Below are 56,631 nucleotides of genomic sequence, written 5' to 3'. Positions count from 1 at the left end.
TTTTTCAGGTGAGGGGGATGAAAACTGTGGTACAGAGTGGACATGGTATACAGCAACACCATGCTGAGGCCGAATACCGAGAAGCCGATGATGGTCCAGGGATCGCCGGTCTGAATACTGATGGTCAGTAGCGCCCCCAGGGCCACCAACGCCAATACGGCACCGATCAGGTGGCTGATGCTGTTGAGTCGTTCTCCATAGTACATTGTGCGGGCCCATCCGTTGCGTTGTTCTCATCAGGGAAAAGAGCATGGTACGTGGCCAGGGCAACCTAACCAAGCAGCGCCATACTCTGCTTGGTTACGGTTTGTTTCAGGGGTGGATTTTGTCTCAGGCGTGGATGTTATCTCAGGCGTGGATAATGTGCGGTGGTTTACTGTGCGCAGCCGGCCGCTCCAATCGGTTCCAGACCTTTTCGTGGAAATAGAACACCACGGTATTGCACAGGGGTTCCAGCAGCGCCAGGGCGCCCCCCACCAGAACGTCGCCGGTCATAAGGTAGCCGATAGAAAAGGCTACCGCCATGTGCAACACTGCGAAACTGATGGTCTTCTTCATGAGTAGCCTCCGTCAGGATGTGGGTCAACAGGATCAGGTTCAGTGGGATTAATGATTGCAAATGATTCTCATTAAGTGAAATGAATCATATTAAGGGTTTTGATAGGATTTAGCTATTGATGGGCCGGTTGATGGTAGGTAGTGGGGCTGGGCTTAGGGCAGTGGGTCCAGGTCACCTTCCGGGGTTTGGCCGGGTGCCATCTCCAACGGGCAGACCGGCGTAATTTGATCGAAGGTTTTCAAGTAGTGCTTTTGCACCCGTTTCATGTCCACCAGCGACAGGCCATTGGAAAACCCGAACCACACGTACAGGCCGTTCAGGTCGCGGAACATGTCCGGCAGATAGCGCGGGGGTTCCACGATGCCTTCCAGATAGGCTTCGTAGAGCACGGGGATGTCTTCCAGGGTGATCTTGCCGGCAAACAGCATGGGGATCAATTCCGGCAAACCGGCACCGATGGCGCTGCGAATGAAGTTTACGTTTTCCACAAAGCCCTTAACGTAAGATAAATCCTTGGTGAATACGGAACGCCCGGTCACCATGCCGCCGCGGAACACCCGCTGTGTGGTGGTGTAGGCGTCGGCGTCCGGCAGGCCGCGATCCCGCAGATGGTGAAAGGTTTCCACAAAGTCCGCGCCTTCTTGCGCCACATGGATGGCGCTGACCCGGTCACTGACCCGGCGGGCGCGAAACGGAAAGCTGCTGAAGGTAAGGGTTTCCATCAACAGGGCCAGCCCTTCCTGGATGGCGGCAATGCGCGGCGACCCCACACTTAACCAACTGGCGTAGGGTTGGCGGCGCCCGTTCAAAGTGGTGCCCACGTGTACCCAGCCCTCATGCACTTCCAGCACCCGCAGATCACGCTCGGAGAAGCGTGCCCGTGAGTTCATCTTGATACTGTCGCCACCGGCGGCGGCATCGGAGACAATGCCGTCGGACAAGATCACCTTGAGCTCACCTTTGGTGAAATAGCAGTTCAACCGTTTCTGCAACAACGCCACCGACTCGCTGGCGTCATAGAGCTTGGGCTGGGCAAAGGCGATGTGCTGGGCCGCCGGTTGTGAGAAGATGGCGCAGAGTTGTTCCCCTACTTCCAGCAGGGTGCGCTTGTCGCCGAACAGGTGATCACGGGCCGAGCCGTAAAGTTCCACGCTGCAGCGGCCGAACTCCGGTTTGCCCCGGGCCTGCAGCATGTCCACCACCTGGATGTACTGATCGGTGGTGGTGGTGAGTAACTTGCCAAGGGGATCATGCTTGCCCAGTTTGCGTTTGATCGACTGTTTCAGCGCTTTGAATTCCTCCTGCTTGGCGGCCGGCTGAAAATTCAGGGGTTGGGATTGATAGTAGTCGGTGTCAGCATTGGGTAACCAACGCATGTCAGAATCGAAGAACCGTTGCCGCCATTGGGGGGGCCATTTGATGCTGTCCAGTATGCGGATTGGCGCCTGGGCGGCAATCAATTGATCAGACAGTGATTTCAAATTGTCGAGGTAAATACGGCGTTGGCTCATGGTGTCCACATAGGGTGATACTAGCGCTGAATGTAGGTCGGCCGGCAGCGTCTGGCAATGATTTTTTACGTAACGATTTGTTGGAGTAAGCATGCCTCATAGCGGTGAAGCAGTGAGCCTGAAACAGGCCTTCTGGTATTGGTTGAAACTGGGTTTTATCAGTTTTGGCGGGCCTGCGGGCCAAATCAGCATGATGCATCAGGAGCTGGTGGACAAGCGCCGCTGGATTTCAGAGCGGCGTTTTCTACATGCCCTCAATTATTGCATGGTACTGCCCGGGCCGGAAGCCCAGCAACTGGCCACCTACATCGGCTGGCTCATGCATGGTGTGAGAGGCGGCATTGTGGCCGGTGGCTTGTTTGTGCTGCCGTCTTTGTTGCTGCTGATGCTGTTGAGCTGGATTTATTTGAGCTTTGGGCATCTGCCGTTGGTGGCGGGTATTCTCTACGGTATCAAACCGGCGGTCACTGCCATCGTGCTATTAGCGGCCTGGCGGATTGGTTCACGGGTGTTAAAACACTGGTTTCTGTGGGGGATTGCGGCGTTGTCTTTCCTTGCCATCGCGGTGTTCGATGTACCGTTCCCGGCGATTCTGTTGGGCGCCGCATTGCTGGGCTGGATCGGCATGCGCTGGTTGCCCCATATCTTTCAGGCTGCGCCAGCTCACACAGCGAAAAGTGATGGCGTGGTAGATGCCTTGATTGGTGATCACAGTCCGGTGCCTGAGCATGCGCGCTTTTCCCGCCGTCGCCTGATGCTGACCGTTATGGTGGGGGTGGGGTTATGGTGGTTGGTGATGGGGGCACTCTGGACGACAGTGGGGCCCAAGCATGACCTGAGCCTGATGGGCTGGTTCTTTACCAAGGCGGCTCTGCTGACCTTCGGTGGCGCCTATGCGGTATTGCCCTATGTGGTGCAGGGGGGTGTGGAAAACTACGGTTGGCTCTCTGCCACCCAAATGATGGATGGCCTGGCGTTGGGGGAAACCACGCCTGGGCCGCTGATCATGGTGGTGGCCTATGTGGGGTTCGTGGGTGGCTGGACCAAGGCGGTGTTGGGGCCGGATGCTCTGGTGTTGGGGGCCATGTTGGCAGCTTCTATCGTCACCTTTTTTACCTTTCTGCCGTCTTTTCTCTTCATTTTGTTGGGTGGCCCCCTGGTGGAAGCCAGCCGCAATCAACTGAAACTCACGGCGCCATTAACCGGTATTACCGCAGCGGTAGTGGGGGTGATTCTGAATCTGGCATTGTTCTTCGGGGAGCATGTGTTGTTTCCCAATGGCGTGGGCGCCGGGCCGTTGTTTGGGCTGGATATACCCTCGCTGGCCTGGGGAATCATTTGTGTTGCCATGCTGCACCAACTGCAATGGAGCATCCTGCGGGTGATCGGGTTGAGTGCGGCAGCGGGGTTTTTGTATACGCTCTTGGTTGTTTCGTAACTGGCATTTCCTGACATTGGGTGGGGTGGATGAGCCAAATGGTCATGGTGGGTAAACCAGTGGGTCATTATTATGGTCGGTCAGGAAGCTGTACCAAACGCTTTCAAGACCAATAATAAAATCAAGACTGGCAATACTATAACCGCGTATTAATCCGTTGATGGACAGGGACTGGGCCAGGACCATGATCAGGAAAAAAGGGAAAAAGCCGCGTTGGCTGAGCTGCGCAGGAAACCGCTGCTGGCGTTGCCCACCTTCGGCCTGTTGATCATTACCCAGATCATGATTGTGGCGGTGTGGTTCGCCTGTCTGAACGGCCACCTTTCACTGTGGGCTGGATGCCTGATCAATATCATCGCCTATTACGTGCAATTTACGCCGGCCCATGATGCGTCCCATAATGCAGTATCCCGTATTCCCTGGGTGAACAAGTGGTGTTCTTCCAGATGATGCAAACCTATCTGCCGGGGAACAGCGGCAAGATGCTGATGGTTATGCACATGCAGCATCATCGCTTTGCCAACCAAGAACTGGATCCGGATCATGGTGTCGCCTACGCATTTAAAAATGCCGCGTTCCTGTGGTTTATCCCCTCGCGGGGTATGGTGTGGCTGGTGTGTTTCGTGTTTATGTATTTGCCCCATGTGCCCCACGTTTATACTCACCGGGAGAACCCCTGTCAGGCGACGTTAATGCTCGAGGGCTGGAATAAAGTCATGAGTGTGCTGATGATGTATCAGAACTATCATCTTGCTCATCACCTGTATCCAACAGTACCGTTTTATTGCTACAAAAAAGCCTGGGATGCCCGTAAGGCGTTTCATGAAGCACATCATCCCGCTAAGGTGAACCCTTTGCTCTGCATCCTTATAATTTGTAAATAAAAAAACACAACATCCTCACCGGTAACGGGCGCTGTTTTTGTAGCGGCGATGATGTGGAAGCTATCAAGCGGGATGGCGGTGGCCTGGAACATTTGTTCAAGGCCGCCCCCGGAGAGCAGCAACAACCCTCAACGCCACCCATGTACCATGCCATGATGAACAGCGGGTGCCGATCATCGGTGCTATTAATGGTGTCGCCGTGGGGGCGGGTATCGAAATAGCGTTATTGTGCGATATGCGTATTGCCTCCACCGCGGCCCACTTCAGCGAAATGTTCGTGAAAAGAGGGGGGGATGGGAATCCAAATCAGTTTTGATCGTTTGCCGGAGCTGGTGGGGCTGGCCTGGGCGGCTGAAATGCTGTTGACCGGTGATCTGAGTGTGAATGCTTTTCTTGAGAAACGCACACTGCTCTATAAATGTCGGTGAGTGTGGAAGTAGTTCTCTACTTTGCTGAGACACAAGCTTGAAGTGAATTTACATTCTCACTCCACCAGCAAGTCCAAATTCTTCTCAGTCAAAATCCAGTCTCCAGGGGTGCAAGTGGCGCACACTGTTTCCGAAGTCAGATCCAGATAGGATGCTTCGTTGCCATCAAGGGTCAGATTCATCCAATTGAGGGCGATATCAGCCACTTCTTCCAGGATGGCGACGTTGGTGGAAACGGTGAGGTGTCCACCGGTGATTCGTTGTACCAGCATGGCCGGGGCGTCGGCGGGCAGGGTATCAAAATCCGAACGGGCAGGGCCGCCGGCGATATCTGTGGGGCCACCGGTGATATAACCAACAGGTACCTGAATGGCCTGCATGATGGATTCGCTGGTGGCGCCGATGGCGCTGGAGCCGGACAGCACGAATACCGCTGCCACCCTCGTGTCTATCGCCGCCAGGCCTAATGCCGTCACCCCGCCACAGGAATTACCGGCAGCCACCACCCGGTTGGCATCTATAATGTCGGCGTACGGAGACTGGGACAGTGCCCAGTCAATGAGTGCCCCGTGGTCTTCTACGTTACTGGTACCCACTGCGCCGTTGCCGGGTTCCTCCGCCATGGCCAGTACCACATAGCCTTGCGCGGCCCAGCGTTTAAACAGGGGTTGCCAGGTGAAGTTGCTGCGCAAGCAGCCCCCGTTGGCCCAGACAATCACCGGGAGCAGTTGGCCCGATTCACTCACCACAGCGGTCATGTCGAGAGGGCGGAAGACATCGAACCAGGGCTGGGCGTTGGGGTTCTCCTCAATGATGGTATAGCCGTCGCCGGTGTACTGGTATTCGCAGCCACTGAGCATAAGCGTTCCAAGCAGGGCTGTGATCAGGTGAGAACCACTTACATTCCTTTTGTTTGATTGAGCTGATGGGTGCATGGGTTTCTCCTTATTCCGGGATGGTCCGTGACATCCTGCGCGATGCCTGGCGAATTTTTTCCGCATCGGCAGGTCGCAGGAATCCCTGCTCCAACGAACCTGCAATGGATTGTTCCACTTGGTCGAGGTAATCATCCCGGGATGAATAGATTTCAGCGAGCTGTTCCGAACTGAACTTCTTCATGGAACCGAAAATCATGCACATTGTTGATCCGCTACCGATGCCGGAGAAGGTGGCCAATGGAGCATCCACGTAAGGTGAGCGGATGCCGCCAAGGGTGTTGCCAAACTCGTCCGTCAGGTACTGCGGCGGGGTTCCTGCAACCGCCAGGCGATCCGCTATGGCCGGTGCAACACCGGTACGCAACCAGGTATCCAGTGCATGGAATGCGGCGTTTACGGTGAAGTGATGAATCGGGTTGCCGTTCACCGGGGCATCGCACGGCGCAATCAGGGGAATAGCGTAGGAAACGGAAATCAGTTGGGCGTAATAGGAGGAGATACCGCGATCGAACAAGCCCAGGGTATTGTAAGTATCCGCGTGGGCGGTGCCCGCTACTTCCCACAGACGAAAGAACTCCGTATCATCCTGGCGGTTTTCATAGGCATTTCCCGGCAAAAAGGATCTCACAAACAGATCTGTCTCTGTTTGCAACAACATCACAGGTTTATAAAGGTCTTCCCGAATGTTCACAATGGCTGGGGGTAGGGATTCCTGCAGAGGGCTTTCGGATACTGGCGCACTGGAACCAAAGCGGCTGTGTACGAAGAAACCGTCGAACACACCTTCTGTTTTGCCCAACAAGTTGATGTAGGTGATCATGCGCGCGGCGGACTGGGATTCGCCGGCTGCAATCATTCTTTCTACCTGCAGTCCCTGCAGGTAGTCTTCCTCCTCAGGAAAGCGAATTTTTGTCGCGATCTGGTGAAACATGCTGTAGGAAAAACTGTCACCAGGGTGTACCAGTTTGTCGTAGCGTGCGGGATTCAGGGCTTTTAACGAAGCATCGAAGTTAACCAGGCTGATGTCACCCACGTTGTCGATGCCCTTGCGTTGGGCACTGATTCCTACCCAGGCGTAACCTTCTCGTATAAATTCGGTGTGGGCGGCGCTCCACTCTGCGGGCGCGTCAGTGTTGCCGGACACATTGTTCCACTCCACCACGACCGTGCCATTGAAATCATCAGCATTGATGGGACGCTTGACCACTATACGGGTGAGATAGGCGGCCTGTTCATTTTCCACTGCTTGCCACTGGCCGTCGCTGGTGAGTTCACCCACCGGCAGGTAGCTGTTGGCGATCCCTTCAATGAAGAACTCCTTACTTTGATAACCCAGCGGACGCAGGTCGAACAGGGTGCCGAACAAAACGGTAGTGTTTTCCGCTACTTTGCTGCAGCCAGCGATGGAAATAAGCAGGGATAGCAAGATCAAGGCGTTTAGTCGAGACAAGCAGGGTTTGACGCCAGCAGTGTGCGTCTTTATAGAACTCTTCACAGAATTTCTCTCTTTTCTTTTTGGAATGTTTTTTCTTTCAAGAGTACACAGGGGGAGGCGGGGGGGCAACGATGAAAGCTATCGAATATCGGAGTTGGAGTGATGAATTTCGGAGATATGGGCTCAGGCTTTTTTCCTCAAAGCATTAGGCGATTGCCCGGTGGCAGCACGAAACGCGGAAGAAAAACTGTTGTAGGAACGGAAACCAAGCCGGTAAGCGATTTCCTTTAATGGCAGGTCGGTGTCCAGCAAATAGGTTTTCGCTCTTTCCACCTGAAAGGCTTTTATATATTGGGCCGCCGTGCATTTCTTTTCCTCGCGGAAGAGTTTCAGAAAGTGACGCTCGCTGAATCTGCAGGCCTTGGCCATATCGGCTACGCTGGGCAATTTTCCGTGGGTACTGTTGAGGTATTCCTCGATGATGGCGAGATGTTTGGCGGTCAGTTTGCCGCGAACGTCCGACGCTGGCTGAGTTGAGCTCAGCCAATGAGCGCACTCCACCAGCATCGCATTACCACAGGCGTCCACCACAGCGTTACTCATGGCCCCCGGGTGCATGGCCTCTTTCATCAATCTGAACAGCAGCGAGGTGATCAGTGAATTCTGCACGCAAAGCGAACGGTTCAACTGATCGCTGCTGAGTCGGTTCAGTTCACCGAAAATGGTTTCTGCGTAGGCCGTATCAAACGACACCATAATTGAACGAAACGAACCTGCACTACCGTGGCCGGTGATTTTTTTGCCGGGAACCAGAAACAGGGTATTGCCGATAGCAGCGGTGGTGTCCTGTTCCTCTTCGTATCCATACTGCACGGAGAACAGGGGGGAAGAAGATGCCATCATGGAGAATGCCGGCCGGTCTGGAACCAGGGAAATGGAGGTGGGTTCATTCCAACACATTTCGGTAACGGCAACGCAGGTTGTCGTGGTTTCCAAAAGAATGAGCGGCTCATGCAATTGCTCACGCAACAAAGCATCTGTATTCAGGTCGGGATTGTCGATAAAGATTTGTGATACAAACTCGTTGGATGAGTCATGCCACTGCACTGAAAAGTCAGGATGTTGTTTCGATTTGTTGTTCATTTTGCGCATCTGATTGATTATGTTGCTGTGCTATCTGTGCACTGGAACAACAGTATATAGCAAGACTTAGAAGATAAAATTGTATAAATATACTCGTTTTCAATATGTTGAAATTTTTTTGTATAAACGTTTATTAAAAACCTATTGAATAGGCACCCGGGATCTTTCACCGGATGCCTATTCAGCAGTGGTTAGTGCAGCCTGATCTTAGAATGCCGCCAATCCGTTCAAACCGATTGCCAGACCAGTGGCACCTGGCAGTGGTACCAAATAACGATTACCCAACACCAGGAACGCGGCAATGCTGCCATCTGCTGCACTCAGGGTGTAGAGGAATTTTCCATTATCGGAAAGTGCCATATCGATAGGTGCACTGCCTTCGCCGGTGAAGCCGGCAACACCGTCTTCAGTGGTCAGCTTCAATGTGCCATTGCGCTTTACTTTGAATGCGGAGATGGAAGAAGAGCCGGCGTTGGTGGTAAAGGCAGTTCGGCCGTTGGCGGACATCACTACCCAGCAAGCGGCTGTTTCAGTAGTAGGTACGGCAGACGCCAATACGCTCAGGGAACCATTGTCGTTCACCCGGTAGGATGACAGGCTGCTGGCATCGGCAGCACCACCATTGGCCTCGCTGACAATGGCATGACCGTAGCGATCGAACGCAAAACCAAAGGGTGTGGCACCGGCAGACTCATTCACAATGGGCTCACCCGGGACGCCATCATCGCTCACCGAAAAGCTGGTAATCAGGTTGGTGGCTTTTTCCGTTACCAACAGGCCATCACCCCACGGAGTGAAGCTGATCTGTGCGGCACCGGTTCCCGTTCCACTCAAGCCACGCACGGAGTTCTCGATCAGCTCCAATGAACCATTATGCATCAGCTTGAAACCTGCAATGGAATCGCTACCGGCGTTTAGCACGAATACCTTGTTTCTGTGCTGGGTTACACTGATCGGGCGTTCCCCGGCAGTGTCTACGGTGGTCAACAACGTAATGTTGTCGGCCCCCACCTTGAACAGCGACAGACTGTTGCTGCCGGCGTTGACAACGAATAGCCAATGACCGTTTTTGCTGATCATCACGGCACCCTGATTGCCTAGACCTGACCCAGTGCCGTCACCACCGGTGGCGAAACTGCCGCTGGGGATCAGGCCCTGATAGGGGTGGTGGGTAAACATGAGCACTTCGTTCCCCTCAGGGGAATTGGTCATGGTGAAGACTTTGCCGGGTGAAGCGTAATCCGCCCAGGCGGTAACGGATACACTGCCAAGCAGTAGGAATGCCCACAGGCAGCGGAGTAATAGTTTATTGATCATAGTGTTGGCCCTGAGTTGAGATGAATTAATAACTTCCTGGTTTGGAATGGCAGCGGATTGCAGCACCATTCACCAGCAGTGTGATCTCAACAGGGCACGTAATCCTCACGAAAGTATGGAGAAAGTATCACGGGGATTATTGGGGTGGCCAAAACAAAAAAAGCCCGCATAAAGCGGGCTTTTTTCCTGCTGCCTGCATTGTTTAATACAGCACGCGGCAGCGGATGGTGCTGTCCACCTCTTTCAGTTTTTCCAACGCCAGTTCACTGTGTGCTTTATCAATGTCAATCACCACGTAACCGATCTTGTCATTGGTTTGCAGATACTGGCCACAGATGTTGATGTTGTTGGTGGAAAACAGGTTGTTGATGTTGGACAGCACGCCGGGCACGTTTTCGTGTATGTGCAGAATACGGTGCACATTGTCGTGTACCGGCAGTGCCACTTCCGGAAAATTCACGGCCGAAATGGTGGAGCCGTTGTCGCTGTACTTGATGAACTTTTCCGACACTTCGGCACCGATGTTGACCTGTGCTTCCAGGGTGCTGCCGCCGATGTGCGGGGTCAGGATCACGTTATCGAATTCCCGCAGCGGTGATACGAATTCTTCATCGTTGCCGCGGGGTTCCACCGGGAACACGTCGATGGCAGCGCCCAGGATTTTCTTTTCACCCAAGGTTTGGGCCAGCGCATCGATGTCCACCACGGTACCGCGGGAGGCGTTGATCAGAATGCTGGTGGGTTTCATTTTGGCCAGTTGATCCTGGCCGAACATGTACTTGGTGGCAGCGGTTTCGGGAACGTGCAGACTGACGATGTCGGATTGCTCCAGCAACTCGTCCAGCGTGCCCACCTGCACCGCGTTACCCAGCGGCAGTTTGGTGACCACGTCATAAAACTTCACCTTCATGCCCAGGTTCTCGGCGATAACGCTCAACTGCGAACCGATGTTGCCGTAACCGATGATGCCCAGGGTTTTGCCGCGGATCTCAAAACTGTTGGCCGCGGATTTTTGCCAGCCGCCCCGGTGGCAGACTGCGTTCTTTTCCGGAATGCCGCGCAGCAGCAGGATGGCTTCCGCCAAGACCAACTCGGCCACGGAACGGGTGTTGGAAAAGGGGGCGTTGAATACGGGAATACCGCGAATGAGGGCCGCCGTCAGATCCACCTGATTGGTGCCGATACAGAAACAACCCACCGCGATCAGCTTCTGGGCCGCCGCAAACACGTCTTCGGTCAATTGGGTGCGGGAGCGGATACCAACAAAGTGGGCGTCGGCAATCTTTGCTTTCAGTTGGTCTTCCGGCAGGGAGGTTTTCAGGTACTCGATATTGGTGTACCCGGCCCGCTCGAAGTTTTCAACGGCAGATTGGTGGACGCCTTCCAACAACAGAATGCGGATTTTGCTTTTATCCAGAGAAGTCGTGCTCATGCTGTTTTACTCGTATCAAATGGGGGTAGCTTTGAGGGCGGCTATGGTATCATATCGCATCAAAAACGCAGTCCCGAGCCATGAAAAGATGCGTGAAATTCTCACATGGTGGCGTGAATTTCCCTAATGAATCCACCTTGGGCTGCCTGACTGGCGGGTGTCCGATGTTGCCCTGCTTATCGAGTATTCCTGATTAACCTGCTGTATTTAAAGAGAAAATCATGACCGACACCAATCAGATTATTGCCGGATTGAGCCAACTTGTGGATGCGGGCCGGGTGTTGACCGATGCCGACAGCCTGCAGCACTACGGCTGCGACTGGACCAAAAAGTACGATCCGGCTCCGTTGGCCATTGTGCTGCCCAAAACCGTGGAGCAGGTGCAGGCCATTGTGCGGTTTGCCAACGAACACCAGGTGGCGCTGGTGCCCTCCGGTGGTCGTACCGGGCTGAGCGCGGCGGCGGTGGCGGCCAATGGCGAGGTGGTGGTGGCCTTTGATTTGATGAATAAAATCAATGATTTCAATCCCATCGACCGCACTGTTCAGTGCCAAGCCGGGGTGGTGACGGAGCAGCTGCAGCAGTTTGCTGAAGAAAACAATCTTTACTATCCGGTGGATTTTGCCTCCGCCGGCTCCAGTCAGCTGGGTGGCAATATCTCCACCAACGCCGGCGGCATCAAGGTGATCCGCTATGGCATGACCCGGGAATGGGTGAAGGGCCTGAAAGTGGTGACCGGCAAGGGGGATTTGCTGGATCTGAACGGCGGCCTGGACAAGAACGCCACCGGCTATGATTTCCGGCACCTGTTTATCGGCGCTGAAGGCACCCTGGGCCTGATTGTGGAAGCCACCATGAAGCTGGCGCGCGCGCCGCAGAACCTGACCGTGCTGGTGCTGGGCGTGCCGGAGTTCCGCGCCATTATGAAGGTACTGGAAACCTTTCAAAGCCGGATCGACCTCACCGCTTTTGAGTTCTTTTCCGATATTGCGGTGAAGCTGGTCACCGAGCATCAGGACGTACCGCGGCCGTTTGCGGCAGCGGCGCCTTATTATGCTTTGCTGGAGTTCGAATCCCCCACCGAGGATGTGCTGGAGCAGGCCATGGCGCTGTTCGAGCAATGTGTTGAGGAAGGCTGGGTGCTGGACGGGGTCATCAGCCAGAGCGAAAGCCAGGCGGCCAATCTGTGGCGCCTGCGGGAGGGCATCAGCGAGACCATCGCGCCGTTCACGCCCTACAAGAACGATGTGTCCGTGGTCGTGTCCAAAGTGCCGGATTTCCTGGAAGAGATCGACAACATCGTCAGCAGTCGTTACCCCGATTTCGAGATCGTGTGGTTTGGCCATATCGGCGACGGTAACCTGCATCTGAATATCCTGAAGCCTGCGGCCCTGAGCAAAGAGGAATTCTTCCGGCGCTGTGAAGAGGTGAATACCCAGGTGTTTGCAACGGTACAGAAATACGCCGGCAGTGTGTCGGCCGAACACGGTGTGGGTATGACCAAAAAGCCCTATCTGGAATATACGCGCAGTGCCGCTGACATCGATTATATGCGGGCAGTGAAGGCTGCGTTTGATCCCATGAACATTATGAACCCCGGCAAAATATTCGATCTTTAGTGGGGGGGATTATGAAGTTTAGGAGTTGTGGATGAACTATCAGCACAGTCTCAATGGCGAGGCCCTTGATCTGCCCCTGGGCAAAGTGGTCTGCGTCGGCCGCAATTACGCTGAGCATGCCCGGGAGCTGAATAATCCGGTTCCCACTTCACCCATTCTGTTTATCAAGCCTGCCACTGCGGTGGTGCCGTTTGCCGGTGAGATCTGCATTCCAAAAGGAGAGGGGGAATGTCACCACGAACTGGAAATGTCGGTATTGATCGGCAAGCCTCTGCAGGCGGCAGGCGCCGCGCAGGCCCGGGATGCTATTTTGGGGTTTGGCCTGGGTTTGGATCTGACCCTGCGCGATCTGCAATCGCGGCTGAAAGAAAAAAGCCATCCCTGGGAAATCGCCAAGAGTTTTGATGGTGCCTGCCCGTTGTCGGGCTTCATCACCCCGGCACAGTTGACCGATCCGCAGCACACAGACCTGTCTTTAACCGTCAATGGCAGCCTGCGGCAGCAGGGTAACACCGCCGATATGATTACCCCGTTGTATGCGTTGATCGCCTACATGAGCCAACACTTTACGCTGTTGCCGGGGGATGTGGTGCTGACCGGAACCCCGGCCGGGGTAGCCGCCCTGCAGACTGGGGATCAACTGATGGCGGTGCTGGGCGAGGGTTTGCGCTGCGAGGCCAGGATTATTTAGAGGCCAGGGTTATTTAAACGGCGTGATCTGGCGTCAGGCGCAGTTTTACCATAAATTAATCGTTGCTGGTGCAGAATCCAGCTGTAAGTACCATAAAAACAAAAAAGGAAAATCTGATGAGCAATGCCTACGAAACGCCGGCGGCGGAGGTCACTCAAGCGGCCGTTGAACATCAATACATGGGCTTCTGGATGCGGGTGTTGGCATCCATCATCGACAACATCTGGATGGGGATCGTTATCGCCATCGTCATGCTGGTGGTGTTGGTGGCGACCCCTCTGGATGACGAAAGCACCCAATACATGATCACCAGCGGCATGGTGCAGCTGGTATTGCCGTTTATTCTGGTGGTGGCGCTGTGGGTGCGCTTTGCGTCAACCCCGGGCAAGATGGCGTTTAAGGGCAAGATTGTGGATGCCAATACCTTCGAGGAAGTGTCCGGCGGCCGCTTGGTGGTGCGTTATCTGGGGTATTTCGTTTCGATCCTGCCGCTGGGTTTGGGCCTGTTCTGGATTGCCTGGGATAAGCGCAAGCAAGGCTTTCACGATAAGCTCGCTGGCACCGTGGTGATCATCGACCGCTAGTTTACCGGCTCCCGCGACCGGCTATACTGAATTCTTGACTGCAATCCGTCGGGTTGGTTTGCAGGGGGAATTTCCGTAATGACCAGAGGGCCACATGCTGACATTGAAACTGCAAGAGACCATGAAAGGTTGGCTGGAGTTGAACGAAAGCCACCGCAAGGAAGCGTTTGCATTCACCATCGAGGTGACCTTCATGCGGCGGCTGCGGCCCTGGAAGCCACAGCCGTTTGTTGGCAGCGTCACTCTGCCGGCGCGCAACCTGACCACGGAAACCCATGGCTACTTCACCCTGAAACCCATGGGGCCCCGTTATGAATTGCGCTTTGATCTACCGGGTATCGGCGCGGTGCAGGCCAGCGGTGAAAAATCCTATGATCTGATGAACCTGAAGGACTCCCTGACCATGTGTCCGTTGACCCTGTTTCACAATGGCAGCGCCATCGGCTACATCGAGGTGGCCTATGAGGATTCCCTTCTGGCGTTTCCACTCAGGGCTTTACGCGTCACCAAATACGCCACAATCTAAAAACAGGCCATAAGCCCGGGTGGCCGCCCCTCTACAAATAGCGGTTCAGCCGCTCACCGGCAGCGCTGTTGTTCTGGCGAATCTGAAACACCGCCGAACCAAACCACTGATCCGTCATCACCGGCCCCAGCACCTCGCAACAGGCCACGTAAATGACCGTGAAAAAATCCTGTAATGCGCGGTCATCAAAGCGTGCCAGATACTGTGGGTTGTCGGAAATAAGATACTGCGCCAGCAGATCGTAGCTGCCGTTCACAAAACGTTTGGCCAATTGTTTGGCCAACTGTTCATGCAGTTGCTTCCGTTGACCGGCGGAGGCTTTTCTCATCAGCTCCGAAATCAGGGTATGCAGCGCCATCTGGTCTGCGGAGGGCTGCAGGTCGAATACCTCACTGGCGGACCTGGCCTGGGCCCGTTGCAGCATCGGCATGGGGTCGGGAGCCAGGTCACTGGAACGGCGCACCAGCACTTCCATCAACCGTCGCCGGATCTGCCGCGTGTCCATGGTCTGCTCGAACAGGTGATTGATGCGGGTTAGGTATTCGTGAATGGCAATGGAGGGTTTGCCTTTGTGGTGTTCCTCGAACACCAGCAGCGCCTCCACCATCTTTTCCTCATCCAGCCATTCCTGCAGAACCGTATAAATGGCGCGCCGTTGCAGTACGTGTTGTTGATCCATGGTCCTTCTCCTATCCCGCCAGCGGTTTGTGTAACGGCAGGCGATCAAATTCGGGATAACCGCGCTCAGCGTGCTCGCTGTAATCCAGGCCCCGTTGTTGATCCAGGTGAGAAGCCCGCAACCCGATCAATTTATCCAATAACCAATAGGTGAGAAACGCAGCGGGAAAGGCCCAGAGAAAGGCCACCACACACCCCACCGCCTGTATGCCCAGTTGCTGCAGGTTGAACAGGTCACCCTCCATAAAGAATCCGGCGGCCAGTGTACCCCACACCCCGGCAAAGCCGTGGACCGGGATGGCGCCCACCGCATCATCCAGTTGCAGTAACTCCAGCAGGTAACTTCCCAGAATCACCAACACGCCGCCCAGCAGGCCGGTGATCACGGCATAGGTGGGGGACATGGTGGCGCAGCCGGCGGTAATGGCCACCAGTCCGCCCAGGCTGCCATTGATGGTATGGGTAAGCAGCACTGGCTTGCGCATCAGGGTTTGCGCCAGGAAGGTGCCCACCGCCCCGGCGCAGGCGGCCAGGTGAGTGTTGAGGGCGATTTTGCCCAGGCTGCTGTCGGCCTGCAGGGTGCTGCCGGCGTTAAAGCCGAACCAGCCCAGCCACAGAATAAAGCCGCCCAGTGCCACGTTATTCAGGTTGTGGCCGGGTATCAACCGGGCTACGCCGGTTACCGGATCAAAGCGGCCCAGCCGTGGCCCAACCACCATAATACCGGCCAACGCGCACCAGGCCCCCACCGAGTGCACAACAGTGGAGCCGGCAAAATCCACAAAGCCCAGCTCCGAGAGCCAGCCTTTACCGCCGAAAAATCCGCCCCATACCCAGCTGCCGAAGATCGGATAGATCAGGCCGGTGATAACAAGCGCTCCCACCAGATAACCGGAATAGCGGGTACGTTCCGCCATGGCACCACTGGCAATAGTGGTGGCGGTGGCGGCGAACATGATCTGGAACAGCAGAAAGGTGTAGGACCATTCGTCGGTGAACTGGGGCAGCCAGTGGCTGGCGCCAAAGAAACCGGTTTCGTTGATGCCGAACATGATGCCGAAGCCCAGAGCCCAGAACACCATGCTGCCCAGACACACGTCCATGTAGTTTTTCATGACCACATTGACCGCGTTTTTACTGCGGGACATGCCGCTTTCCAATAATGCGAAGCCGGTTTGCATGAAGAAGACCAGCGCGGCTGCCACCACCAGCCAGACGGTGTTGACCGGTTCATCGCCGACCGCAGCCTGGGTGTTGGCGGGCAAAAGTACGAGCAAAAACAGAGCGAGCTGTTTCATGGTTGAAACCTCAATCAGGCGTGGAATAAAAATCCAATAGCTTATTACCGAACGCCCTACGCACAGCAATCTTTATGCCAGTGGGCTTTCCCGCCGGATCTTGGTAACCAGCTCGCAAAATTCGGTATATTGATACCAGAAGGTGTATGCAAAGGTGCATATATGGATGTGATGCACCAAATATTACCCATTTGCCATTGGCCTCCAGGCTCATGCCGGTTGAGCGTTTTGGCCACCGCCGATGAGTGTCCAGGCCATCCCCATGCCCGGGCGGGTGTGATAGTTTCACTGCCGACTCGTCCGCAGTAAAAGAGGGAAACATGAAGAAGCGCATCAATGTACAGAAAGAAATCGAGCGGCTGGACCCGCAGGCCGATTGCCAACGCATTGTGTTTCTGACCGCTTACCTGGAGTTTCCCTGGGATATGACCCGGGCGTTGGAGCTGGCGTTGTTCCGCACTTTTGCCGTTCCCAGTATTGCCAAGCTGCTGGATCAGACCCGTGAATTCACGGATCACACCCTGCGGCGTTACGATGATACCGCCATCATCATCAACGAAATTCTGATTAACGGTTACGACTCTGAGCGCGGTATGGCGTTTCTGAAACGCATGAACCGCATGCACGGGCAATACGACATCAGTAATGATGATTTTCTCTACACTCTGTCCACGTTTGTGTTTGAACCGGTGCGTTGGATAGAGCGCTTTGGCTGGCGTGATTTATACCCCAACGAGCGGCATGCGTTGTTTTATTTCTGGCGCGAGGTGGGGGTGCGTATGCGTATTCAGGACATACCCGAAACCTACGCCGGGTTTGAGCAATTCAGTCTGGACTATGAACAAAAAACCTTTGCCAGTACCGAGGCCGGTAAACGGGTGGCCAGTGCCACCCGGGATCTGCTGCTGAGTTTTTATCTGCCGCAGCCGTTGTGGAAAAAGGCCGAGCCCATGGTGTACGCGCTGATGGACGAACCTCTGCTGAAGGCAATGGATTACCCCTTGCCCAGTGCCGGCACCCGGCGCCGGGTCGAGGCCCTGTTGCGGGTACGGGCCAAGTTGCTGCGCCTGTTGCCCAAAAACAAATACCCGCATTTGAATACCCTGTTGCAGTATCCCACTCACCCTGATGGTTATTCGGTGGACGATATCGGGCCAAGATCGCTGCGGGAAAAATGGGCCAAATCCCGAGGCTGAAATCAGTCAAGTCCGGCCTTGCGCAGTGCCTGCAGATAGCCGTCAATCTGCTCCGGCCGTTTCAGATAAAACAGTTTTTCTTCCACAAAGGTCAGCGAGAAATCCGGCAACTGGCGTTGAATGTGGGCCAGTAACCGGCGGGCCTCCCCGCTACGGCCCAACTGGACCAGTGCCACCACTTTATGGGACAGCGTCCAGTACTGGCAGTTGGGAATGTGGCTGGCACGTTCGGTCCACTGCAGGGCGAGTTCATAATCCCCCTTGAACAGCAGTGCCAGTGCTCCGTAGGTGAGGAAAGCCCACAATTGAGGATCATTGGGGCTCAGTGCAATGGCCCGGGTAAAGCACTCCACCGCTTCGTCGTAGCGGCCTTCGTAGGCGAGGGAATCCCCCAAACCACAGTGGGCTGCGGCAAAGGTGGGGTTCAGTTCAATGGCCATGCGGTTACCGGTAATGGCGCCGTCGTATTCACGCCGGGCCAACATTACGCGGGCTTTTAAGGCGTAGAAGGTGGCGTTCTGCGGATCCAGCATCAGCGCCTGTTCGCAGGCGCTGAGCGCGGCATCCAGTGTTGCCTGGGTGGGCTTCACATCCCAGTACACCATGCCCAGCACCAGGGCGTAGGCCCACCAGGCAAAGGCATCACCAAACTGCGGGTCCAGTTCCTGGCTGCGTAGCAACAGGCGCTGGGCTTCCAGGTTGTCAGCACCGGTGAACTTGAAAAAGTGATGAATACCCAGGTGATAACAATCCCAGGCCTGCAGGTTGGCCGGCCGGTTTTGCATCACCCGGTGGCGTTCGGCGTAGCCGATCTCCGGTTCTAACCTGGCTACCAGGGTTTCGGTGATTTCGTCCTGCAGTTCAAAGATATCCTCCAGCTCCCGATCATAGCGATCGGCCCACAACTGGTGGCCACTGTGGGCGTCCATCAAATGCACGGTGACCCGCACCCGGTTGGCGGCGCGCTGCACGCTGCCTTCCACCACATAATCCGTGCCCAGTTGCGCCGCCAGATCGGCCAGGCTCAGGTTTTGTTGGCGCAGGCCGAAGGTGGTGTTGCGGGCTACCACGTTGATCCAGCGGTGTCTCGACAGGTGGGCAATAATGTCACCGCTGATGCCGTCAGCAAGATAATCCTGTTCCGGTTGCCTACTGAGATTCGCCAGGGGCAAAATGGCAATGGTGGGCTTTTGGTTGCGTGATCCGATGTCGGCTTCAGCGGAAGGCAGGTTGGTTCCAGGGGGCGCTGCATCTGATTCATCGCATCGTACTTCTGCCACAAAACGAAAACCCTTGCGGTGCACGGTTTTGATGACCGCCTGGCTGCGGCCGTTGTCCCCCAGTAATTGCCGCAGACTTTTGATGCGGCTGCTGAGCGCAGCCTCCGACACAATGCGCCCTTTCCAAATGCACCCGTAGATTTCGTCCTTGCTCACCATCCGCTGCCGCTGTTCCAGCAGCAGTGTCAGCAATTCAATCACCTGAGGTTCCGCCGCCAAACGAGTCTCGTTGCGGTAAAGTTCAAACCGATCCGTATCCAGCAGGAATTCCAGAAAGTGATAGCGCATGGCATTAATTGATTCTTTATTGATCAGGAATCGGCAATCTTCAGGGTTTCTCCAGATTTAAACCAGATCTCCTGCAAGCGCCCCGGGCCGTGCTTCCGTAACCTGTGTAGCGTGGAAGACACATGACTATCTAACAAATCATGAGGAAGCATACATGTCAGCCAAATATTTGATCAACTGTCAGGACGGTTTTAATAGCCCAGAGCGCGCCACCATTGCCTTCATTCTTGCGGTCAGCGCCTCCAAACAGGCGGAAGTTGCTGTGTTCGCCACGGCGGATGCCGCCGCGCTCTGCGTTCAGGGCGCGGCCCAGGGTGTGCAGGCGGAGGGGTATGAAGCACTGGCTGCCCTGATGTCGGACTTTATTGCCAACGGGGGCCGCATCTGGCTGTGCCCTGCCTGCGCCAAAGCCAAGAACATTACGCCGGGGGATCTGGCCGAGGGGGTGGAGATCGCCGGTGCACCACGCACCATGGCCTTTCTGGAAAGCGGTGCACGTTTGCTGGCATAACCGTAACAGAGCAGGAATGGCGTTATGAGTGATCAGGCAGAGTGTGGGGCACTGAGCCCGGCCCTGGCACAATTGGGTGAATATCTGGATCGGTTCAGCACTGGCTTACACGGGGATGCCGGTTTGCGCCGCCGCCATTGGCAAAAGGTGTTGCAGCGGCCACTGCCGGTGGACGGTATCGGGCTGGATAAGGTGCTGTGGGAGCTGGGTGAGCAGGTGATTCCAAACGGGTCTGCCATTCCATTGCCGGGATTCACCTCGTTTATTACCACCGGCGCCACTAATGCCGGGGTGCTGGCGGCCCTGGCAGCCATGGTGGCGGCACCACAGCGGATCGGGCTCACTGCCTTTCAGGAACTGGAAGAGCTGTCCCTGGATTGGCTGGTGGCGCTGTTCCGGTTGCCGGCGGAAATGAAAGGCATCTACAGCAGTGGTGGCTCTACCGCCAACCTGTTGGCCCTGGGTGCGGCCCGGCAACAGGCGTTCGAGCGCCGTGGCCACGATTGCGGCCGTGACGGGGTGCCGGCTGGCGGACGGCTGTTTGCCACGGCCGCCAGTCATCGTACCATCCACCGGGCAGCGGCGGTGTTGGGGCTGGGGCGTGAAGCGGTCATCACCGTCGATTGCGATGCGCAGGGGCGTATGTGTCCCCGGGCGTTGGCCCGGCAAATTGAAGGCGTTGTCAGCGCGGGCCTGGTGCCGGTGGCGGTGGTCGCCAATGCCGGTACCACGGCCACCGGTGCAATCGACCCCCTGGCGGAGATCGCCGTGCTGACCTCACGCTTTAACATCTGGTTGCATGTGGATGGGGCCTACGGGTTACCGGGTATTCTGGATGAACGGGTTCGCCCCCGGTACGCCGGCATTGAGCAGGCGGATTCAGTGGTGGTGGACCCCCATAAATGGCTGGGGGCGCCGGTGGGGATCGGAGCTACCCTGGTGAAGGATCGGGGCTTGTTGCAGCGGGCGTTTACACAGGGAGCGGCGGACTACCTGGAAGGCTCGTTTTGCGGGGCGGATGCGGAACAGGCCTCACCCAGCAGTGGCTTTGTGCACTCGCTGGATGCCCTGGGTATTCCGTACAGTGATTTCGGGGTGGAATTGTCTGCCCCACCCCGGGGGGTGGTGGTGTGGGCATTGCTGCGCGAAATTGGTGCCCAGGGACTGGCGCAGCGCATCCGCCGTCACAATGATATGGCCCGCAGTCTGGCGGAACGGGTGCAGGCGCACCCCCGCTTGCAGTTACTGCAGGCCCCCACCCTGTCCATCTGCTGCTTTCGCTATCAGGTGGTGGGTTGTACCGACCTCAACCGCTTGAACCGGCAATTGCACCGGCGCCTGATACAGGATGGCCGCAGCTTGCCCAGTACCGCAGTTGTGGGCGGCAAACTGGCGCTTCGCCCCTGTTTCATCGGTGCCCGTACCGATTGGGCACAGGTGGATGATCTGGTGCAGGACGTAATCCGCATCGGTGATGAATTATGGGCACACAGCAACAGCCGGGGCACGTCAACAGTCGACTTCAACAGTCGACGTTAAAGGAACCTGATCGAGGAACTTGAACCATGGGGCAACGCTATCAAAACATTCTGGAAACCATCGGCAACACTCCGGTGGTGCGTATTAATCGTCTGGCTCCGGCCGGGGTCAACCTGTATGTGAAGGTGGAATCCTTTAACCCGATGGGGTCAGTGAAAGACCGCCTGGCCCTGGGGGTGATTGAGGACGCCGAGCGGCGCGGTGAACTGAAGCCCGGGCAAACCGTGGTGGAAGCCACCAGCGGCAACACCGGTATCGGCCTGGCAATGGTGTGTGCGCAGAAGGGCTATCCGCTGGTGGTGACCATGGCGGAAAATTTCAGTGTGGAGCGGCGTCGTCTGATGCGTTTTCTGGGGGCCAAAGTGGTCCTGACTCCCGCTGCGGAGAAAGGCAGCGGGATGGTGGCCAAAGCGCGGGAGCTGGCGCAACAACATGGCTGGTGGCAGTCGCGCCAATTTGAAAATCCCGCCAACGCCGATATCCATGCCCGTACCACGGCGGTGGAAATTCTGGAGGATTTTTCCGACCTGTCCCTGGATTACTGGGTTACCGGTTTTGGTACATCAGGCACCCTGAATGGTGTCTCCAGGGTGTTGCGACAACACAGCCCCGCCACGCGTATTGTGGTGTGCGAACCGGATAACGCCCCGGTTCTGGCCAGCGGCGAGCCGCAACCGGAACAGCAGAGTCATCCCCGTTTCCGGCCCCACCTCATGCAGGGCTGGTCACCGGACTTTATTCCGGCGTTGGCTCAGGAGGTCACTGCAGATCACCGCATTGACCAGTTTATCGGGATCCCGGGGCAGGATGCCTTGCACTGCTCGCGGCAACTGGCCTGCCAAGAGGGCATTCTGGTGGGCATCAGTGCCGGCGCCACGTTTGCCGGAGCCCTACAGGTGGCCCGGCAGGCGCCGCCGGGCAGTAATATTCTCTGCATGTTGCCCGATACCGGTGAACGCTACATGAGTACGCCCCTGTTTGATGAGGTGGCAGCGGAGATGAACGCGGAAGAAATGGCCATCTCCCGTTCCACTGCGGGATACCGGTTTGACCGGCCCACCGCCGCGGTACAAAGCACCCAACCCCTCACCGTGGATTCGGTCACGGCGCAATGGCTGCAGTCGCTGCTGGCGGATACGCAGCAGCCGGTGGTGATGTTTGCGTTGGAATGGTGCGAGTTCTGTTGGTCGGTGCGTAAACTGTTTGATCGACTGGGTGTAGCCTACCGCAGCGTGGATGTGGATGCGGTTGAGTTTCAGGCCGGCAACCGGGGCGGCATCATTCGCGAATGGCTGCGTCAGCAGACGCAATCCGTTACCTTGCCGCAGATTTTTATAGGTGGACAGTACGCGGGTGGCTGCACGGATTTGTTCGATGCTTTTCAACAGGGCGCACTGCAGCGCACATTGCAGGAGGTGGGCGTGCAGCCGGATCAGGTGCCGGATCTGGATCCATACACCTTGCTGCCCGGCTGGCTGCATCCCCGTTAAAACCGACATCCTGGGCACTGAAACAGGTTATCATTAGGGGCTGGCTTGGCTTGCGCAGGAGAAGGGGACACTGTGAAAATTGAAATGATCTGCACGGGGGAGGAGGTGTTATCCGGACAGATTGTCGACACCAATGCCGCCTGGTTTGCCAACCTGTTAATGGAGCAGGGCATCGAAATGCAGCGCCGGGTGACGGTGGGGGATCGGCTGGAAGATCTGGTGGCCACCTTCATCGAGCGCAGCCATCATGCTGACGTCATCGTGGTGAATGGGGGCCTGGGGCCCACCAGTGACGATCTCAGCGCCGAGGCCATGGCTCTCGCCAAAGGGGAAGCCCTGGTGGAAAACAGCCACTGGCGTGGGCGCATTGAAGACTGGTATCGCCGCGCCGGGCGTAAGATGAATCCCAGCAACCTGAAGCAGGCCCGGCTGCCGGCATCGGCAATCATGGTGGATAACCCGGTGGGAACCGCCTGCGGGTTTCGGGTCAAGCTCAACCGCGCCTGGCTTTTTTTTACGCCGGGGGTGCCGTCTGAATTCAAGGTCATGGTGCGCGAACAGTTCCTGCCGTTCATTCATGACACCTTTGAGCAGCTGGAAATAACCCGCCTCACCAAACTGTTGACCTTTGGCGTTGGTGAATCGCAGTTGGCCGATGCCTTGAGCGGGCTGGCGGTACCTCAGGGTATCACCCTGGGCTATCGATCATCACTGCCCCATGTGGAAATAAAACTGTTCGCGCGGGGGGAGCGTGCTGTTGCCGCGTTGCCGGATTTTACCGAACAGGTGAAACGCGTGATCGGCCCCGCCATCGTTTCTGAACGCTTCCCCTCCATTGCCCGGGAAGTACACCAACTGCTGCTGGATCGCGGCGCCCACCATGCTGTGACGCTGAGCCTGGCGGAATCCTGCACCGGTGGTCTGGTGGCCAGTCAGCTGGTGGAATATCCCGGCAGCTCCGTATATTTAAAACAGGCTCTGGTTGCCTACAGCAACCAGGCAAAAATCACATTGCTGGGGGTGCAGGAAGCCACCTTGCGGGAGCAGGGCGCGGTATCCATTGCCTGCGTGGAGGAAATGGCCCGCGGGGTGCGGGCCCTGTTGGATACGGATCTGGGGCTGGCGGTGAGCGGCATTGCCGGGCCCGATGGCGGCAGTGCCGACACACCAGTGGGCAGCGTGGCTCTGGCGCTGGCCACCCGCGAGCACACCTGGAGTCAGATGTTGACCATTCCGTTCCAGAACCGCACACCCATCCGCCAGGTCAGCAGTGCACTGGCACTGGATATGCTGCGGCGTGCACTGCTGGATCAGCCCCCCCTTGCCCAATACGGTTTTATCAAAACCAGGCTTGTCACGGATTAGACGGCCGCTTCCTGCAGTACGGGTTTGGCGCGCAGTTCCGTTACCGCCAGATCGATGAAAGCCCTGACTTTGGCCGGCACGTTGCGCCCCTGGGGGTGCACGATGCTGACCGGGATCGGTGGCCCTTCATACTCTTCCAGAATGGGTTGCAGGCGGCCGGCGCTTACCTGGGGTTCGGCTTGATAGGACAGCACGCGGGTGATGCCATGGCCTGCCACCGCAGCGGCAATCACCGAATCGTTGGTGGTGCTGCGAAATACCGCCGCCGTTTTCAGGTTAATCTCACCACCGCTGTCATGGTAGCGCCAGAGCGGGCCACGGCTGCCGGCGGTGGAAGTGATCAGGCGGTGCCCGGACAGTGCCTGCGGTGACGCGGGGGTGCCATGGCGTTGCAGGTAGGCGGGGGAGGCATAAGTTTTGAGGCGCACCGTTCCCAGTTGAATCCCATGCATGGTGGAGTCCGGCAGTGCTCCGATGCGAATTCCCACATCAATGCCTTCTTCGATCAGGTGGGTGACGCGATCCACAAACACGGCACTCACCGTGACCTGGGGATACCGCTCAAGGTAGGCGGTGATCACCGGCGTCACATACAGGCAGCCGAACATGGCCGGAGCGGTGACCACCAGATCCCCCTGGGGGTTGCCATGGATGCCGCCGATGGATTCCTCCGCGCTGACCACGTCCGCCAGAATGCGGCGGGCATCCTGCAGATACTGTTGCCCTGCCGCCGTCAGTCGTACCCGGCGCGTGGTGCGCAGCAGCAGCACCGCCCCCAGGTGTGTCTCCAGTTCAGCCACCACCCGGGTCACCATGGGCGCCGACAGGGACAGCCTGCGCGCCGCGGCGGCGAAGCCCTGCTCCTCGGCAACCGCCACAAACACCGTCATTGCTTTGAGTTTGTCCATAAGATTATTCCACTATATGCAATGGTTAATTGTTTATCGTAAGTATTCTTAACTCAAGTGAATGTTGCGATGATGCACAGGCAGTCACATTCCAATGACCGCATTCGGATAACCTTCTTTTCATAACGACAGCGGAGTATTCACCATGGGACATCGCTTTGCAGAACTGCTGTTTTCGGACCCGGTGAAAGCGGTGCAAACCTCGGAAAACAGCCGTGAACTTTACCAGCGCTGGGAGCAGGGCAGCGATCACCACGACCGGTTGGGTGTGCGTGAAGCCGCGTTTCTGTGCACCAGTGACAGCCTGTATCTGGCCAGTGTGAGCCCGGACGGTTGGCCCTACATACAACACCGGGGCGGCCCCAAAGGGTTCATCAAGGTATTGGATGAGCGTCACATCGGCTTTGCCGATTACCGCGGTAACCGCCAGTACATCACCACCGGCAATCTGCGCACTGAAAAACGGGTGGCGCTGTTTGTGATGGACTATCCCAACCGCCGGCGCCTGAAGCTGTTGGGGTATGCCACGGAACTGGATGCGGATTCACCGCAATTGGAGGCATTGCGCGATGAGGATTACCCAGCCCGGGTGGAGCGGGGCTTCGTGATTGAGGTGGCGGCCTTCGACTGGAATTGTTCGCAACACATTACCCCACGTTACGATCAGGCCCGCATCGACCTGATCATGGCAAACCAACAGGAGTCATCATGAGCACACTCGACTTGCATCACCTGGGATTGGCGGTTCAGGATCTGGAAACCACCACTGCATTTTTCTGCGCTGTACTGGGTTTTTCGGTGGTAAAGGAAAAGCCCGATTACCCGGCGACGTTCATCAGCAACGGACATATCCTGTTAACCCTCTGGCAAACCGAAGCCGCGGCGGCGCCATTCGATCGCCGCAGGGCAGTGGGGTTGCACCACTTTGCCCTGCGGGTGGAATCGGAGTCAGAATTGAACGCGGTGTACCGCAACGCCGTGGCGTGGCCGGGGGTGGTGTCTGATTTTGAACCGGAACCCCTGGGGGAAAGCGGTGCCCGCCATGCCATGTTGTTTGAGCCCGGTGGCATTCGCCTGGAATTGATCTGTCTTACTTCTCCGTAATCTCCACACCGGATTCCGTACCCAGCAACAGTACATCTGCGGCGCGGGCGGCAAACAGACCATTGGTGACCACGCCCACAATGTTATTGAGTTGCTGTTCCAGCTTGATGGGCTGGGCAATCTGCATATGGTGGATGTCCAGAATGATGTTGCCGTTATCGGTGACGAAGCCCTCGCGGTAGACCGGATCGCCTCCCAGTTTGACGATCTCCCGGGCCACGTGGCTGCGGGCCATGGGAATCACTTCAACCGGCAGCGGGAAGGCGCCCAGGACGGGTACTTTCTTGCTGCCATCGGCGATGCAAACGAACTTTCCGGCCACAGCGGCAATGATTTTTTCCCGGGTCAGGGCCCCGCCGCCGCCTTTGATCAGGCACAGGTTGGGGTCGGTTTCATCGGCGCCGTCCACGTAAACCGGAATGTCATCCACGGCATTCAGATCGAACACCGGGATACCGTGGTGTTCAAGGCGCTTGCGCGTGGCCTCTGAGCTGGCCACCGCGCCTTCGATCCGGCCTTTCATCTGCGCCAGAAAATCGATGAAGTAGTTGGCGGTGGAGCCGGTGCCCACACCTACAATGGTGCCTTCCTCCACGTACTGAATGGCGGCTCTGGCCACGGCCTGCTTGAGTTCGTCTTGTGTCATGCGCTTGCCCCACTGGAAATGTGGCGCCAATTATAGGGGTTCGCGACCTGGGAAAACAGGGCTCAACTGTCCTGTCCGCCCAGATAGTGTATGCTTGCTGCGTACCCAGCCAACAACAGTTAGGAAGTGCCCGCACTTATGTCCATCCGCACCATCAAGAAGATCCTGCAGGCCCGCGTTTACGATGTGGCAGAGGAAACCCCTGTGGATCGCGCCCGTTCGCTGTCCCGCCGCCTGAATAATTCGGTACTGCTGAAACGGGAAGATCTGCAACCGGTGTTCTCGTTTAAGATCCGGGGCGCCTACAACAAGATTGCCAACCTCAGTGAAGAGGAAAAGGCCCGCGGTGTGATCTGCGCATCGGCCGGTAATCATGCCCAGGGTGTGGCCCTGGCGGCGGCCCGTTTGGGAATCAAGGCGGTAATCGTAATGCCGCAAACCACCCCCGAGATCAAAGTGAATTCCGTGCGCACCCTGGGCGGCAAAGTGGTGCTGCATGGGGATGCCTACGATCAGGCGGCGGCCAAAGCAAAAAAACTGATGGACCAGCATGGCTACACCTTCGTGCATCCCTTTGACGATCCGGATGTGATTGCCGGGCAGGGCACAGTGGGTATGGAAATACTGCGGCAGCACACCGGCGATCTGGAAGCAGTGTTCGTGCCGGTGGGCGGCGGCGGCCTGATTGCCGGGGTGGCCACCTACATCAAGTATCTGCGGCCGGAGGTGAAAGTCATTGGTGTTGAGCCGGGGGATTCCAATTGCCTGCAGGTGGCGATGTTGGCCGGGCGCCGCGTGGTGCTGCCGGAGGTGGGATTGTTTGCCGATGGGGTGGCGGTCAAACAGATCGGTAAGGAAACCTTCCGGCTGGCGCGCAAATATGTGGATGAAGTGATCACGGTGTCCACTGATGAAATGTGTGCAGCCATCAAAGATCTGTTTGACGATACCCGCTCGATCAATGAACCGGCCGGTGCCCTGGCGGTGGCGGGATTGAAAAAATACGTGGAGCGGGAGCAGTGCCAAGGCGCCACCCTGATCGCGGTGTGCAGCGGGGCCAATGTGAATTTTGATCGCCTGCGCCATGTGGCGGAGCGGGCGGAAATCGGTGAGCAGCGGGAAGCCGTGCTGGCGGTGACCATACCGGAACGGCCCGGCAGTTTTCGCCGATTTTGTCAAACACTGGGCAAGCGTTCCATCACCGAATTCAATTATCGTTATGCCTGCAATGACGCCGCCCACGTCTATGTGGGGGTGCAGACAGCGGGCCCCAAAGAGCGCCAGGCCATTTGCGACAGCCTGTTGGAAAAAGGTTATCAGGTACAGGACTTTTCCCAGAACGAAATGGCCAAACTGCACATTCGCCACATGGTGGGCGGCCGTGGCCCGGCCACCGTGGCGGATGAAAAAGTGCTGGAGGTATTGTATCGGTTTGAGTTTCCGGAGCGCCCCGGTGCCTTGATGGAATTCCTGAGCAAACTGGGACAGAACTGGAACATCAGCCTGTTCCACTATCGCAATCACGGTGCTGCCTTCGGCCGCATTCTGGTGGGCATGCAGGTGCCCGTCCGGGAACACCAGAAACTGCGCCGCTATGTGGAAGGTTTGGGGTATCGGCATTGGGATGAAAGTGACAATCCGGCGTATCAGCTGTTCTTGAAATAACCCACGGGATAAATAGCCAATCTGTACAATAGGCAGGGAGAAAATAACAACTTTTTGGACACAATTTACAATTAATATTTTTTCTTGAGGCGGGATCGACCGCTGGGGAAAAGAACGTTTCCAGCTTTTTAGTCCGGTGATAGGCTGTTGAAAAAAGTTCGTCAGCTTGCCTAAAAACCGATAACAATAAAAGCAGGAATTGATGTTTTATGCGATCTCTTTTACTGATGCTGCTGGGCATCGTGAGCCTTTTGCTCTGGGGTTGTAAGTCGGATAGCACCACCTACATGGTAGTGGATCTTGCTGCTGACCCAGCCGGAATCACCCTTCCCACCTTATTGTCGCCGGTGTCCGGCGGTTTCTATGTGAACGGGTTTCCCACCAATCTGCGGCGCCTGGACGATGGCAGCGTGGACATCAGTGATTTTCCCCGGCAGATTCATTGGTTGACGCAACATTATGTGCAACGCATCCAGGAATCCCGCAGCGGTTATCCTACTATTATGCCGGTGTACCTGCCTTTCAGCGGTGCCATTGATATTGCGGCAATGTCGTCCTGGGATGGCGATTACGCGGCAGCGGACGCGCCGATTCAGTTGATCGATATTGATCCTGAATCCGCCCAGTACGGCCGTCGCTTTCCGTTGCAGTTATCCGTTACGCGCTATGCGGACAGCTATCGTCCCCCTCACTTGTTACAGGTGTTGCCCACCCTGGGCATCACCTTGCAACCCAACACCACCTACGCCCTGATCGTCACCGACCAGACGCCGTTGTCGGGCGATCAGCAGTGGCAGCAGAACCCGCAGCTGACCGCGGCCTTACAGCAAACCGATGATGGGGGAATTTCCGCCCGGGCCCGGGCGGTGTACGCCCCACTGCGGGCGTTTTTGGCACCCACCGACATCGATCCCGCCCGCATCATGGGGGCCACCGTGTGGAGCACCGGCGATCCCGTGGCGCAGTTTCAGGGTGCTGCCAGGCAGGTCGCGGCTCAGGCAGAAGCCCTCACCCGGTTACCCATCAGCGAGTTGGAAAACTTCGATGACTATCCGGAATATTGCGTGATTCGGGGGACGGTGAATCTCCCCGGTTATCAAAAAGGCGTAGCGCCCTATGCCCTGTTCGGTGGTGAAGTGGAATGGACGGCAGGCGGTGCGCCGGTGCAGCAATATACCCGGCAGGCGGAGTTTGTGCTGACCATTCCCAAGCAGGTCACCATGCCGGACACAGGGTTCCCCCTGTTGTCCTACGTACACGGTGCCGGTGGCCGCGCCCATCAGGTGTACGATCGTGGTGAGTTTGATCACTTCGACATTACCCGCTATCCCTATTACATCGGCAAAGCCGGTGAGGGGCCCTCGCAGATTGCCGCGGAACGGGGTTGGGCCAGTTCCGGGCTGGCGGGCCACGCGTCCCGCGATCACATTCCCCAGTGGGGGGCGTTGAATGGCGTGATGGTGTACAACATCTTCAACCCACGGGGGCTGGCGGGGAACTACATGACCATGGCCTGGGAGCGGATTTACTTCCGGCGTATTGTGGATCGTATTGAGGTGGATCGCAGCCTGTGCCCTGACGCAGACCCGGGGCCGGGCCGGGATCGCTTCCGTTTCGACCCGCAGCTGCAGGTGAATCTGGGGCAATCCCAGGGTAACTGGATCAGTTCGCTGATGGTGGCGGCGGACCCGCGCCCTTATCAGGGGGTGATTTTTTCCGCAGCGGCGGGCACCTGGATTCGCCTGTTCAACAATAATCCGGGGTTCGAGCTGTCCATGAACTCAGTGGCCGTCAACCGGGTTCCCATACTGGATCTGGACGACGCCCACCCGTTCATGATGCTGGTGGAATGGATGCTGGCCGGCGTGGATACCATTACCAACCTGCAAAACCTGACCGTTAACCCCGCTAAACCCCCGCCCCATATCATCGGTTTTTCCGGCTACAACGACTATATGCTCTCGGAACCGGTGCAGCGTCCGTTCTTTATGGCGTTGCAGACCGACCTGCTGGGGGAGGACATCGGCCGCACGGCCAGGCGATCCTTTTTGCCGCACATTACCCTGGGCGGCGCCCGGCAGCTGGCCTATCCCGCCAGTGAAAACGCCGGCTTTGACGGCTATGGTGCACGCACCAATGTCGTCATGCGCTATCGGGGCAATAACCCGGTATTGCTGTACAACGGCCATGAAGTGTTATTCCAGTCGGACGCGGTAAAGCATCAATATGGGTGCTTTTTGGAGCACTTATCCCAGGGGGTGTCTCCGTTGGTGGGCATGGGTTGGGAGCAGGGGGGACCATGCCTGTAGCCGTGAAATGAGTTAAGGTTGGTTCTTTCTGTTTGAAGTAGGTCATTGTTTTTCAAAAGAGACCTTTTCAATGGTCGGAACCCGTGTTAATTTTTCGGCACTCGGAGCGCATTCGGAAAACCGGTGGTCCTCTGCGGGGGCATTCTACCCGACACTGGGCCAAACATAATAAAAAAGCCGGATTCTGTTTAAATTGTGAGCTACTGCTCACTTGCCAGCTGGCTGGTGACGGGGGCTGGTCTATATTTACCATGTAAGCACTGATTTTTATGCGGCGTATAAGTGAACACACGCCGTCAAATGCAAGTAGGTAAACGCTCTGTTTTCCGGCTCATACCGCATCGACGGAATCATAAAACCAATAACGAGCTGGAAATGAACTACCGGAACACCGGTGGCGTTTTTTTAACGAGGCAAGGTAAAAAATGAAGAAGAAACCCGATTTATTGGTAGTACTGATGCTGGTGCTGGGTTTGGGTGTGCTTGCAAGTTCCTATACCCAGGGGCAGCCTGATCCTGAAATGGTCGCCAGTCAGTTCTCTATCCGGTAGCGCACACTGCCGGATAGTTCGTTCAACCTTTACCATCCTGGTCGGCGTCAACCGGCGCTGTACTGTCTGCTACCAGTTACAATCCTGTTCATCATGATGTCCCACTGTTCATAGGGCAGCCGTTCCACTTTCTGGCATTCATGGGCCACCCCCACCATGCGCGGTTTGCGCGGTCGACTGTTGTTGCGCAGAAAGGCGAAAGTGCGGTCGTAAAATCCTCCACCCATCCCCATTCGATTACCGTACTCATCAAATCCCACCAGGGGGGTCAGCACCATATCCAGTGTCCAAACCGGGCAATACGCACTGTGATCGCAAAGGGGCTCGGGAATGCCAAAGCGGTTGCGGGCCATGACCTGGTTGGGATAGTGGGCCATGAACAGCAGGCGGCCTTTGGCGAACGGGTGCAGAATCGGCAGGTAGATTTCCTTGCCCAGGCGCCAGGCCAGCTCCAATAGTGGTTGTGGATCGATCTCGCCATCGTTGGGAATGTAGGCGGCGATACGCTTTCCATAGACAAATTCAGGCAACAGGCTGAGCTGGCGACACAGGCCCATGGAGGCTTGCTGCTGTTGGTGTGGGGTCAGATTGCGGCGGCGTTGGCGCAGGGTTGTACGTAACTGGTTCTTGGCGGGTGTGCTGTTGTTGGGCAGTTCCAAGGTGGCGGATTCCGTTTTTTTAATTGAAACCGGTTATCAGTATAGAAGCTGTCAGGCTGATGCGCCCAGCAAAAGCGCGCGCAGAAAAATAGCGCCCCCCGTTCTGCCGTGACTGGCGGTAGCCCTTGAACCCAAGGTTCAAGGTGGTGGTTCCTATGATGCATCGGGCTTTCCGTCGTGCGGACATGCACTCCCACATCAGAAGGAACCCCCGGGTGAAAAAGCATCGGCTCAGGGACGTCGGCCAGATACCTCGAACAGCGCAGGGGGCTGAGGCCTGATTATAACGGATTTGGAAGGGTTTCTCGAACGGCGTATTTTTTGTCGAGGGCTTGACTTTACAGATCAAGCTGTCTGGCGGAGGCCAGAGCACGTTCAATTTTATCGTTGAGTTTGGCCAGTTGTTTTTCGGTGATGCGGTCGTAGTTGGCCAGTTCGGATTGGGCTTTAATCAGTTCATGGGCAATATTCAGTGCCGCCATGACCGCGATGCGGTCAACGCCGACGATCTTGCCGCTGCGACGAATTTCACGCATGCGCTCGTCCAGCAGGCGCGCGGAACCGCGCAGCTCTTCCACTTCTTCCGGTGGGCAGCTGACGCCGTATTCACGGTCGAGAATGTTGACGTGCAGTGTTTCTAGCTCGCTCATGAATCCTGCTCCAATGCCTTAAGGCGTGAAATCATTGCTTCCACTTTGGCCCGGGCCATGTCGTTTTTCTTCATCAGATTGGCGCGTTCTTCCGCCAGCTGGGTTTCCCGTGTCTGCAGCGATCGGTTGTGACGCTTGTACTCATCACAGAGTTCGATGAACTCGTCGACACGGGATTCGAGGTTCTTGAAAAGCTGCTCAATCTTAGTCATTCGGCTTCAGTCACAATTTTTGTTGTCTATGGTACATCAAGAGCCCGGTGGGCACTATGACGACGTTATCATATACAGCTTAGCCCCATTCCTGACTTTGCTACACCCGGCAGCATGTTACAATGCACCCATGTGTCCAAAATCGGGAAAACCGCTATGAACCTGCAATCCGAAGACGTGCTGGATTTCTACGAGCTGGAAGCGGAGCTGCGTAAAATCGAGGCCCTGGCCAGCCCTTCCGAGGCCCACGGCATCCTCTGTGGCCAGCTCAGTGGCGGCCTGACCGGGGATCAGGTGGCCTGGTTGAAGGAATACCTGCCCAATCTGGGGGTGAAGGGCGAGCCCTGGGATAATACCCGGGAGTGGTTCTGCCAACTGCACAAATTCACTTTGGAAGAGTTGGTGGACAATCAGTTCAATTTCATGCCGCTGCTGCCTGATGACCAGGACCCGCTGGATACCCGCCTGGGCTCCCTGGCAGAATGGTGTTCAGGCTTCCTGGCCGGATTTGGCTCGGCCGGTGCCCGCAGGCCGGAGGAGTTCACCGAAGATGCCCTCACCGCATTGCGTGATATTCAGCAAATAAGCCAGGTGGACACCGAAATTGATGAAGAAGAGGACGGTGAAGCGGCTTACTTTGAAGTGCTGGAATACGTACGCATGGCCGCCTTGATGATCTTCACCGAGTTCGCCATGGATCGCGCCAACGTAGTGCCGCCGGGTGCCACCATTCATTGATGATGAATCCCGAATCTTTCCTGTTCCCCATTGTGTGAGATTGTCTCTGCATGAGTATCACCAAAAAAGAATTTGCCGAACGCCGTCAACAGCTCATGGCCATGATGGAGCCCAACTCCATCGCCATCATTCCCGCTGCGCCCCTGCGCACCCGCAGTCGCGACACCGAATACCCCTACCGTCAGGACAGTGATTTTTTCTACCTTACCGGTTTCGCTGAGCCGGAAGCGGTATTGGCGCTGGTGCCGGGGCGCAAACACGGTGAATTCGTCATGTTCTGTCGTGAGCGGGATCGGGCAATGGAAATCTGGAACGGGTATCGGGCCGGCCCCGAAGGGGTGGTGAAGCAATACGGCGCGGACGATGCCTTTCCAATAGGGGATATCGATGAAATCCTGCCGGGCTTGCTGGAAGGCACGGATCGAGTGTATTACGGCATGGGTAAGGATAAGGATTTCGATCGTCAGGTGATGGAATGGGTCAATACCATTCGCGCCAAGGTGCGCAGTGGTGCCCACCCGCCCGGGGAGTTCATTGCCCTGGATCATCTGCTGCACGATATGCGTTTGTACAAAAGCAAGGCCGAGATCCGGCTGATGCAGCAGGCGGCGGACATGAGCGCCTCGGCCCACACCCGCGCCATGGAAAAGTGCCGTCCCGGTATGATGGAGTTTCAGTTGGAGGCGGAGTTTCTGCATGAATTCGGCCGCCACGGCAGCCGTTTTCCGGCCTACTCCAGCATTGTGGGCGGCGGCGCCAACGCCTGCATTCTGCACTACGTCGACAACAACAGTGAGCTGAAAGACGGTGATCTGGTGTTGATCGATGCCGGCGCCGAATATCAGCATTACGCTGCGGACATTACGCGCACGTTCCCGGTAAACGGCGTCTTCAGCCCGCAGCAGCGCGCCCTGTATGATGTGGTGTTGAAGGCGCAATTGGCGGCCATCAAGCAGGTGAAGCCCGGCAACCACTGGAACCAACCCCACGAAGCCGCGGTCAAGGAGCTGACCAAAGGCCTGGTGGCGTTGGGCCTGTTGCAGGGCAAAGTGGATGAATTGATTGCCAGCGAAGCCTATCGCCGCTTCTACATGCACCGCACCGGCCATTGGCTGGGCATGGATGTGCATGACGTGGGGGATTACAAGGTGGGCGATGCCTGGCGTGTCCTGGAGCCGGGTATGGTCTTGACGGTGGAGCCCGGTTTGTACATTGCGCCGGATGAGGAAACCGTTGACCCCCAATGGCGTGGCATCGGCATTCGGATTGAAGATGATGTGCTGGTGACCGAAAAAGGCCGCAAGGTGCTGACCGGCAAAGCCCCCAAATCCGCCGACGAAATTGAGGCGCTGATGGCCAAGGTCCGCGGTGGTAAAAAACAGCCTGGCAGAAAACCTCCGGTCAGAAAGCCACCAGCCAGAAAGCCCCCGGCCAGAAAACCACGACGGGTCGCCTGATGGACGTGGTGATTATGGGGGGTGGCCTGGTGGGCGCATCGCTGGCCGCCTGCCTGGCCCGCGATCCTGCCGTACAGGTCGTGGTGGTGGAAAAATTTGCCCCGCCTTCGCAGCACAATCATACCGGCCCCCAAGACCTGCATCCCAGCTACGATGCCCGCAATACGGCCCTGGCCAATGGCACCTGCCATGTGTTTGAGCAGTTGGGTTTGTGGCAGGGCATGCGCCAGCACGCGGTGCCCATCCACACCATTGATATCACCAATCAGGGTAGCTTCGGGCGCGCGGTTATCCGTGCCGAGGAAGAGCGGGTGCGGGCCCTGGGGTACGTGATCGAGAACCGCTTTATGGGCCAGTTCCTCAACCAGCATCTGCAGCAGTGCCCTAACGTACAGTTGCTGGCCCCGGCTGACATCGGGGGCCTGCATTATGAAGGGGATCAGATGGTGGCCTCGGTGGAAATCGATGGCCGCTGGGAGATGATGAAAACACCGCTGGTGGTGATTGCCGACGGCGCGCAATCCCATGGCCGGGCGCTGTTGGGCATCGGCGCCGAGGTGACCCCCTACGAGCAGGTGGCCATCGTCACCGCAGTGACGCCGGACCGCCTCCACCACAACCTGGCTCTGGAGCGCTTTACCGACACCGGGCCGCTGGCAGTACTGCCGCAAACGGAGAACCGCTGGGGGCTGACCTGGTGCCTGGATAAAGAGCGTGCCGCCGAGCTGATGGCGGCGCAGGATGACGCCTTCATAGCCGCGCTGGAGCAGGCGGCCGGCGCGGCCATCGGCAATCTCACCAAGGTGGGAAAACGTTACACCTATCCGCTGGCGTTGACCCTGGCCAAAGAACAGGTGCGCCCCAACGCGGTGGTGTTGGGCAATGCCGCCCATGGCTTGCACCCGGTGGCGGGGCAGGGCCTGAACATGGCCATGCGGGATGTGGCGGTGCTGGTGCAGACGCTGGCGGCGGCCCGGGAGCAAGGCATCAGTTGGGGGGATTTCAAATTGTTGAGTGGGTATTTGCAGCAACGGCAGCAGGATCAATTCAACACCATTCAGTTTTCCGACAAGCTCACCAAGCTGTTCAGTAATCGTAATGGCGTGCTCAATCTGGCCCGCAACAGTGGGTTGCTGCTGTTTGATACCCTGCAGGGCACCAAGCGCTTTGTGGCCCGGCATGCCATGGGGCGCTCGGTTTCCACAACGTTGCCGGAGGTGGCGCTATGAGCATTTCCCCGCAGGCTGTGCCGGTGGCGCAACCGGATTTGTTGATTGTCGGCGCCGGTATGGCCGGCCTCACCCTGGCCGCGGCGCTGGCGGGGGAGCCCTTGTCCATCCTGGTGATCGATCCCCATGTTCCCGCTGCCCCCGAGCACTGGCCGGCGAGCTTTGATCCCCGGGTCAGTGCGCTCACCCAGGCCTCGGAAAACATCCTGCGGCGGCTGGGGGCGTGGGATGAAATGGCGGCACAGCGCGTTGCCCCCTTTGCCCATATGGATGTGTGGGATGGCGATGGCACCGGCAACATCCAGTTTCATGCCCGGGAGGCCGGCGCCGAGCACCTGGGCCATATCGTGGAAAACCGCATCACTACCCATGCCCTGTATCAACAGGTGATGGCTGCCCCCAATATCGAATGCCGTCGCTTGGGGCTGGAAAAAATTCTGGAAAACGATCCCCGGCAGGATGCCAGCGGCGGATCCCCAGATACGGCACCTGCCCGTTGGCGGGTGGTGTTGTCCGATGGCACTGAGCTGACACCCACCCTGCTGATCGGAGCCGATGGCGCCCGTTCCCGGGTACGGGATCAATTGGGGTTTCGCTGCCGCACCTGGTCCTATGGCCAGAGTGCCATTGTTACCACGGTACGCACCCAGCAGCCCCATGGCGATGTGGCCCGCCAGGTGTTTCTGGACAGTGGCCCGCTGGCCTTTCTGCCCCTGCGGGAACACAGCAACGAACGCCGCTCCTGCCTGTCCTCCATCGTTTGGACCCTGGAAGATGAGCAGCTTGCCGCCATCATGGCGCTGCCGGATGCTGAATTTTGTCAGCGCTTGGGGCAGGCGTTCGAGCAGCGCTTGGGCAACGTGGTGCAGGCGGACCCGCGTTACGCGTTTCCCCTGCTGCAGAACCACGCGGTGGACTACATCCAGCCCGGGGTTGCTCTCATCGGTGATGCCGCCCACACCATTCACCCGTTGGCCGGGCAGGGCATCAATCTGGGGTTGCTGGATGCCGCCGTGTTGGCCGAAGAAATCCAGCGCGCCCTTGGCTGCCAGTTACCCCTGGATGACCCCAGTGTACTGCGCCGCTTCCAGCGCCGCCGCAAACCCCATAACCTGCTGCTGATGTCCGCCATGGAAGGATTCAAGCGCTTGTTCGGTGCGGATATCCCGCCGTTAAGGGTGGCGCGCAATCTGGGCATGTCATTGTTCAACCGCCATACGCTGATTAAAAACCAGATTATGACCCGCGCCATGGGCATGGAAGGGGATCTGCCGGCGTTGGCCCAACCGGGGTTGGTGGCGGATTTTTAGGGTTTCTTGTACCCTTGTTGCAGGTGGCCTGAGCAGGCTATTGTTTAGGCACTTGCAGTTTGCTTTTCATGAACGCTATTCGGGAGTATGTGCATGGCAACAGCGTATGTGATACGAAACCAGTCCGGTCAGTATTTGACGCGCAAGGGGGAGTGGGTGTCCGGTAAGGATGCCGGTGGGTTGTTTCATCAGCCTCACTATGATCAGGCCCTTAACCAACTCATCGAAGTGAACTCCAAGGATATCGAGCTGCGCGGCAAAGTGGTGGAAGTACCGCTGGATGACAGCAAGCGCCCGGCCCATCCGGTGATCGAGGATTATGGCCCCGATCCGGTGCAGCCGGAACTGCTGGAAGAGCCGGAATCCACCCGCGAAAAAACCGAAGATGGTGTGGCTGCCTGAATGAAAACACCCTGGGTGGTTAACGCAGGGTGTTGCCGTGTTTACTAGCTCATTTCTCAATTGGGGGTGGGATGCTCAAACCACCCACCCCCGCCAACTCCGACGGGTGCGCTCCCTGGCCGGCGCCAGCCTGGTGCTGATCCTGGTGGGTTTGCCGTTTCTGGCCCGTTCCATTCAATGGGGAATTTCCCTGCGCATCCTGCTATTGGGCAGCGCCGTCTGCCTGGCATTACTGGCGTTGGCCATGTTGCGCCGGGGCTGGTTTACCCCCAGTGTGCATTGCCTGGCGGCGGGGGTGTACCTGGGGGGAGTGAATCAATATGTGACGGTGGGGGGCATGGAATCCGGTGCCGTGGCCTGGTGGTTGATTGTGGCGCTGATCGGCGGGCTGTTGCTGGGGGTGCGCGCCGGCGTGTTCTGGGCCCTGGTTTCCCTCGCCACCGGGTTGTGTTTGTTTTATTTCGAAAGCCGGGGCTTTGCGTTTCCCAACCTGACACCACCCCCGGCCCGCGGGATTCAGCGGGTGATGATGATGGTGGGGGAGTTTGTGGCACTGGTGGCGGTGATGGTGGCGTACCTGACCCAGATTGAAAGCTCCGAGCGCAGCCTGGAACAGAAGAACAAGGATTTGCAGCAACAGGTGCTGAGGGCGGAACGGGCCGAAGCCGAAGCGCTGGACGCCAATGCCGCCAAGAGCCGGTTTCTGGCTAACATGACCCACGAACTGCGCACCCCGCTGAATTCCATTCTCGGCTTTAACCACCGGGTGATGAATCAATTGCAGGGCCAAATCGGGCCCCGCCAGTACGATGCCCTGCAGATGGTGGCCGATAGTGGCGAGCAGATGCTGAAGCTGGTGACCGACATGCTGGATCTGTCGCATCTGGATGCGGGCAAGCTGGAATTCAGTCGCGGCCTGATCGATCTGCGGGAGATGGTCAACGTGCTGGTGCCGCGCCTGCGGCTGCATGCCCACCGCCATCACTTGCAGTTGCTGGTGGAGCCCTTGCCGGAAGCGTTTACCCAGGGGGATGTGTCCCAGCTCAGGCGCAGCATCGAAACTGTGGTGGGGCACGCGTTGCAGTACTGCCCGCAGGATGCGGTGGTGGTAAGTGCAGTGGTGAGTGCCGAGGTGACCGGGCAGAATCGCTGGCAGTTGCAGGTGCGCTGTAAAAAGCTGGTGTTCGAGATGGAGCATCTGCAACGCATCTTTGATCGCTTTCACCATCTGCACAGTGTGTCCGGGAGGCCAATTATCGTATCCGGACTGGCCATGGTGCTGGCGCGGGAGTTTGCCGAATTGCATGGCGGTACCTTGCAGGTGCAGAGTGATGCGGTTGCTGGCACTCTGTACGATCTGATGCTGCCCTTGCGTTAGAAAACAGTCGATTAGCAAGCAGAGTTGCGGGGCGGGTTTATAATCACAGGGAAGATCGTCATCGAGGGATCGAATTGGAACGGATGCTGAATCGGGTGTTGAATTGTGGTTGGGATGCCGCCTACACGGATCCTGTCCTCTTGCGCCGGGTGCGAACGGCCGCGGCCACCGCCTATTTATTGATTCTGGTGGGCATTCCCTTTCTGTTGCGGGCCTATGAGTGGCACATCAGTTTGCGCATGCTGTCGGTGACATCCGCCATTGTGCTGGCCGCTTTGGGGCTGCTGGTGATGTGGATCTTTCGTCATTTTGGCATGGCTACGCAACTGGTCACGCTGGCGGTGTTCGTAGCCGGTGCCGGCGCCATTATGACCAGCGGCGGCATTGGCACCTCCACCCTGGGCTGGTGGATGCTGGTCCCCTTGCTGGCGGGGCTGCTGCGTGGATTGGGCAGCGGCCTGGGCTGGGGTGCCTTGGTACTGGTGTCTATTTATGCCTGTTATTGGGCCGAACAACATGGCTTTCGCTTTCCTGATCTGACCCCGCCGGAACACCTTGCCTCGCAACAATTACTGCAGGCCCTGGGTATTACCTGTGCCGTACTCATTCTGGTGAGTAATTTTCTGTCCCAGATCGGTCAGTCCGAGCGACAGTTGGCGGAACACAATAAAGATCTGCGGCAGCAGGTTAAGCGCGCTGAACAGGCAGAACGGGATCTGACCCGGGCGCTGGAATCCAAAACCCGGTTTCTGGCCAATATGAGCCATGAAATGAAAACGCCGCTGAACGCCATCGTTGGCTTCTCACGGCAATTGGATAAGCGTGCCGGTGGTGGCCTTGATGAGCGCAGCCGGGAAGCCCTGCAGCAGGTGATCAAACAGTCCGACGGCATGCTGCTGTTGGTGAATGATCTGTTGGCGCTGGCGCAACTGGACAAGGGTGAAGCCCACAACGATGAGCTGCACGCTCTGGATTTGCGGGATTTGCTGCGCAGGGTGGTGATGGCGCTGGAACCGGTGGCGGCCCGTTACCAGTTGCGGATCGAGATGGATGCCCCGGAAAGTGTTACCCAGTCCGGCAACGGGGATCACCTGCTGCAGGCGGTGAACAGCCTGCTGCGCCATGCGTTGGCGTCCACCCAGGGGGCGTGGGTGCGGGTCACGCTGGGTGAGTTGCCCCAGGGCGCGTTGCTGCAGGTGCTGTACCCGGGCACGCTCGCAGCCCACGACCGGGATCGCCTGTTCGACCGTTATAACCATCTGCACAGCCAACTGCAGCGCGATGTGGGCCTGTCCGGTCTGGCCATGGCGCTGGCCTATGAGCATGTGACACGGCATGGCGGCCGTATCGGGGTGAGCGTGGATGAGGGGATGAATCAGATCTGTTTCAACCTCTTCCTGCCCAGTTGAGCCGGCATCATCCCCCGCAGCCATTGTTCACGGGGCTGTTGATTTCCGTCAGTGAAATGGGACTTTCTCAGAAAAATACCTGTTAAGCTGTTTCATTTACAAATGACACAAATTATCATTTGCTGCCCGGGCCCCGCCGGGTTTCCGGATACAGCGAACTAACTCAATGAATTCAGAGGTGTTGTTATGGTGAAGCGAGGAACCCGCATGATGCTGTCCTCCCTGGCAGTGATTGCTGCCGGTTGGATCACAGGCTGCAGCGAACAGCAGGAGCCCGCCCGGCAAGAGGCCGCCACTGAGAAGGCCACCGACAAGGCAGCGGAAGTGGTGGTGTATTCCTCACGCAAAGAGCATTTGGTGAAGCCGCTGTTTGATCGTTTCAAAGATGAAACCGGCATCAAGGTGACCTACATCACCGATGGCGAGGGCCCGCTGATGGCGCGCCTGGAGGCGGAAGCCGAGCGTACCCCCGCTGACATGTTCATTACCGTGGATGCCGGTAACCTGTGGCAGGCGGCCAACATGGGGTTATTCCAGCCGGTGCAGTCCGAGGTGCTGGAAGCGAACATCCCCGATCAGTATCAGGATCCGGAGAACCGCTGGTTTGGCTTATCGGTGCGGGCGCGCACCATTGTCTACTCCACTGAGCGGGTGCAGCCGGAGCAGCTGTCCACCTATGAAAACCTGTCCACCGAGGAGTGGGATGGCCGCTTGTGTCTGCGTACCTCGAAGAAGGTCTACAACCAGTCCCTGGTGGCAACGTTGATCGAGCGCCACGGTGAGCAGCGTACCGGAGACATCGTCAAAGGCTGGGTGGATAACCTGGCCACGGATGTGTTCCCCAACGATACCTCCCTGATGGAGGCCATCGCCGCCGGGCAGTGTGATGTGGGCATCGTCAACACCTACTATTTCGGCCGCTTGCAGAAAGAGAACCCGGATATCCCCCTGGCCCTGTTCTGGCCCAATCAGCAGAGCTCCGGTGTACACGTCAATATTTCCGGTGCCGGTATCACCCGGCACGCCAAGCACCCGCAAGCGGCCCGGCAGTTGCTGGAGTGGCTGGCGCAGGGGGAAGCCCAGGCCATGTTCGGTGGCCTGAATATGGAGTATCCGGTGAACCCTGACGTGGCCGTCGATGAACTGGTGCAGTCCTGGGGCACCTTCAAAGCCGACGACCTCAACGTGGAAGTGGCGGGGCGCCGTCAGGTGGAAGCCATCAAGCTGATGGATCGGGCCGGTTACCGGTAAGTTGATCCTGCCTTGACCCTGGCCGCCGCGCGTCCGCATCCCTATTTACCCAACCTGCTGCGGCGGGTGGGGCTGTTGCGCGCCTGCGCGTTGGCGCTGGCGTTCATGGTGGGCATGCCGCTGTTGGTGATTGCGCTCAGTTGGGGAGAGGTGAACGCCGAGATCTGGCTGCACCTGGCCCAGACACAACTGGGGCGCCTGCTGGGCAACACCCTGGTGCTGGTGCTGGGGGTGGGTGTATCGGTGCTGCTGTTGGGGGTGCCCCTGGCCTGGTTTATTGCCACCTGCGAGTTCCCCGGGCGCAAATGGTTTGATGTGGCCCTGATGCTGCCGTTGGCGGTACCGGCCTATGTGATGGCGTTTGTGCTGGTGGGGCTGCTGGATTATGCCGGCCCGGTGCAGACTCTGCTGCGGGGCTGGATCGGGCCCTCCATCGCTTTCAGCTTCCGGGGCACCGGGGCCGTGGTGATGGTGATGTCCCTGGTGCTCTATCCCTATGTGTATATGCTGTCACGCAATGCCTTTCTGGCACAGGGCCGGGAGCCGCTGGAAGCGGCCCGGGTGTTGGGGCTGGGCCCGCTGCAGGGGTTTTTGCGGGTGGCCCTGCCCATGGCCCGGCCGGCGATCATTGCCGGCCTCGCCCTGGCGCTGATGGAAACCCTGGCGGACTTCGGGGCCGTGGCGGTATTCAATTACGACACCTTCACCACCGCCATCTACAAGGCCTGGTATGGCTTTTTTAATTTGCAGACTGCGGCGCAATTGGCGTCCATGTTGCTCTTGATTGTGCTCACCGGGCTGTACCTGGAGCGCCGTGGCCGGGGCTCGGCCCGTTACTATCAGAGTGCCCGCCGTCGCGCCAAGGCTAGCCGCATGCCGCTGCAGGGGTACAAAGCCTGGTTGGTGAGCGCCTGGTGCGGGCTGGTATTTGTGCTGGCCTTTCTGGTGCCGGTGGGGCAGTTGCTGGTGTGGATACTGCAGGGCGCCTGGCAGGATCTGGATGCCCGTTATCTGGGATTGGTGGGGCACACGCTCTATCTGGCGGCCATCGCCGCGCTGATCACCGTGGCCGCCGCATTTCTGCTGGCCCTGTACCGGCGCAGCTACAAAGGGGCCCTGTCCGGCGGCATTGTGCGCCTGGCCACCGTGGGGTACGCCCTGCCGGGGTCTGTGCTGGCGGTGGGCATCATGCTCAGTTTCAACTGGCTGGATGGCTGGGCGGCGCAGCTGCAAACTGCCCTGGGCCTGGCCGTGCAGCCGGTTTTTGTGGGGGGCGTACTGGCCCTGTTGCTGGCTTACACCACCCGCTTTCTGGCGGCCGCCTTCGGCCCGGTGGAAACCAGCCTGGATCGCATTCGCCCCTCCATTCCGGAGGCGGCCGCCATCCTGGGTGCACGCCCGGCGGAGATCGTGCGGCGTATCTACCTGCCCATGCTGACACCGGGGCTGCTGACGGCAGCCCTGCTGGTGTTTGTGGATGTGATGAAAGAAATGCCCGCCACCCTGCTGATGCGCCCGTTCGGTTGGGATACCCTGGCGGTGCGCATCTATGAGATGACCTCCGAAGGCTTATGGCAGCAGGCCGCCCTGCCGGGATTGTCCATTGTGCTGGTGGGCCTGGTGCCGGTGATCATTCTGGTGCGGCGCTCAGCTCACTAGGCCCCGGCCGTCAGGATTGGTTCAGCAGATCCAGCAGGGCGCGGGCGGTGGCCGCCGACGAGGCCGGGTTCTGCCCGGTAACCAGCAACCCGTCCACTACAACGTGGCTTTGCCAGTCTTCCCCCTTCTGGTAATGGGCACCCTGTTGTTGCAGCATGTCTTCCACCAAAAACGGCACTATCCCGGTCAGCTCCACTGCCGCTTCCTCTGAGTTGGAAAACCCGGTGACATTTTTGCCCTTCACCAGTGCATCGCCATCGGCGCCCTTGGGGTGTTTGAAGACAGCAGGGCCATGGCACACCGCCGCCACCGGCTTGCCGCTGCGGTGGAACGCTTCGATCAGGGCGATGCTGTGTGGGTCTTCTGCCAGATCCCACAACGGGCCGTGGCCACCGGGAAAGAAAACCGCATCAAAATCCGCGCTGTTGAGCTCCGCCAGTTTGTGGGTATTACCCAGCCGGGCCTGCAGGTCGGGATCGTCCTGGTAGCGGCGGGTGCTGTCGGTTTGGGCGGGCTCCTCCTGGCTGCGGGGATCAATCGGGGGTTGGCCGCCCTTGGGGGACGCCAGGGTAATCTCGGCACCGCCATCCAGAAAGGCATAATAGGGTGTGGTGAATTCCTCCAGCCAGAATCCGGTGGTGTGATCAGTGTTGCCCAGTTGGGCGTGGGAGGTGAGAACAATCAGTATTTTGAGAGGGGTCATGATGTGCCTCCTTTCAAGTGGGTGAAGCGACCTGCGAACCGTCGCCTGGGCTTAACGTAACAGAATTGCTCCCCACTGGTCACGTGCCCCGGACCTGAGTACAATTGCCCCCCTTAAAATTCTCTACCCGCAGCGATTGTTTTGGTACAATCGTGCCAAAAATGGAGTGAGACCATGGCCAATCGCACAGCCCTGTATGACAGCCACCTGCAAGCCGGTGCCAAGATGGTGGATTTCGGTGGCTGGGACATGCCCATCAACTATGGCTCCCAGATTGAAGAGCACAACACCGTGCGCGGTGATGCCGGTATGTTTGATGTATCCCACATGACCGTGGTGGATGTGACCGGACCCGCCAGCCAGGCGTATCTGCAGCGCCTGCTGGCCAACAACGTGGCCAAGCTCAAAACACCGGGCAAAGCGCTCTACAGCGGCATGCTCAATGTGGATGGCGGCGTTATAGATGATCTGATTGTTTACAACATGGAAGGCTGGTACCGGTTGGTGGTGAACTGCGCCACCCGCGAGAAAGACCTGGCCTGGATGGATACCCAGAGCGCCGGCTTTGACGTCACCATCACCGAGCGCCCCGACTTTGCCATGATCGCCGTGCAGGGGCCCAATGCCATTGCCAAGACCTGTGCCGTGGTGGGCGAACCCAAGGCCGATGTGATCCGGTCACTGAGTGTGTTTCAGGGGTTGCCCGCCGACGACTGGTTTATCGCCCGCACCGGTTATACCGGTGAAGACGGCCTGGAGATCATGGTGCCCGAAGCGCAGGTTGCCGGGTTCTGGCAGCAGCTGTTGGAGGGCGGTGTGGCCCCCTGTGGTTTGGGTGCCCGCGACACCCTGCGTCTGGAAGCCGGCATGAACCTGTACGGCTCGGACATGGATGAAACCGTGTCGCCGTTGTGCGCCGGCATGGGCTGGACCATCGCCTGGAGCCCGGAAGACCGGGAATTCATCGGCCGCAACGCTTTGGAACAACAGAAGGCCGACGGGGTTGCCTTCAAACAGGTGGGCCTGGTGCTGGAAACCCGGGGCGTGTTGCGTGGCCACCAGAAAGTGAGCGTATTAAACGTGGGGGAAGGCGAGATCACCAGTGGGACATTTTCCCCCACCTTGGGATATTCTATTGCCCTGGCGAGGGTGCCCTTGGCGACTGCGGATACCGCCCAGGTTGAAATCCGGGGCAAGTTGCACGAGGTGAAAGTGGTGAAGCCACCTTTCGTCCGCAACGGCAAACAGGTTTTTTAATTTTTCGATTCCATAACCTTATATCAGTTCTGAGGAAGCATCATGAGCGAAATACCTACCGAATTGCGTTACCTGTCATCTCACGAATGGGTGCGTGTGGAAGATGGCGTTGCCACTGTGGGCATCACCGCCCACGCCCAGGAAGCCATGGGTGATCTGGTGTACGTAGAAACCCCTGAAGTGGGTACCACACTGGCCGCGGGTGATGAAGCCGGCGTGGTTGAATCCGTAAAAGCCGCATCCGACATTTACACGCCGGTGTCCGGTGAGGTGATTGAAATCAACGATGCCCTGGAAGATGCACCGGAAACCGTCAACTCCGATCCCTATGGCGCGGGCTGGATGTTTAAAATTCAGGTGGCGGATGAAGCCGAACTGGAGAACACCCTCACCGCCGACGAATATCAGGCGCAGATCGAAGACGAGTAAGTCATCGCCCTGACACCCGGTTGCAACACAGCCCGATTCCTGCAGTCGGGCTTTCGTCTTTTTATCTCCCGCATAACGGTAACCCAAGATGCCCTATATTCCCCATACCGACGATGACGTAAAACGCATGCTGGATACCATCGGTGTCAACAGCATCGATGATTTGTTTGATGAGATTCCCCAAGACATCATCGCCCAACCCCTGCAACAGGTTCCCCCCGGTAAAACCGAGATGGAAACCATGCGCATCATGAACGATCGCGCCGCGCAGGACGGGGGCAACCTGTGCTTTATCGGTGCCGGTGCCTACGAGCATCACATTCCGGCCGCAGTGTGGGAGATTGCCAGCCGGGGGGAGTTCCTCACTGCGTACACCCCCTATCAGGCGGAAGCCAGCCAGGGTACCCTGCAGGTGATTTACGAATACCAATCCATGATCGCGCACCTGTGCGGCATGGACGTGTCCAATGCCTCCCTCTACGACGGCGGTTCCGGTTTGTCGGAAGCGGTGTTGATGGCGGTGCGGGCCAATCGCAAATCCAAATCCAAAAAAGCGCTGGTGCTCACCAGTGTGAATCCGCTGTATCGCCAGGCCACCACCAACATTGTGGAAAACCAGGGCCTGGAGCTGGTGGACGTGGCCTACTGCAGCGTGGAAGGCACCACCCCGGTAGCCGCACTCAAGCATTTTGAAGGCCAGGATTTTGCCGCGTTAATTATCCAGCAACCCAACTTTTTCGGCTCACTGGAAGATGTGGACGCATTGACCGACTGGGCCCACGCCAACGGCATGCTGGTGATTGCCTCGGTGAACCCCACCTCGCTGGCGCTGTTGAAACCGCCCGGTGAATGGGGCGAGAAAGGCGCCGACATCGCCGTGGGTGAAGGCCAGCCCTTGGGGGTGCCGCTGTCGTCCGGCGGGCCTTACTTTGGATTCATTACCTGTAAGCAACAACACGTGCGGCAAATGCCCGGCCGCATCATCGGCCGCACGGTGGACATGGAAGGCCGCCCCGGTTTTGCCTTAACCCTGCAGGCCCGCGAGCAACACATTCGCCGTTCCAAGGCCACTTCCAACATCTGCACCAACCAGGGCCTGGCCATGACCGCCGCCACCGTGTACATGAGCTTGCTGGGTGCCGACGGCCTGCAACAAGTGGCCGTGGCCAGTCACAACAACACCCAAAGCCTGCTGCAAAAACTCACCGCCATCGACGGTGTGGAGAAAGTGTTCTCCGCCCCCACCTTCCATGAAGTGGTGATCCGCATCCCCGGTAATGCTGCCGACGTACTGAAAAAACTGGCGGACAAAGGCATCCAGGGGGGCGTGGACTTAAGCGCCTGGTACGCGGAACTGGAAAACTGCATTTTGTTGTGCGCCACCGAAACCAAAATTGAATCGGACCTTGAACGTTATGCCGCTGCGCTGCAGGAGGTGCTGTGATGTTGATATTCGAAATAAGCCAAAGTGGCCGTCGCGCCACCTCGCAGGCACCCAAAAAAGTCGCGCTTAACGGCGACATTCCCGCGGCTTTGTTGCGTAAGGAAAAACCGCTCATGCCGGAGGTGGGTGAGATGCAGGTGGTGCGTCACTACACCAATCTTTCGCGCAAAAATTTCAGCATCGATACCCAGTTCTACCCCCTGGGCAGCTGCACCATGAAATACAATCCACGGGGTGCCCACCGTGCCGCCATGCTGCCCGGCTTTTTAAGCCGCCATCCACTGGCGCCGGAACAACACAGCCAGGGTTACCTGGCCTGCCTGTACGATCTGCAGGAAGTATTGAAAGACGTTACCGGCATGAAAGGGGTGTCGTTAACCCCCATGGCGGGGGCCCAGGGCGAATTCGCCGGGGTGGCCATGATTCGCGCCTACCACGAAGCCCGTAACGATCACGAACGCGCCGAGATACTGATACCCGAAGCAGCCCACGGCACCAACCCCGCCACCGCTGTCATGTGCGGCTACAAGGTGCGGGAAATTCCCGTGGACAAAGACGGCGACGTGGATGTGGAAGCATTGAAAGCCGCCGTTGGCCCCCACACCGCCGGCCTGATGATGACCAACCCCAGCACCTGCGGCGTGTTCGAACGCAAAATAAAAGAGATCGCCCAGGTGGTGCACGAGGCCGGTGGCCTGCTGTATTACGATGGCGCCAACTTAAACGCCATTCTCGGCAAAGTGCGCCCCGGCGACATGGGCTTTGACGTGCTGCACATGAACCTGCACAAAACCTTTGCCACCCCCCACGGCGGTGGCGGCCCCGGTGCCGGCCCGGTGGGCGTGGGTGAACGCCTGCTGCCTTACCTGCCGACACCCATCGTTGGCAAAGACACCGTAGACGGCGCGGATCACTATCGTTGGCTTACCGAAAAAGACATCCCCGGCACTATCGGGCGGCTCTCTACCTACATGGGTAACGCCGGTGTATTGCTGCGCGCCTTCTTCTACGCCAGCGTGCTGGGTAAAGAAGGCCTGCACCGTGTGGGGGAGTTCAGCACCCTGAACGCCAACTACATGATGAAAAAAGCCGAGCAGGCCGGGTTCCAATTGGCTTACCCCAATCGACGCGCCACCCACGAATTCATCATCACCCTGAGCAAACAGGCAAAAGAACTGCACGTTACCGCCATGGATTTTGCCAAGCGCATGTTGGATTACGGTTATCACGCCCCCACCACCTACTTCCCACTGTTGGTGCCGGAATGCTGGCTGATCGAACCCACGGAAACCGAATCCCCCGACGAGCTGGACGGGTTTGTTGACGCGCTGGCGAAGATCCAGAAAGAAGCGGAAGAAACCCCGGACCTGGTGAAAGGCGCGCCCTATACCCAACCTGTGAGACGGCTGGATGACGTGAAGGCGGCACGGGAGTTGGATTTGGTTTGGGGTAAGCAAAAGAACTAACGAAATGGGCGGGATGGTACTCATACTGACCGGTTAAGCCAAAATGGTAGCCGTGAGTGCCGTTTCGAACTTTCGCGATCTTGAGGCTGGCCACTGTAATTACCAACATTAGCCAAAATGGTAATTGTAGTGGCCAGCGAAATATCCAGCCCAAAAGGAAATAGGCCCTGGTCTGTGATTGTTCTCGGCCGTGTTTGATGATTGTGCAAGATACGGGAGGAGCGCTCAGGGCCCGGTGAGCGGTGATGAAGACGGGTAAGATTAATTCGGAAGGATGGTGTTGGGTGTTGTTTTTGGTGGGGGGATACTTGTAGGTTGCGAAGTAGTCTGGTTGCGGCCAAAAGCGGTCATTCGTGCATGCGTCAGCAATTGGCGAGAAGGTGACCTCGACTAATTGAGTTCTCTGCCCCATCCAATCGCGAAAAGCAGACACTCACCAACATTTTCAAACCCATACACGTGTACTCAAAATCATACTAATACTCCCGGCTTTTTGGAGACATGGCACCGCCAAGTTGCCCAAGCAAAATCTCATCACTGATGTAGCGTACCAGAGATGTGATCTATCGAGCCAACCGTATCCATGGTTACGGCAAACTTCGAAAGGGCTCGTTGGTCATTGGCAGCAACGAAAATTATTGATAATTATTTCTGCGAAATGGCCCGTTGTTTGTAGGGGTAGGACTATCTGATCGGGCATGAAGTGGTGGCGCTGGCAGAAAGCAAGTCCGCGGAATCCTATTGGATTCGCGCGAAAATATACGATGCCAGTGGCGAAAAATTGAGAGCGCAGATGTTATTAAATCATACGACGTTGAAGGGGTCGTATCAGGGGTATGAGAAACAGCTTTCCTGCCCTAATTCACGCCCACTGCTGGATGTTTCGCCGATCAATACATCCAGCAGTATTTTTCTCGTTCAAAACCTGGCTTTCAGGATGAGATCAACGACCCCCTTTATTCTTCGTTGTGTATGTCATCCTAAATGCATTCCAAGTGCTATCCACGGTTGTCAGCGTTGTTTCCTCTGCTGTCGCTACCGTTGGAAGAGTAAAACTGTAAACAACCTGATCCAGCGTTAAAGTGAGCACACCGTTTTGGTTTTTCCAGCGATTGACAGGTAGGTATGCATAAGGGCCTGGATCATCTGTATTAAAACCGAAGTTTCCGTCAGTCTTGAGGTGGATATAGAAGCCTTTGGCCCACATGGCTTTTACTTCGGGTGCTATGGGAGAATTCGGATCCACTGGGACAACTTTGATATGGGCGAATTCGGGGAGGGCGAATGGTTTAGTGGCAATATCTGCTTTGGATTTGGAAGCCACCACGGACATTTTGGGAATATCCGACACTGCATTTTTGTAATGGTCCAGGTTTTCACAATAATAGGAAGAAAGGGTGAAGAGTTTTGAAAAATCGGCTGAGCTTTTAATCTTGTCCAATGGCTTGCCAACGGTTTTAACGGAATCCTCAGAACTCTTTATTGTTTTGCAAGTACAATATTCCAACATTCCGATGTGCTTCATGCTCGTTGCCTGTGAACTTTGCAGGCAGCTGTCATACCATTTTATAATGTTCAGTTTGTCTATTGCATCTCGATCAAATGCTGTTTTTGGTCGTGGGATCACTACACCCTTTTCATCAATAGCCACGGCCTCAGTAAATGTACAACGACGATTTCCTGTAGATCCCATTTTAACACCCTGCAACCGGACAGCTGTTTTCTGGTTAGACAGGTCGAACCAATAAGCATAGTGTTCCAGTCGCTCAGTGGTCATTGCAGTAGATCCATCTGCGGGCATATACTGAAAATCATCGCAAGCCATTGTTTTGCCTTTCGCATCCACAGGTTTCTGAATATAAGGCTTCAAAATCAACACATTTTTAGAGTTACTTGTTGGGGAATATTGTGAAATGAAACCTTCAGTCATCATTGGTTTCAGAGGACGATCTTTTGTGCTTTTAGATTCTTCACGTGAATTGGTTTTCGATGACGGGACTGCGGAGGTAGCAGGGGCAACGTTTCTTATACTGTCCGGAAGTGCGTACGTATCGATAGATGGATCCAGTTCTGTAAATTGAAAACTATCGGCATAGCATCGACCTTTAATATGCACAATATTTTTGGCCACCACGGGTCGCCACTCAGCAATGATTTTTGCCGATGGCGTGCCATCGATAGGGAATACTTTGAGACCGCATAATTTTTCATATTTTGAGAGTTCTACTCTCATACTAGACTGAGTGGATTCATATCGGTCTGATTGCTGCACGTAGTAACCGTATTCACTGAAGGTTATGGCACGGCCTTTTACGTCCCCAAGTGCTTGTCCGGCAGCGAGATCGGCTTGACTGGGTGGTAACACGATAAGACTGTGAAAATCGCAAAGATTACCTCCTTCTCTAACTCTTACGGCTGTGAGCTTAACCCGCATACCCGCTTTTATATGAGCGCCGGTCTCAATGGTGTCACCGTATACCCATCGCCGTTCGGCAGCCGATGACTGGCATGCTTTAGTGAATTTATCGGTAGAAACTGAGCTTGGATCGAATGCCACGCCGCCTGCAGTTACCAAGCGAACGGTACCCTCAATATCACCGATAAACTGAGGGGATTTGCGGATTTGCGTTTCATAGTCGGTATTCTCTACAACCCGCTCCACTTCATCGGCCAGGCAGGTATAATCAACATTGGAGTAGCGAATGTTGGTAAATTGGTAAGAACCTTCCCGAAAATAAATTGCGTCGTTAATCTCCTGGTCAGACACATCTCGGGTTAACACAATAAGCTTACAAGGTGCCTTTCCTTCACTTTTGGCTTCTTGGCTGAGCCAAATGCCGCCTTCATGATCTGAAGTAGGATGGAGTATGGTGTACTCCAGAGAACGATGCTTCTTATTATCGGGCGAAACGTAGATTGCACGCCGTACCAGAACATCACGACCACCCACGGACTTACGTTGATCAGAAGATTTATCTTTTTCGGTAACAAATCCTAATCGTGTTCTTGTGAATTCGATGTTGTCGTACAGGCAAACATTGCGTCGCAAACCATTGGGTCCATAACTGTCACTAGGTACTTCAATGGGCCTGACATTTGAAAACGCTGCCCACACCGTGCCATATTGCATACGCGCACTGGCGAAATCTCTGGCTATGCGGGCATATTCAGTATCGCTTACTGAAGACGATGGCCAAATTTCACGACAATAGAAGGTGCCCAGATTCCGCCAGGAGTCTGAATCCGAAAATGAAGAGATCGTGAACTTAATACTGGGAACCGTTTCTCTCCCTTTGCCAGTGGGCCATTCGCTGCGCACGATATCGTTAAGTCCCAGATCAATCATGGGTATAACAATTTTTGGAACATCGGAGAATGAGAGCTGGGGATAAAAACAAGACAAAACCACAAATAACATCAATGTCGAAAAACGATTCACAGTAAAACTCCTGATTAGTAATAATACTCCGATACCAAAAAATCGGGGGCTCAAGCTGTTGACCACTAGAGTGGTGGTCCCAATCAAGGATTCAATTCACAACTCGTTCCTATAAGAACGCCGTTGTTGCCTCCTGCCTGCCACGTGCCCCAAAAACCTGCCTGGCCATGTAAACCAACACCCAGGTTATCGGCATGCTGGCCTGTGCTATCAAAAATAATGTTTGCAGTTAATCCATCTTCACTTGTTGCTAAAACGGTATCGCCGTTCAAGGTGCCAGCAATACTGTATCGGTTGCCTCTGGATGTCACAACGACACCTTGCACTCGATTATCGGCAAACACGTCCAGTGCGATGGCACCTGTATTATCAGCTGTTGCAGCTGCTAGAATGAGCGTTCCTATGGCGCCCCCGAGACGATATTTAGCATCCAGATTCCCCGCGACACGGCTGCCTGAGAAGACACCTTCACCGCCCTCAATGCCGTTCTGCCAAGCACCCTCTGTTATTCTGTTGAAGTCGACAATATTTCCTGAGAATTCCGCACCATTGCTTGCACGACCGGCAACAAAGCGATTACCAGAATTGAACTGCAGTCCTTCTTGCGGTGCGACTCCGATTAAACGATCTTCGGTGGTACTGTAAATATAGGCACTGGTAACACCGATACGTGGAGAATCATCACCAAACAACGCCTCATCAATGCGCTGATCCTGTATCCACAATACAAACTTACCTGCGTCGTCTCCAGAAAAGTCACCAGAGAATATACCGGAACTTTGACAGGCCAGGGTTTGCTTTAAGTGAGCAGTGGCTTGCTCAGTGCTGGGGAGCGAATAAACGCGAGAGTCCACACTACTGGCATCGGCAATGATTTGGGTAACCGCAGGTTGATTCACAAAGTCATTATCGGAAAAATTCACTGGTTGCCACACAAGGGTCAACATAGCGCTCATCAGATCCATTGAAGGAGAAATCCCATTGCCTAAATCTCCATCATTGTCAAACATCTGGATAAAGCGCGCAATGTTTTGTACGGCAACCGTTTCCAGATCGGCATTTGGTACCAGATCAAGTGGTGTAATGACGGCTCTGCCCAAAGCAGTACCCAGCTCAACTCCGTTGAAGGAAAAGGTCACCGGTTGGGAAACATTATTGATCTCCTTGTATTGGAAAGTGCCCTGGGAATCGGTGATACCTGTGATGTCCCCGGACTCATACCCTAGTCCCTCAACGGCACTGTCCAGGAAACGACCAGTTGCAATGGTCGGTATGGATGTATTAGCACCAGGGGCTGGGGTAGTATCTGAACCAGAACCACCGCAAGCAGAGAGAATAATGGGAAGCGTCAGAGCGTTGAAAAGGGCTCGAACGGTGTGGTGTACATTCATGGGTAGTCCTCCAGAGAATCGTTTGATTGATTAGCAACCATGCGCATTAAAACGCCGGGCTGTTAGGTTCCCATGATTTAAGAAGCGGCGTGGCGGGACAAACCTCTATTAACATTTATTCGACCTTATTGAATAACGCCGAATAAATACCAATAAAAGCTAATAAAAACAGATTGTTATATGGAATATATGGTTAAATCCAATAGTGCGACGTTCTATGCCGTACGCCCGGATCTGGTGTTACGTGCGGCCCGACTCTTTAACGTGCGTGCCAGCATTTTGAGCGGTGGTGCTCGAAGCTTGTACAACAAGGCGGTTGCGTTGGATGCTGGCAAAGCACCCGGTCGCTGGGGCAAGCATCAGCGAGCAGTGATCAAGCAATTCTGTGAATACACGGTGACGATTGGTTCCGAGGCGCTCTTGCCCTGGCAAGAGTTGGTTGAAGATGAGATGAGCTACGATGGTAAAGAGGGAATCTCGGCCCGAACAGGTAATCGCCCTTTGGCAACGGTGCAGCGTGTGGCTGTCAATGTCGAGGCGTTGAAGCAGGCCCGAGCCACCCAGTCACTTGAGCTTACCGAAATCGCCAAAATGTGTGGACTTCCCATCGGGCTGTTACAGGCCATTGAAAATGGTGAATGGGGCGATATTGCGAGTTCGACAGCCGAAAGCATTGCAACGGCACTAGGTGTATCGCCCGAATCGTTGTTTATCTATGTTGAGAACCCTGCTCCGAGCCCGGCTGTGAACTCGCAACAAGCAGCAACTCCTGAGCGAAAGTCCCACTATCTTGCTATTGCCATCGGCGGTCTTGCAATGCTGGTGCTGACCCTCTTTGTCTGGTTGAAAACTACACAACCCATGGAAGACTTTACATCAAGTCAATGGCGGATGTCCGTAGAACTGAAGAATCAAAATATCCCAATCCCCGAAGATACGATCAAGCTCTGGCACAACGGTGGCTATCTTCAGCTGCGTGAACATGGCGTAGTGGCATTCAACTGGATTGACCCTGGAGCATTGGTAGAGCTGCCCTATCCGGAGGTGTCGTGGGTGATAGAGGGCAACCAGCTGACGTTAACGTTAGACAATATTGTTTATCCGTTTGCGATCGGAGAAGATCGTGAGAAGTTGGTAACGATGGATACGACCAGATCATTTGAAATGACCTTGCAGGCCATACTCAAGTAGACCTTATTCCAGGGATGGGGCTATTTCCAGCCCAGTGTTGCTCTCAGATAATCGTCCATGGTGCACTCCGCCTGTTGGCTTGCCTATGGGAGTTAATTCAGGCGCAGGTGCCAGTGCAGGCACGAGTCTGTCTTTGGTGCTGGTGAACGTAGGCGCAGGTTTAGGCGTCGGGCGGGGTTGGATAGGGACCCAAAAACGACAAAGTCCTTTGGCAGCCATACGCGAACCAGAAAGGTCGATCAACGGCGATGGTCCGCTTTCGAGAGAGCGTCTGGAGAGTACACAGGAGGTTCAATGTCGCCTTCCAGCTTCAACCAGTCATCATCCAAATCTAGGATCGAATACCTAGCCACTATCCTGGGCCTGCGTAATCGTTACTAATTCAACACCGATCCCACCACACGACTCGGCACGTCGCCAAAAAGCCGCTTGTACTCGCGACTGAATTGGGAAAGGCTTTGATAGCCAACCTGCCAGGCTGCTTCGCTGACGCTGAGTTGGCTGTCGCTTAACAGGTGTTGCGCCCGATGCAGGCGGATGGCTTTAATGTATTGCAGTGGCGAGGCATTGGTGACGGCCTTGAAGTGCTGGTGCAGACTGCTTTGACTCATGCTGGCAATATCGGCCAGGGCGTTGATATCCAGTGGCTCGGAAAAGTGGGTCTGGATATGGCGCAGTACGTCGGCGATACGGGCATGGTGACGATCACGGGTGACAAAGGCCGCCAACTGTTCGCCCTTTGGACTTTGCAGACCGTAGAACAGAATCTCGCGGATGATCATCGGTGTCAGCACCCGGCGCTTGTGACTGTCTGTCAGGCTGGCAACCAGCCGTTCCACTGCGGCCACCATCTCAGCTGCCACCGGGCACACACAGACGCCCCGGCTGGTTCCCCGGTTGGTTTCCTTTGCCGGCTCCAGATCCGGCAACTCCCGCAGCAGCGACAGCACGGTGCCGCTATCAACGGCAAGCTTTATGGCCAAGTAGGGTTCATCCGCAGTGGCGACCGTCACCATGCCTTCCATGGGCAACGGCACGGTCAACGCCAGAAAGCGCCCGGGATCGTACTGGAACACCTCATTACCCAGGAAGCTTTGCTTCTGCCCCTGTATAACGATATAGAAAACCGGCTGGTAGATGATTGCTTTGCGTTCAGTGGGAGCGTCGGCGCGGATCAACATCAGGCCCTCGTAGCGGGCATCGTTTTCTCCCTGGTTGGGGGTCAGCTCTCTCAGGGTGTGAATGCATTCAGTGGAAAACATCGTGCTATTGCCATAGTGATCATCGTTGCTCCAGTCTAAGCCTTGCGCCGGGGAAGGGAAGGGGTTTAGACCCGTTTCTGGAGGATCAGGCAAAAACTCTACAGCATCCGGATAGCCGACAGTGGCCCCCACTCGCCATACTGTGCCTGTACCTCAACCAAGGGAGATAATCGAATGAAAATGCGAACGCTGGGTAAACAGGGTCTGGAGGTTTCAGCCATCGGGCTCGGCTGCATGGGCATGTCGGATTTCTACGGCGCCAGCGATGATGCCGTCAATATACAGGTGTTGGCCGGAGCGCTGGAGCGCGGGGTAACCCTGTGGGACACCGCCGATATGTATGGGCCTTTTACCAATGAGTC

55 protein-coding genes and 1 other RNA gene (2 of these 56 only partly in view) are annotated in these 56,631 nt (G+C 56.6%); 35 read left to right on the top strand and 21 right to left on the bottom strand.

Going from position 1 to position 56,631, the window contains the following annotated elements; genetic code table 11:
• The 3 genes from trhA to D9N13_RS01060 form a co-directional block, all read right to left on the bottom strand.
• Positions 1-206 carry the start of a PAQR family membrane homeostasis protein TrhA gene (trhA, locus tag D9N13_RS01070; RefSeq protein ID WP_290584829.1) on the bottom strand. The gene continues 424 nt to the left of window position 1, outside the view, so only the first 206 of its 630 coding nucleotides appear in the window; it begins with the start codon at positions 204-206; its stop codon lies beyond the left edge, outside the window.
• A gap of 142 nt (positions 207-348) precedes the next feature.
• Entirely contained in the window at positions 349-558 is a 210-nt protein-coding gene (locus D9N13_RS01065) for a DUF2061 domain-containing protein (RefSeq protein WP_290584827.1), read from the bottom strand.
• 153 nt (positions 559-711) lie between these two features.
• Complete coding sequence (locus D9N13_RS01060; RefSeq protein WP_290584825.1) at positions 712-2,070, bottom strand: flavohemoglobin expression-modulating QEGLA motif protein; 1,359 nt, start codon at positions 2,068-2,070, stop codon at positions 712-714.
• A gap of 91 nt (positions 2,071-2,161) precedes the next feature.
• Between D9N13_RS01060 and chrA the strand changes: the two genes are divergently transcribed.
• The 6 genes from chrA to D9N13_RS01035 all read left to right on the top strand — a co-directional run bounded on the left by chrA (position 2,162) and on the right by D9N13_RS01035 (position 4,820).
• Positions 2,162-3,508 (top strand): chromate efflux transporter, encoded by a 1,347-nt coding sequence (chrA, locus tag D9N13_RS01055; RefSeq protein WP_290584823.1) that lies wholly within the window; start codon positions 2,162-2,164, stop codon positions 3,506-3,508.
• A gap of 213 nt (positions 3,509-3,721) precedes the next feature.
• Entirely contained in the window at positions 3,722-3,958 is a 237-nt protein-coding gene (locus D9N13_RS01050; protein ID WP_290584821.1) for a hypothetical protein, read from the top strand.
• Complete coding sequence (locus D9N13_RS01045) at positions 3,955-4,392, top strand: fatty acid desaturase (protein ID WP_290584819.1); 438 nt, start codon at positions 3,955-3,957, stop codon at positions 4,390-4,392. The genes D9N13_RS01050 and D9N13_RS01045 overlap by 4 nt, the downstream gene beginning before the upstream one ends.
• A 53-nt stretch (positions 4,393-4,445) precedes the next feature.
• Complete coding sequence (locus tag D9N13_RS01040) at positions 4,446-4,613, top strand: hypothetical protein (RefSeq protein WP_290584817.1); 168 nt, start codon at positions 4,446-4,448, stop codon at positions 4,611-4,613.
• A complete protein-coding gene (locus tag D9N13_RS24270; RefSeq protein ID WP_411268109.1) occupies positions 4,559-4,708 on the top strand; it encodes an enoyl-CoA hydratase-related protein in 150 nt (49 codons plus the stop codon). Before D9N13_RS01040 ends, D9N13_RS24270 begins: the two co-directional genes overlap by 55 nt.
• Complete coding sequence (locus D9N13_RS01035; protein WP_290584815.1) at positions 4,686-4,820, top strand: hypothetical protein; 135 nt, start codon at positions 4,686-4,688, stop codon at positions 4,818-4,820. The genes D9N13_RS24270 and D9N13_RS01035 overlap by 23 nt, the downstream gene beginning before the upstream one ends.
• Before the next feature lie 56 nt (positions 4,821-4,876).
• On the opposite strand, the gene D9N13_RS01030 is transcribed toward D9N13_RS01035, so the two are convergent.
• The 5 genes from D9N13_RS01030 to serA form a co-directional block, all read right to left on the bottom strand.
• Positions 4,877-5,680, bottom strand: coding sequence for a hypothetical protein (locus D9N13_RS01030; protein ID WP_290584813.1), 804 nt, complete (start codon positions 5,678-5,680; stop codon positions 4,877-4,879).
• 85 nt (positions 5,681-5,765) lie between these two features.
• Positions 5,766-7,208 (bottom strand): alpha/beta hydrolase domain-containing protein, encoded by a 1,443-nt coding sequence (locus D9N13_RS01025; RefSeq protein ID WP_290584811.1) that lies wholly within the window; start codon positions 7,206-7,208, stop codon positions 5,766-5,768.
• A 168-nt stretch (positions 7,209-7,376) separates the two neighbouring features.
• Positions 7,377-8,336, bottom strand: coding sequence for a helix-turn-helix domain-containing protein (locus tag D9N13_RS01020; RefSeq protein ID WP_290584809.1), 960 nt, complete (start codon positions 8,334-8,336; stop codon positions 7,377-7,379).
• 207 nt (positions 8,337-8,543) lie between these two features.
• The gene (locus D9N13_RS01015) at positions 8,544-9,653 is read right to left on the bottom strand and encodes a lactonase family protein (RefSeq protein ID WP_290584807.1); all 1,110 of its coding nucleotides are present in this window, start codon (positions 9,651-9,653) and stop codon (positions 8,544-8,546) included.
• A gap of 202 nt (positions 9,654-9,855) precedes the next feature.
• The gene (gene serA / locus D9N13_RS01010) at positions 9,856-11,085 is read right to left on the bottom strand and encodes a phosphoglycerate dehydrogenase (protein ID WP_290584805.1); all 1,230 of its coding nucleotides are present in this window, start codon (positions 11,083-11,085) and stop codon (positions 9,856-9,858) included.
• A 221-nt stretch (positions 11,086-11,306) separates the two neighbouring features.
• Here serA and D9N13_RS01005 point away from each other — a divergent pair, with 221 nt between their 5' ends.
• From D9N13_RS01005 to D9N13_RS00990, 4 genes are all read left to right on the top strand, one after another.
• Positions 11,307-12,704, top strand: coding sequence for an FAD-binding oxidoreductase (locus tag D9N13_RS01005; protein ID WP_290584803.1), 1,398 nt, complete (start codon positions 11,307-11,309; stop codon positions 12,702-12,704).
• Positions 12,705-12,735: 31 nt separating this feature from the next.
• A complete protein-coding gene (locus tag D9N13_RS01000; RefSeq protein WP_290584801.1) occupies positions 12,736-13,395 on the top strand; it encodes a fumarylacetoacetate hydrolase family protein in 660 nt (219 codons plus the stop codon).
• A 116-nt stretch (positions 13,396-13,511) separates the two neighbouring features.
• Positions 13,512-13,979: an RDD family protein gene (locus tag D9N13_RS00995; RefSeq protein WP_290584799.1), complete on the top strand. Its 468-nt coding sequence runs from the start codon at positions 13,512-13,514 to the stop codon at positions 13,977-13,979.
• A 94-nt stretch (positions 13,980-14,073) separates the two neighbouring features.
• Positions 14,074-14,505: a hypothetical protein gene (locus D9N13_RS00990; RefSeq protein ID WP_290584797.1), complete on the top strand. Its 432-nt coding sequence runs from the start codon at positions 14,074-14,076 to the stop codon at positions 14,503-14,505.
• Between the two features lie 31 nt (positions 14,506-14,536).
• On the opposite strand, the gene D9N13_RS00985 is transcribed toward D9N13_RS00990, so the two are convergent.
• The gene (locus D9N13_RS00985; RefSeq protein WP_290584795.1) at positions 14,537-15,184 is read right to left on the bottom strand and encodes a hypothetical protein; all 648 of its coding nucleotides are present in this window, start codon (positions 15,182-15,184) and stop codon (positions 14,537-14,539) included.
• A gap of 10 nt (positions 15,185-15,194) precedes the next feature.
• A complete protein-coding gene (locus D9N13_RS00980) occupies positions 15,195-16,481 on the bottom strand; it encodes an ammonium transporter (protein ID WP_290584793.1) in 1,287 nt (428 codons plus the stop codon).
• A 320-nt stretch (positions 16,482-16,801) separates the two neighbouring features.
• Here D9N13_RS00980 and D9N13_RS00975 point away from each other — a divergent pair, with 320 nt between their 5' ends.
• Positions 16,802-17,677 carry an oxygenase MpaB family protein gene (locus D9N13_RS00975; RefSeq protein ID WP_290584791.1) on the top strand — a complete coding sequence of 292 codons (876 nt, stop codon included), beginning with the start codon at positions 16,802-16,804 and terminating at the stop codon, positions 17,675-17,677.
• Between the two features lie 2 nt (positions 17,678-17,679).
• On the opposite strand, the gene D9N13_RS00970 is transcribed toward D9N13_RS00975, so the two are convergent.
• Positions 17,680-19,245, bottom strand: a complete 1,566-nt coding sequence (locus D9N13_RS00970) for a winged helix-turn-helix domain-containing tetratricopeptide repeat protein (protein WP_290584789.1) — start codon at positions 19,243-19,245, stop codon at positions 17,680-17,682.
• Between the two features lie 154 nt (positions 19,246-19,399).
• Here D9N13_RS00970 and D9N13_RS00965 point away from each other — a divergent pair, with 154 nt between their 5' ends.
• The 4 genes from D9N13_RS00965 to D9N13_RS00950 all read left to right on the top strand — a co-directional run bounded on the left by D9N13_RS00965 (position 19,400) and on the right by D9N13_RS00950 (position 24,150).
• On the top strand, positions 19,400-19,756 hold the full coding sequence (locus tag D9N13_RS00965; protein ID WP_290584787.1) for a DsrE family protein: 357 nt from the start codon (positions 19,400-19,402) through the stop codon (positions 19,754-19,756).
• A gap of 24 nt (positions 19,757-19,780) precedes the next feature.
• Positions 19,781-21,295, top strand: coding sequence for a pyridoxal phosphate-dependent decarboxylase family protein (locus tag D9N13_RS00960; protein ID WP_290584785.1), 1,515 nt, complete (start codon positions 19,781-19,783; stop codon positions 21,293-21,295).
• A gap of 26 nt (positions 21,296-21,321) precedes the next feature.
• Positions 21,322-22,785 carry a cysteine synthase A gene (cysK, locus tag D9N13_RS00955; protein WP_290584783.1) on the top strand — a complete coding sequence of 488 codons (1,464 nt, stop codon included), beginning with the start codon at positions 21,322-21,324 and terminating at the stop codon, positions 22,783-22,785.
• A gap of 72 nt (positions 22,786-22,857) precedes the next feature.
• On the top strand, positions 22,858-24,150 hold the full coding sequence (locus D9N13_RS00950) for a CinA family nicotinamide mononucleotide deamidase-related protein (protein ID WP_290584781.1): 1,293 nt from the start codon (positions 22,858-22,860) through the stop codon (positions 24,148-24,150).
• Here the strand turns inward: D9N13_RS00950 and D9N13_RS00945 are convergent.
• Positions 24,147-25,058, bottom strand: a complete 912-nt coding sequence (locus D9N13_RS00945; protein WP_290584779.1) for a LysR family transcriptional regulator — start codon at positions 25,056-25,058, stop codon at positions 24,147-24,149. The genes D9N13_RS00950 and D9N13_RS00945 overlap by 4 nt on opposite strands.
• Before the next feature lie 145 nt (positions 25,059-25,203).
• On the opposite strand from D9N13_RS00945, the gene D9N13_RS00940 reads away from it, so the two are divergent.
• Both D9N13_RS00940 and D9N13_RS00935 read left to right on the top strand, forming a co-directional pair.
• A complete protein-coding gene (locus tag D9N13_RS00940; RefSeq protein WP_290584777.1) occupies positions 25,204-25,770 on the top strand; it encodes a pyridoxamine 5'-phosphate oxidase family protein in 567 nt (188 codons plus the stop codon).
• The gene (locus D9N13_RS00935) at positions 25,767-26,162 is read left to right on the top strand and encodes a VOC family protein (RefSeq protein ID WP_290584775.1); all 396 of its coding nucleotides are present in this window, start codon (positions 25,767-25,769) and stop codon (positions 26,160-26,162) included. The genes D9N13_RS00940 and D9N13_RS00935 overlap by 4 nt, the downstream gene beginning before the upstream one ends.
• Here the strand turns inward: D9N13_RS00935 and rpiA are convergent.
• Positions 26,149-26,808: a ribose-5-phosphate isomerase RpiA gene (gene rpiA / locus D9N13_RS00930; protein WP_290584773.1), complete on the bottom strand. Its 660-nt coding sequence runs from the start codon at positions 26,806-26,808 to the stop codon at positions 26,149-26,151. The genes D9N13_RS00935 and rpiA overlap by 14 nt on opposite strands.
• Positions 26,809-26,946: 138 nt before the next feature.
• On the opposite strand from rpiA, the gene ilvA reads away from it, so the two are divergent.
• The 3 genes from ilvA (at position 26,947) to D9N13_RS00915 (ending at position 31,333) form a co-directional block, all read left to right on the top strand.
• Positions 26,947-28,473 carry a threonine ammonia-lyase, biosynthetic gene (ilvA, locus tag D9N13_RS00925; protein ID WP_290584771.1) on the top strand — a complete coding sequence of 509 codons (1,527 nt, stop codon included), beginning with the start codon at positions 26,947-26,949 and terminating at the stop codon, positions 28,471-28,473.
• Between the two features lie 209 nt (positions 28,474-28,682).
• Positions 28,683-30,782 carry a hypothetical protein gene (locus D9N13_RS00920; protein WP_290584769.1) on the top strand — a complete coding sequence of 700 codons (2,100 nt, stop codon included), beginning with the start codon at positions 28,683-28,685 and terminating at the stop codon, positions 30,780-30,782.
• Positions 30,783-31,207: 425 nt separating this feature from the next.
• On the top strand, positions 31,208-31,333 hold the full coding sequence (locus tag D9N13_RS00915) for a hypothetical protein (RefSeq protein WP_290576633.1): 126 nt from the start codon (positions 31,208-31,210) through the stop codon (positions 31,331-31,333).
• Between the two features lie 47 nt (positions 31,334-31,380).
• Here D9N13_RS00915 and D9N13_RS00910 read toward each other — a convergent pair whose 3' ends face one another.
• From D9N13_RS00910 to D9N13_RS00895, 4 genes are all read right to left on the bottom strand, one after another.
• On the bottom strand, positions 31,381-31,992 hold the full coding sequence (locus D9N13_RS00910) for a 5-formyltetrahydrofolate cyclo-ligase (RefSeq protein ID WP_290584767.1): 612 nt from the start codon (positions 31,990-31,992) through the stop codon (positions 31,381-31,383).
• 91 nt (positions 31,993-32,083) lie between these two features.
• Positions 32,084-32,264: non-coding RNA, 6S RNA (gene ssrS / locus D9N13_RS00905), on the bottom strand.
• Between the two features lie 66 nt (positions 32,265-32,330).
• Entirely contained in the window at positions 32,331-32,642 is a 312-nt protein-coding gene (locus D9N13_RS00900) for a cell division protein ZapA (protein ID WP_290584765.1), read from the bottom strand.
• On the bottom strand, positions 32,639-32,854 hold the full coding sequence (locus tag D9N13_RS00895; RefSeq protein WP_290584763.1) for a TIGR02449 family protein: 216 nt from the start codon (positions 32,852-32,854) through the stop codon (positions 32,639-32,641). Before D9N13_RS00895 ends, D9N13_RS00900 begins: the two co-directional genes overlap by 4 nt.
• A gap of 156 nt (positions 32,855-33,010) precedes the next feature.
• Here D9N13_RS00895 and D9N13_RS00890 point away from each other — a divergent pair, with 156 nt between their 5' ends.
• The 9 genes from D9N13_RS00890 to D9N13_RS00850 all read left to right on the top strand — a co-directional run bounded on the left by D9N13_RS00890 (position 33,011) and on the right by D9N13_RS00850 (position 43,687).
• Entirely contained in the window at positions 33,011-33,592 is a 582-nt protein-coding gene (locus D9N13_RS00890; protein WP_290584761.1) for a UPF0149 family protein, read from the top strand.
• Positions 33,593-33,642: 50 nt separating this feature from the next.
• Complete coding sequence (gene pepP, locus D9N13_RS00885; RefSeq protein ID WP_290584759.1) at positions 33,643-35,049, top strand: Xaa-Pro aminopeptidase; 1,407 nt, start codon at positions 33,643-33,645, stop codon at positions 35,047-35,049.
• Entirely contained in the window at positions 35,049-36,278 is a 1,230-nt protein-coding gene (ubiH, locus tag D9N13_RS00880) for a 2-octaprenyl-6-methoxyphenyl hydroxylase (RefSeq protein WP_290584757.1), read from the top strand. The genes pepP and ubiH overlap by 1 nt, the downstream gene beginning before the upstream one ends.
• A complete protein-coding gene (locus D9N13_RS00875) occupies positions 36,275-37,588 on the top strand; it encodes a UbiH/UbiF/VisC/COQ6 family ubiquinone biosynthesis hydroxylase (RefSeq protein WP_290584755.1) in 1,314 nt (437 codons plus the stop codon). Before ubiH ends, D9N13_RS00875 begins: the two co-directional genes overlap by 4 nt.
• 93 nt (positions 37,589-37,681) lie before the next feature.
• A complete protein-coding gene (locus D9N13_RS00870; RefSeq protein ID WP_290584753.1) occupies positions 37,682-37,990 on the top strand; it encodes a hypothetical protein in 309 nt (102 codons plus the stop codon).
• A 37-nt stretch (positions 37,991-38,027) separates the two neighbouring features.
• Entirely contained in the window at positions 38,028-39,368 is a 1,341-nt protein-coding gene (locus D9N13_RS00865) for a sensor histidine kinase (protein WP_290584751.1), read from the top strand.
• A gap of 83 nt (positions 39,369-39,451) precedes the next feature.
• Positions 39,452-40,777, top strand: coding sequence for a sensor histidine kinase (locus D9N13_RS00860; protein WP_290584962.1), 1,326 nt, complete (start codon positions 39,452-39,454; stop codon positions 40,775-40,777).
• 186 nt (positions 40,778-40,963) lie between these two features.
• Positions 40,964-42,028, top strand: a complete 1,065-nt coding sequence (locus D9N13_RS00855; protein WP_290584749.1) for an extracellular solute-binding protein — start codon at positions 40,964-40,966, stop codon at positions 42,026-42,028.
• A gap of 105 nt (positions 42,029-42,133) precedes the next feature.
• Positions 42,134-43,687, top strand: coding sequence for an ABC transporter permease (locus tag D9N13_RS00850; protein WP_317622442.1), 1,554 nt, complete (start codon positions 42,134-42,136; stop codon positions 43,685-43,687).
• Between the two features lie 10 nt (positions 43,688-43,697).
• Here D9N13_RS00850 and D9N13_RS00845 read toward each other — a convergent pair whose 3' ends face one another.
• On the bottom strand, positions 43,698-44,390 hold the full coding sequence (locus tag D9N13_RS00845) for a type 1 glutamine amidotransferase domain-containing protein (RefSeq protein ID WP_290584745.1): 693 nt from the start codon (positions 44,388-44,390) through the stop codon (positions 43,698-43,700).
• A gap of 174 nt (positions 44,391-44,564) precedes the next feature.
• Between D9N13_RS00845 and gcvT the strand changes: the two genes are divergently transcribed.
• The 4 genes from gcvT (at position 44,565) to gcvPB (ending at position 48,986) form a co-directional block, all read left to right on the top strand.
• A complete protein-coding gene (gene gcvT / locus D9N13_RS00840) occupies positions 44,565-45,647 on the top strand; it encodes a glycine cleavage system aminomethyltransferase GcvT (RefSeq protein WP_290584743.1) in 1,083 nt (360 codons plus the stop codon).
• Between the two features lie 42 nt (positions 45,648-45,689).
• Positions 45,690-46,076, top strand: coding sequence for a glycine cleavage system protein GcvH (gcvH, locus tag D9N13_RS00835; RefSeq protein ID WP_290584741.1), 387 nt, complete (start codon positions 45,690-45,692; stop codon positions 46,074-46,076).
• An 88-nt stretch (positions 46,077-46,164) separates the two neighbouring features.
• Positions 46,165-47,520: an aminomethyl-transferring glycine dehydrogenase subunit GcvPA gene (gene gcvPA, locus D9N13_RS00830; protein ID WP_290584739.1), complete on the top strand. Its 1,356-nt coding sequence runs from the start codon at positions 46,165-46,167 to the stop codon at positions 47,518-47,520.
• The gene (gcvPB, locus tag D9N13_RS00825) at positions 47,520-48,986 is read left to right on the top strand and encodes an aminomethyl-transferring glycine dehydrogenase subunit GcvPB (protein WP_290584737.1); all 1,467 of its coding nucleotides are present in this window, start codon (positions 47,520-47,522) and stop codon (positions 48,984-48,986) included. Before gcvPA ends, gcvPB begins: the two co-directional genes overlap by 1 nt.
• Positions 48,987-49,929: 943 nt before the next feature.
• Here the strand turns inward: gcvPB and D9N13_RS00820 are convergent.
• Together D9N13_RS00820 and D9N13_RS00815 are read right to left on the bottom strand one after the other, a co-directional pair.
• On the bottom strand, positions 49,930-52,425 hold the full coding sequence (locus D9N13_RS00820) for a hypothetical protein (protein ID WP_290584736.1): 2,496 nt from the start codon (positions 52,423-52,425) through the stop codon (positions 49,930-49,932).
• Between the two features lie 83 nt (positions 52,426-52,508).
• Positions 52,509-53,816, bottom strand: a complete 1,308-nt coding sequence (locus D9N13_RS00815; protein ID WP_290584734.1) for a hypothetical protein — start codon at positions 53,814-53,816, stop codon at positions 52,509-52,511.
• A 180-nt stretch (positions 53,817-53,996) separates the two neighbouring features.
• Here D9N13_RS00815 and D9N13_RS00810 point away from each other — a divergent pair, with 180 nt between their 5' ends.
• Entirely contained in the window at positions 53,997-55,007 is a 1,011-nt protein-coding gene (locus D9N13_RS00810) for a helix-turn-helix domain-containing protein (RefSeq protein WP_290584732.1), read from the top strand.
• Between the two features lie 377 nt (positions 55,008-55,384).
• On the opposite strand, the gene D9N13_RS00805 is transcribed toward D9N13_RS00810, so the two are convergent.
• Positions 55,385-56,269, bottom strand: coding sequence for an AraC family transcriptional regulator (locus D9N13_RS00805; RefSeq protein WP_290584730.1), 885 nt, complete (start codon positions 56,267-56,269; stop codon positions 55,385-55,387).
• 174 nt (positions 56,270-56,443) lie between these two features.
• Here D9N13_RS00805 and D9N13_RS00800 point away from each other — a divergent pair, with 174 nt between their 5' ends.
• Positions 56,444-56,631, top strand: partial view of an aldo/keto reductase gene (locus tag D9N13_RS00800; protein WP_290584729.1) — the 5' portion only. 835 nt of this gene lie beyond the right edge of the window; 188 of the gene's 1,023 nt are visible here — the first part of the coding sequence; it begins with the start codon at positions 56,444-56,446; its stop codon lies off the right edge, out of view.

The organism is Ketobacter sp. GenoA1 (genome assembly GCF_003671475.1).
Lineage (GTDB): Bacteria > Pseudomonadota > Gammaproteobacteria > Pseudomonadales > Ketobacteraceae > Ketobacter.
The sequence above is the reverse complement of the archived record's forward strand: the minus strand, read 5'-3'. Positions and strand labels throughout refer to the sequence as shown.

Excerpts from the sequence above, each read along its gene's own strand:
- D9N13_RS01065 (WP_290584827.1), bottom strand. The coding sequence starts at position 558 with ATGAAGAAGACCATCAGTTTCGCAGTGTTGCACATGGCGGTAGCCTTT.
- D9N13_RS01060 (WP_290584825.1), bottom strand. The coding sequence starts at position 2,070 with ATGAGCCAACGCCGTATTTACCTCGACAATTTGAAATCACTGTCTGAT.
- chrA (WP_290584823.1), top strand. The coding sequence starts at position 2,162 with ATGCCTCATAGCGGTGAAGCAGTGAGCCTGAAACAGGCCTTCTGGTAT.
- D9N13_RS01045 (WP_290584819.1), top strand. The coding sequence starts at position 3,955 with ATGATGCAAACCTATCTGCCGGGGAACAGCGGCAAGATGCTGATGGTT.
- D9N13_RS01035 (WP_290584815.1), top strand. The coding sequence starts at position 4,686 with ATGGGAATCCAAATCAGTTTTGATCGTTTGCCGGAGCTGGTGGGGCTG.
- D9N13_RS01030 (WP_290584813.1), bottom strand. The coding sequence starts at position 5,680 with ATGCTCAGTGGCTGCGAATACCAGTACACCGGCGACGGCTATACCATC.
- D9N13_RS01020 (WP_290584809.1), bottom strand. The coding sequence starts at position 8,336 with ATGAACAACAAATCGAAACAACATCCTGACTTTTCAGTGCAGTGGCAT.
- D9N13_RS01015 (WP_290584807.1), bottom strand. The coding sequence starts at position 9,653 with ATGATCAATAAACTATTACTCCGCTGCCTGTGGGCATTCCTACTGCTT.
- serA (WP_290584805.1), bottom strand. The coding sequence starts at position 11,085 with ATGAGCACGACTTCTCTGGATAAAAGCAAAATCCGCATTCTGTTGTTG.
- D9N13_RS01005 (WP_290584803.1), top strand. The coding sequence starts at position 11,307 with ATGACCGACACCAATCAGATTATTGCCGGATTGAGCCAACTTGTGGAT.
- D9N13_RS01000 (WP_290584801.1), top strand. The coding sequence starts at position 12,736 with ATGAACTATCAGCACAGTCTCAATGGCGAGGCCCTTGATCTGCCCCTG.
- D9N13_RS00995 (WP_290584799.1), top strand. The coding sequence starts at position 13,512 with ATGAGCAATGCCTACGAAACGCCGGCGGCGGAGGTCACTCAAGCGGCC.
- D9N13_RS00990 (WP_290584797.1), top strand. The coding sequence starts at position 14,074 with ATGCTGACATTGAAACTGCAAGAGACCATGAAAGGTTGGCTGGAGTTG.
- D9N13_RS00985 (WP_290584795.1), bottom strand. The coding sequence starts at position 15,184 with ATGGATCAACAACACGTACTGCAACGGCGCGCCATTTATACGGTTCTG.
- D9N13_RS00980 (WP_290584793.1), bottom strand. The coding sequence starts at position 16,481 with ATGAAACAGCTCGCTCTGTTTTTGCTCGTACTTTTGCCCGCCAACACC.
- D9N13_RS00975 (WP_290584791.1), top strand. The coding sequence starts at position 16,802 with ATGAAGAAGCGCATCAATGTACAGAAAGAAATCGAGCGGCTGGACCCG.
- D9N13_RS00970 (WP_290584789.1), bottom strand. The coding sequence starts at position 19,245 with ATGCGCTATCACTTTCTGGAATTCCTGCTGGATACGGATCGGTTTGAA.
- D9N13_RS00965 (WP_290584787.1), top strand. The coding sequence starts at position 19,400 with ATGTCAGCCAAATATTTGATCAACTGTCAGGACGGTTTTAATAGCCCA.
- D9N13_RS00960 (WP_290584785.1), top strand. The coding sequence starts at position 19,781 with ATGAGTGATCAGGCAGAGTGTGGGGCACTGAGCCCGGCCCTGGCACAA.
- cysK (WP_290584783.1), top strand. The coding sequence starts at position 21,322 with ATGGGGCAACGCTATCAAAACATTCTGGAAACCATCGGCAACACTCCG.
- D9N13_RS00945 (WP_290584779.1), bottom strand. The coding sequence starts at position 25,058 with ATGGACAAACTCAAAGCAATGACGGTGTTTGTGGCGGTTGCCGAGGAG.
- D9N13_RS00940 (WP_290584777.1), top strand. The coding sequence starts at position 25,204 with ATGGGACATCGCTTTGCAGAACTGCTGTTTTCGGACCCGGTGAAAGCG.
- D9N13_RS00935 (WP_290584775.1), top strand. The coding sequence starts at position 25,767 with ATGAGCACACTCGACTTGCATCACCTGGGATTGGCGGTTCAGGATCTG.
- rpiA (WP_290584773.1), bottom strand. The coding sequence starts at position 26,808 with ATGACACAAGACGAACTCAAGCAGGCCGTGGCCAGAGCCGCCATTCAG.
- ilvA (WP_290584771.1), top strand. The coding sequence starts at position 26,947 with ATGTCCATCCGCACCATCAAGAAGATCCTGCAGGCCCGCGTTTACGAT.
- D9N13_RS00920 (WP_290584769.1), top strand. The coding sequence starts at position 28,683 with ATGCGATCTCTTTTACTGATGCTGCTGGGCATCGTGAGCCTTTTGCTC.
- D9N13_RS00915 (WP_290576633.1), top strand. The coding sequence starts at position 31,208 with ATGAAGAAGAAACCCGATTTATTGGTAGTACTGATGCTGGTGCTGGGT.
- D9N13_RS00900 (WP_290584765.1), bottom strand. The coding sequence starts at position 32,642 with ATGAGCGAGCTAGAAACACTGCACGTCAACATTCTCGACCGTGAATAC.
- D9N13_RS00895 (WP_290584763.1), bottom strand. The coding sequence starts at position 32,854 with ATGACTAAGATTGAGCAGCTTTTCAAGAACCTCGAATCCCGTGTCGAC.
- D9N13_RS00890 (WP_290584761.1), top strand. The coding sequence starts at position 33,011 with ATGAACCTGCAATCCGAAGACGTGCTGGATTTCTACGAGCTGGAAGCG.
- pepP (WP_290584759.1), top strand. The coding sequence starts at position 33,643 with ATGAGTATCACCAAAAAAGAATTTGCCGAACGCCGTCAACAGCTCATG.
- ubiH (WP_290584757.1), top strand. The coding sequence starts at position 35,049 with ATGGACGTGGTGATTATGGGGGGTGGCCTGGTGGGCGCATCGCTGGCC.
- D9N13_RS00875 (WP_290584755.1), top strand. The coding sequence starts at position 36,275 with ATGAGCATTTCCCCGCAGGCTGTGCCGGTGGCGCAACCGGATTTGTTG.
- D9N13_RS00870 (WP_290584753.1), top strand. The coding sequence starts at position 37,682 with ATGGCAACAGCGTATGTGATACGAAACCAGTCCGGTCAGTATTTGACG.
- D9N13_RS00860 (WP_290584962.1), top strand. The coding sequence starts at position 39,452 with ATGCTGAATCGGGTGTTGAATTGTGGTTGGGATGCCGCCTACACGGAT.
- D9N13_RS00855 (WP_290584749.1), top strand. The coding sequence starts at position 40,964 with ATGGTGAAGCGAGGAACCCGCATGATGCTGTCCTCCCTGGCAGTGATT.
- D9N13_RS00850 (WP_317622442.1), top strand. The coding sequence starts at position 42,134 with ATGGTGGGCATGCCGCTGTTGGTGATTGCGCTCAGTTGGGGAGAGGTG.
- D9N13_RS00845 (WP_290584745.1), bottom strand. The coding sequence starts at position 44,390 with ATGACCCCTCTCAAAATACTGATTGTTCTCACCTCCCACGCCCAACTG.
- gcvT (WP_290584743.1), top strand. The coding sequence starts at position 44,565 with ATGGCCAATCGCACAGCCCTGTATGACAGCCACCTGCAAGCCGGTGCC.
- gcvH (WP_290584741.1), top strand. The coding sequence starts at position 45,690 with ATGAGCGAAATACCTACCGAATTGCGTTACCTGTCATCTCACGAATGG.
- gcvPA (WP_290584739.1), top strand. The coding sequence starts at position 46,165 with ATGCCCTATATTCCCCATACCGACGATGACGTAAAACGCATGCTGGAT.
- gcvPB (WP_290584737.1), top strand. The coding sequence starts at position 47,520 with ATGTTGATATTCGAAATAAGCCAAAGTGGCCGTCGCGCCACCTCGCAG.
- D9N13_RS00815 (WP_290584734.1), bottom strand. The coding sequence starts at position 53,816 with ATGAATGTACACCACACCGTTCGAGCCCTTTTCAACGCTCTGACGCTT.
- D9N13_RS00810 (WP_290584732.1), top strand. The coding sequence starts at position 53,997 with ATGGAATATATGGTTAAATCCAATAGTGCGACGTTCTATGCCGTACGC.
- D9N13_RS00805 (WP_290584730.1), bottom strand. The coding sequence starts at position 56,269 with ATGTTTTCCACTGAATGCATTCACACCCTGAGAGAGCTGACCCCCAAC.